Source organism: Empedobacter sp. UBA6305 (assembly GCF_002440405.1).
Taxonomy (GTDB): domain Bacteria; phylum Bacteroidota; class Bacteroidia; order Flavobacteriales; family Weeksellaceae; genus Empedobacter; species Empedobacter falsenii_B.
In genome coordinates this window covers 1-41,378 of the sequence record NZ_DJTP01000018.1, presented here as the reverse complement: position 1 = coordinate 41,378, position 41,378 = coordinate 1, and the positions used below count along the sequence as shown (strand labels likewise).

Sequence of the window (41,378 nt, the reverse complement as noted above, 5' to 3'; positions counted from 1 at the left end):
TGAACAACTTGAGGCTTTTTTGTGTTTATGGATTTCGCTTTAGGCTGAAGGCTGTAAGCTTTACGCTAACTCAAAACTATGTTTTATAAAACAAGAAGCTTCTAGTCAGTTAATAAGAAGCTTGCTTTCATCCAACAAGAAGCTTCTAATTAGTCAACGAGAAGCTTCTTCTTAATAAAAAGGAAGCTTCCTTTTTCAACTAACTTAAAATTTACTACTTATAACTCGAAAATACCCCTATTTCCCTCAAGTGGATATTTTAACTTCTACTTCTATTCCTGTAAGTCTTAAATCTTATGTCTTATAAATTATAACTTATCACTCAAAACTCAGAACTTACAACCCGCGTTAGGGATAGTAGTGGAAATCCTTTTGTAGAAATTGGATTTTCCTGTAATCACTTCCAATTTTCTTCTACAAAAGATTGCAACGGATAGCCCGACCGAAGGGAACGCCCAAATAATTCCATAAAAAAAGCCCAACCGAAGTTGAGCTTTTATTTATCCAAAATAAAATGAATCGCGATCATTTAGGAAATTAAAATGCTTTCGAGTTTTATCTTGTTCTTCTTTATCAATTTCGAATTGTAAAATTTCGGGATGATTGTTTATCGTTTTCAAATCCTGTCCCAAAGTATCAAACAGATGCGAATCGCCTTGATACTCGAGATTATAGCCATCTACACCAATTCTATTTACGCCAGCAAGAAAAGCCATATTTTCGATTGCTCGAGCTTTTAGGAGTGAAATCCAAGCTTCACGACGTGCTTTTGGCCAACTAGCGTTACAAAGTATCAAATCGTAGGGATTTTCCTCAGTATTGCGAATCCAAACTGGAAATCGTAGATCGTAGCAAACAATAGGACGAATTTGCCATCCTTTATAATCTATCGTTACAATTTTATCTCCAGCAGAATATACGCCAACTTCTTTTCCGTAACTGAACAAATGTTTCTTATCGTAAATGTAAATAGAGCCGCTTGGACAGATGAAATAAAATCGGTTATAGTATTTATCGTTTTCATGCGTAGAAATGCTTCCAGCAATCGCAGAATTCAATTCTTTGGCTTTGTGTTGCATCCATTCGAATGTTTCTCCAAAAGGCTTTTGACCAATTTTTTCTACATTCATAGAAAATCCCGAAGCAAACATTTCTGGTAACAATATAATATCGGTTTGATGATTGGTTAATAATTCATCTAAATAAGCGTGATTAGCTTTTGCATCTTCCCAGATTACATCGTATTGTATTAATGATATTTTAAGTTTATTTTGAATCTCCATTGTTAATAAATTTTTGATCTAATTTTGGTTTATTAGATTGATTGATGATGTAATACATAAAGATAAATATAAAAAAACCAATAAACGAACCGCCAACTGTATCAATCGCAAAATGGCGTGACAAGTAGATTCTACTAATTGCGATACTCGGAAAATGGAGCGCAAAAAATAATTGTAACCATCTGTTTTTGGTTAATAAACATAAAGTCATCGAAATTATTGCGGCTGTTAATGAATGTCCCGAAGGAAAAGTTGAAGCCATTTGTATCGCATAATCTTTGACTAGAATAATGTCTATTTTTTTCTGTGTAAAATAATATCCAGGACGTAAAACTTGTTCGAAATAGACATTCTTAAAAAAGACACTAATTGTTGTTGCAACTGCTCCAGAAGCTAATAAATAATAAAAATAACGACGAGTAGTTTTCCAAAATAGATAACCAAGAAGTATAAAAAATAAATAATAGGTTCCAAAATCGGTATAAAAAACAAAGAGTTTATCGAGATAATGATTGCTGTATTGATTGAAATGCAGATGTAATTCGTCGCGTCCATAATATTGCGTCATGGCGATTGCGGCAAAATTGTAGATAAAAAATACAAAAAAAAATGGCCAAATTCTTAGAAATAAATCTTTTTGTTGATTCATTTGAGGGTTTTTAAATAATATTTATGATGAGATTCTAAAACAAGTTTAGAATGACATTCATTCAAATTTAAGCAAAAAAAAACTTGACTAAATAGCCAAGTTTTAAAACGTTTTAATATTGTTTAAAAAAATTATTTTACTTTTTCTACGATTGCTTTGAAAGCTTCTGGATTGTTCATCGCTAAGTCAGCTAAAACTTTACGATTTAATTCAATTCCAGCTTTGTGGATAGCTCCCATAAATTTAGAGTAAGACAATCCGTGTAATCTTGCTCCAGCGTTAATTCTTTGAATCCATAACGCACGGAAATTTCTTTTCTTTTGACGTCTATCGCGGTAAGCGTATACTAAACCTTTTTCTACTGCATTTTTAGCAACAGTCCAAACGTTTTTTCTTCTTCCGTAATATCCTTTTGCAAGTTTTAAAACTCTTTTTCTTCTAGCTCTTGACGCAACTGCGTTTACTGATCTTGGCATAATTTTTAATTTTTTTGTAGTGGGCGAGATTGCTCTGCTTTAAGGCCCATCGACAGGGTTAATAATGAATTAATAAACCAAATAAGAACACGTTCTTATTTTAATCTTAATTGTTGTTTTACTGAATGAACATCAGCTTGATCAACTAAACCAGTTTGAGTTAAATTTCTCTTTTGTTTAGTCTCTTTTTTTGTTAGGATGTGGCTTTTAAAAGCGTGTTTTCTTTTAATTTTACCTGTTCCTGTTAATTTGAAACGTTTTTTCGCTCCAGATTTTGTTTTTAATTTTGGCATGATTACAAATATTTAAAATTAAAACGTTTTTTATTTTTTGTAAGATGATAAGAACCTAATTATTTCTTAGGTCCCATCATCATAATCATTCTTTTACCTTCAAGTTTTGGCATTTGTTCTACTTTTCCAACATCTTCCAATTCTTGAGCTAAACGTAACAATAAGATTTCTCCTTGATCTTTAAAGATAATAGAACGTCCTTTGAAGAAAACATATGCTTTCAATTTTGAACCTTCTTCTAAGAAAGATCTTGCGTGACGTCTTTTGAATTCGTAATCATGATCATCTGTTTGAGGACCGAAACGAATTTCTTTTACGACAACTTTCTGCTGTTTAGCTTTAAGTTCTTTTTCTTTTTTCTTTTGTTCGTATAAGAATTTTTTGTACTCTACGACACGACAAACAGGTGGAATGGCTTTTTCACTGATCATTACCAAATCTAAACCTTGTTCTTCTGCAAGTTCTAAAGCTTTAGCTATTGGATATACACCAGGTTCTATACCTTCTCCAACAACGCGTACTTCTTTCGCGTCAATCTTATCATTGATCTTGTGTTGATCTTCCTTAATTACTCTGGCTGGACCTCTGCCGCCTTTTCTTCTAATTGCGATAGTTATTCTGTTTTAAATTATTTTAATTTGATTTGTTCTTTCATGAAGTCGATAAACGCTTGAATCGTCATCTCTCCTAAATCACCTTCTCCGTGTCTTCTTACAGAAACTGTACCGTTTTCTGCTTCTTTTTCACCGATGATTAACATGAAAGGAATTTTACCGATTTCGGCATCACGGATTTTTTTACCAGTTTTCTCGTTTCTACTGTCAATCAGTCCGTTAATTTCTTCTTCGGCCAGCAAATTTAATACTTTTTCTCCATATTCCACATATTTTTCACTAATTGGTAAAATTGTGAATAAATCTGGTGTTAACCAAAGTGGTAAATTACCTGCTGTATTTTCTAACAAAATTGCAATGAAACGTTCCATAGAGCCAAATGGCGCACGGTGAATCATTACTGGTCTGTGTTTTTCGTTGTCTGCTCCAGTGTAAGTTAAATCAAAACGTTCTGGTAAGTTATAATCCACTTGGATTGTTCCTAATTGCCATTGACGTCCTAATGCATCTTTCACCATAAAGTCTAACTTAGGTCCATAGAATGCAGCTTCGCCATATTCTACAACTGTTGGTAAACCTTTTTCTGCTGATGCTGTGATAATTGCTTGTTCAGCTTTCTCCCAGTTTTCATCAGATCCGATGTATTTTTCTTTATTCTCTGGATCTCTTAATGAGATTTGAGCCGAATAATTATCAAATCCAAGATTTGTAAATACATATAAGACTAAATCAATTACTTTTTTGAATTCTTCTAATAATTGATCTGGTGTACAGAATAAGTGAGCATCATCTTGAGTAAATCCGCGAACACGAGTTAAACCATGCAATTCTCCTGATTGTTCGTAACGATAAACTGTACCAAACTCAGCATAACGTTTTGGTAAATCGCGGTACGACCATTGAGATGTTTTGTAAATCTCACAATGATGTGGACAGTTCATTGGTTTTAACAAGAATTCTTCTCCTTCGTTTGGCGTTTTAATTGGCTGAAAACTATCTGCACCATATTTTGCATAGTGACCAGAAGTTACATACAATTCTTTTTGACCAATGTGCGGAGAAATGACCATTTCGTAACCCATTTTTTGTTGCTCTTTCAATAAGAAGTTTTCTAATTTTCTTCTCAAAGCAGCTCCTTTTGGTAACCAAAGTGGTAAACCTGCACCAACTTTTTCAGAGAAAGCAAATAAACCTAATTCTTTTCCTAGTTTACGGTGATCACGTTTTTTTGCTTCTTCTAATAACTCAAGATATTCTGTTAAATCTTTTTGTTTTGGGAATGTAATACCGTAAACACGAGTCAACATTTTGTTTTTCTCGTCTCCACGCCAGTATGCTCCGGCAACATTCAAGATTTTTGCAGCTTTCACAATCCCAGTGTTCGGAATGTGTCCACCACGACATAAATCTGTAAAATTATCGTGTGTACAGAAAGTAATATCTCCATCATTTAAGTTAGAGATTAATTCTGTTTTGTATTCATTGTCTTTATACGTTTCTAATGCTTCTGCTTTCGAAACTGAATATAATTTGAATTCAGCTTTTTTCTTTGCATTCTCTAACATTGCTTTTTCTACTTTCGCAAAATCAGCTTCTGTAAATTTATCCTCACCAAAATCAACATCGTAATAGAAACCTTTGTCAATCGCAGGTCCAATTGTTAATTTAGCATTTGGATAAAACTCTAAAATAGCTTGCGCTAATAAGTGAGCAGATGAATGCCAAAAAGCTTTTTTACCCATTTCATCATTCCAGGTTAACAATTTGATCGTTGCATCTGTGGTGATTGGGGTTGTTGTTTCAACTTGTTGATCGTTTACTATAGCCGAAATTACATTACGTGCTAAACCTTCACTAATGCTTAGCGCCACGTCCATAGGAGTTACGCCACTCTCATACTGTTTTACACTTCCATCTGGAAGAGAAATGTTTATCATCTTACTTTTAGAATTTGTACTAAGATGCAAAATTACGAATTTTCTGTAAGTTGACGAAATTTTTAAAGAGTTGATTTTAGCTAGAATATTAAGTAAACAGTTGAGCTATTGTTTTGAATGAAATTATCTTGTTTTCGATAAAATTAATATCGAGTTATTTCTTTATAAACTTTAAAACTTCGTTCGATTCTTTTGTTTTAATATAATAGATTCCAGCCGCTAATCCTTGACAATCAATTGTTATATTTGATTGATTATTAATACGAACCGATTGTACAATTTGTCCAATAGAATTGTAAATGAAAAGTATATTATTTTGAACATTTAATTGTGTTTTATCAACTCCAATTATAATTTTATCATTCGTGATATTTGCTGATTGCAACCAGATAAATGGTTTTGATTCAAACGTTTTTGTGTTTAAATTTTCGTGAATTTTAAATTGCATGACAATAGGTAAATGATCGCTCATATTGTACAAATTAGTTCGTAGAGTTTGAGAGTAAATGCCTGTACAATCAGGATCTTTAACATCTTTATTCAAACAATCTCCATTATTTCCATACGCTTTATAACTATCGTTTATAAAAGAAAAACGTGAGCTGTTTTTGAAATTTTCACTCATCATAATAAAATCAAAACGATCGTCCAAACCGCCACTTGCCCCTGCATTAGTTCCGCTTCCAAAACCTATGTTAGAAACGCGTGTACTTTGTGTATGTAAATAACTAAAAGCTGGATTGTCTTGCCAATTTCCAAGTGCATTTAATGGATCAATCATCAAAATAGCATTTGCCGGATTGATAATTTCTTGATAAGCTGGTTCTGATGAATTATAAAAATTAAAATCTCCAGCAAAAAGAACATATGTATTAGGTTGCGTTAATTTTTTCAAGGATTTTGTGACTTCTTGCACCATTTCCAAACGCATTTGACGATTTGCAGGTCCTGTACTCGATTTTAGATGCGCAACAAAAACTTCTAAATGAATAGGATCGTTTGAAGTAATATTTAATTGAAAAGAATATTGATTGATGTCGCGATAAACTGTGGGAATTTTTTGTTGATTAACTAACGTCAATTTGCGTGTGTTATAAAAAACCATTGTTTGTAACGGATCATCTGGTTTCGTTGTGTCAGCTACAAAAAGTGCGCGAGCAAATTTATCAGGTTGATTTTGCAAAGATGTATTTAAGATTAAATCACCGCCATTTTCTGTTACTAATTCACAAATCATAAATAAATCTGGTTTGTATTCGTCTAAAATATCTCTTAAGATCAATTGACGATTTTGAGGAAGTGAATTCGGAAATTTGAACACATTATAAAACATTGTATTTAATGTTTCTTGCGAAAAAATAGAAACCGAAAGTATCAAAAATAAAAGGAGTAAATTTTTTTTCATATCAATTGATTTTAGTTTTACACTTGAACTTTTTTGAAATCTAAAAAATTAATTTAGAATATCTTAAAGTTATTAATTATCAATTGAATAAAAAAAAATATTTCTTGAAATTGATTAATTTAAAAGAATTATTTTAGTAAAATCATGGTGAGTTTTTAGATGGATTTAATAAATTATTTACTTGTATCGTTGATATAAAAAATCCAGTTCCGAAAAGAACTGGATTTTTGAAATATTTTATGAACGAGCTCGTCTGAAATATAAAAACAAAGTTAGTAATCCGAAGACGATGTTTGGTATCCACGAGGCGACTAGTGGAGACACGTATCCTTTTTCGGAAAACGTAGACGTTGTTTGAGAGAAGAAAATGTAGACAAACGCTAACGAAATACCAACTGCAAGGTTGATTCCGATTCCTCCACGACGTTTTTTAGATGAAAGCGATAGAGCCAAAAGTGTCAGAATAATAGTTGAAAATGGACCGCTTAAACGGTTATTTAATTCATTTTCGTATGTATTTACATTGGCAGAACCTTTTGCTTTTTGTTTTTGAATAAATTCATTCAATTCGAAGGTATTCATTGTTTCAGCAACATATTCTTCTGGTAAAATTTCGTCTGGAGAAGCTGGTAACTTCAAATTTGTATTGGCTTCGTAATTTAACTTTTCCGTTTTATCTTTGTTAATATCGCGCGTGTAAACACTCATTAATGCATAAGTAGAATCTTTATCATTCCAATTAAAACTTGAAGCGATGATTTGTTTTTTCAACTCAGTCGAATCAAATTTTTGATACATAAAAGAACTTCCTAATTTTTCTGTTCTGTCATAACTATCCACAAAAACAAATTCGTCAGGAGAAATTTGCGAACCGATACGTTGTCGTTTATAATATTCTTCCTTGTCGTTATTACTCAATAAATGGGTGTATTGGTATTTATTTTTTTTGATATTTGCCCAAGGTAAAACCACATTTCCTACTACCAAAGCAGAAATAGCTAAAAATGTAGCAACCCAAATATATGGAAGTGTAAATCGATAAAAACTAATACCACCCGAAAGTACACCTACAATTTCGGTTTGCATCGTCAGTCGTGATGTAAAATAGATCACAGTGATAAAAACGGCAATTGGTAAAAAGGTGTTAATAATCCAAATAGACCAATAAGGGTAAAATTGGGTTAAAGCCGAAAAAGCTGTAGAACCACTATCATTAATACGTCCTAACTTTTGACTAAGATCGACAATAACAGCGATAGTAGACAAAATTAAAACCATGAAGATAAAGGTTCCGATAAAGTTTCGGATGATGTATTTATCAATTATTTTCAAACTACAGACGTTGTTTTAATTGTGGAACAATTTGTTCTTTCCATTGAGCGAAATCTCCTGCTAAGATATGTTCTCTTGCCACTCTTACCAAATCTAAATAAAAGGCAAGGTTATGAACTGATGCAATTTGTTTTCCTAAAGCTTCGTTAGCATTAAATAAATGGCGAACATAGGCTTTTGTGTAATAAATATCCACATAGCTTGTTCCGTTTTCGTCTAATGGTTCGAAACAATCTTTCCATTTTGCATTTTTCATGTTCATTACACCATTCCATGTAAATAACATGGCATTACGCGCATTACGCGTTGGCATTACACAATCGAACATGTCAACTCCAAGTGCAATACATTCGATGATATTCCAAGGTGTTCCAACTCCCATTAAATAACGGGGTTTATCTTGAGGAAGAATTTCTGTTACGATATCTGTCATTTCGTACATCACAGGTTCAGGTTCTCCAACAGATAATCCACCAATTGCATTTCCTTCTGCACCGAAATCCGCAATATATTTTGCTGATTCTTGACGTAAATCTTTGAAATCATTTCCTTGTACAATTGGGAAAAGCGTTTGTTTGTGATCGTAATATTCAGGATTATTGTTTAACCAAGTTCTACAACGTTCCAACCAACGATGTGTAACATGCATCGCACGTTTTGCATCGTGATATTTTGCTGGAATTCCTGTTAATTCATCAAAAGCCATAAAAATATCAGCTCCGATATAACGCTGAATCTCCATTGATTTTTCTGGCGTAAACATGTGGTAAGAACCATCGATATGCGATTTGAAACGCACACCTTCTTCAGATTTTTTACGACTTGTTGCCAAAGAATACACTTGGAATCCCCCAGAATCTGTAAGAATTGGTTTTTGCCAATTCATAAATTTATGTAATCCACCCGCTCTGTGCAAAATATCAGTTCCTGGACGCAAATACAAATGATAAGTATTTCCAAGAATGATTTGGGCTTTAATATCTTCTTCTAATTCACGTTGGTGAACAGATTTTACTGTACCAACCGTACCAACTGGCATAAAAATAGGTGTTTCGATTTTACCATGATCGGTTTCTACAACACCGGCTCTTGCCTTAGAAAATTCGTCTTTTTTATCGATTGAAAATTTCATAGTGTGCAAAGATATTAATTGTTTAGCTTGTTGCGAGTTGGTTTCGAAAAAAATAACAAAAAAATAAGGATAAAATTGCTTTTACCCTTATTTGTAAATTTTATGAAATGACTATTTTGTAAAACGTAATGACATTTTGCGATCAGAAGCTCTTTCTGCGTCAGAAGCTGTTTCAGCTACTTTTGCAAATTCTTCTCCGTAACCTTCGGCAGCAATAATTTGCGCACCAACACCACGTTTTGTTAATTCAGCTTTTAAGTAATCTGCTCTTTTTTGAGAGATTTCTTTGTTTTTCTCATCATCACCAACTTTATCTGTGTACGCTCCAAGCTTAATTTTTGCAGTTGGATATTTTTTCAAAATTGCAGCAACATTGTCTAATTGAATGTCAGAACCTGGTTCTAATTGATCAGTTTTACCAAAAACGAAATTTACATTATCAAAGTTGAACCATTTTTCTTTTAATTGATCTTCTGACATTGTTGCAAAATCTGGAGCTTTGATAAATTTGATAATTTGATCTTCTAATCCATTTGCGTATCCTTTCAAAGCAACACCATCTAAATCGATATCAGATAATTCTTTTGGCGCAGTGTTTAGAGAATCCTCATTCAATGAATCAACCACAATTTCAGTTTCTTCTGTAACAACTGTTTTTTCTTCATTCTTATTGCATTTTTTTAATAAGAAAAAGGCTGCTAAAGCAACTAAAATTAATGGAATTAACCATTTCCAAAAATCTCCACCGCCATTGTTTTTATTATGGGTTTCTGCGTAAGCATCAACTGGTGCTACATAAGGTTTTTCTTCTGGTTCTACATCAACTACTTTTCTTGTTTCTGTAATAGTTTCAGTGACATGATCTTTTGCAACATCTTTTGTTTCAGTGATTTTAGGCGCATCATTAAACATTGTTCCTAAACCTAAAGCTCCAAGACCTAAACCAGTTGGAATTAATCCTAAAATTTTATCTTTAATTCCACCTAAAGATGAAAAGAAATCAGATTCTGTAACATTGTTATATTCTGCTTCTTTTCCAATAGAGCCAAAAGTTGTTAAAGCTGTTAAGTCTAATAATTTTGAAGATGAACCTGTCGAAATTTCAGCATATTCAGCAATTTTAGAAACGATTGGTTGTGCATTCGAACCAAAAATAACATTGATTAATTCTTTAATCGTGTCTGGCGTTTCTTGTTCTGTCGAGATATTTGCTAATCCACGAGAAGCACCAAAAGATTTGATGGTATGGAATAGACCTGTAGTAGAATTCTTTTTTTCTAAAACACCTCCCAAAATAATTGGAATAAATGCATTGATTGCTTTAGAAATTCCCGATTCATTTTCACCTAATTCTGATGAAGTTTTCGAGATTAAATCTGGGGTAATATACCCTTTTACTAATTCAATAATGTTCATAGATTTTAATTTTTAATTATAGCCTTTTTTAAGTTGTAATTTGTTCTTAACGAATATTGTACCAATATTCATATTTATTAAAATTAGTTAAAAAAAATGATAATTTTTCTATTTTTTTGAAAAGATGTTAGATTGGAACTAATTTTATCAACTGAATTAATAATAAAAAAGAATAATTATGCAAGAGCAAGATAAGGTAGATAGTTTGCAAGATGTTATAACAACGCCATTTAAGGATTTAGAAAACTTTACACAATGGTTATTAACGAAAGGTTCTGAAGTTGGATGGAGCTTAGTTTCTGCTTTATTAACCTTAATAATAGGTTTTTGGGTAACAGGTAAACTTGTCAAGTTAATCGAAAAAAGAATGGTTGCACGAAATGTCGATTTATCAATTCGTACGTTTTTAATTCCAATTCTTAATATATTATTCAAAGCTATTGTATTAACTTTTGTTGTAGGTCGATTAGGTTTTAATGCTTCTGGTTTTGTTGCAGCTTTAGGAGGTGTTGGTTTAGCAGTTGGTTTAGCTTTACAAGGATCTTTGTCAAATTTTGCAGCAGGAATTTTAATTATTCTTTTCAAACCTTTCAAAGTTGGGGATTATATCGTATCGCAAGGAAATGAAGGAAGTGTAGAGTCGATAAATTTACTAAATACAGTAATTGCAACTGCAAAAGGACAGATCATAACTTTGCCAAACGGGAATTTATTTAACAATCCAATTACCAATTATTCTGTAAAAGAATATCGTAGATTAGATGTAAATGTTGGTATTTCTTATGATGATGATTTTGACAAAGCGCGCGAAGTTTTGTTGAATGTTTTAGAGAAAAATGAATTGGTTGATGATACACAATCTAAAACGGTTGAGATTCTAGAATTTGCTGCAAGTTCTGTGAATTTGGCTGTGCGTTGTTATGTGAAAAATAGCGATTATTGGACAGCTTATTGGCAATTGTATCGCGCGGTGAAATATGCGTTGGACGACAATAATATTTCGATGCCTTATCCACATACAGAAATGATTATTAAAAACGAATCGAATTCGTCAACAATTCCTTTCGAGAACAAAGATTAATGAAGTATTTACTTACCATATTATCAATTTTTTCGTCTGTGCATCTTTTTGCGCAAACCGAATTAATTGAGAAACATCTCAATTCTGATTTCTATTCTACTCAATTCACGGGATTTTATTTATATGATCCAATCACGAAAGAAGAAATTTATAATTATAACGGGAACAAATTTTTTATTCCAGCATCTAACACCAAAATTTTTACGTTGTATACAGCGATGAAAATGTTGAATGATTCGATTCCTGCATTCAAATATCAGTTGATTGGTGACGAATTGCATATCGAAGGAACTGGAGATCCAACTTTTTTGCATCCAAAATATAAAAATACACGAGCGTTAGATTTCCTGAAAAATAATGGTTCTAAAATTGTTTTTCATTGGAATAATTTCGACGAAGAATCTTTTTTACCAGGTTGGACTTGGGACGATTTTAGAAAAGATTATGCACCAGAAAGAAGTCAGTTTCCGATTCATGAAAATTTAGTTTCAATTTCGAAAAATGGAAGTTCAATCAAAACATTTCCAACATATTTTGAAGAATTAACAGAAATTAGAGAAATGCCAGAGCCGAGGAATTTCTATGACAATAAATTTTATATCAGCAATAAAAAACGAACAGAAAAAGTTCCTTTCATTGTGAATGAAACGGTGATAGAAAAATCGTTGTCGCAAATTTTGGGGAAACCTGTTGATATGGTCAAAACGCCAATGGTCAATAATCCGAAAGTGTTTTATAGTCAGAAATCAGATGATGTTTACCGCGAAATGATGGAAAATAGCGATAATTTTTTGGCTGAACATTTATTGATTTTAGCTTCGAGTACTTTACCAGGAAAATTGAGCGCTTCTGAAACGATTACCTTTTCGAAAAGATATTTGTTGAATGATTTGAAACAGCAACCAGAATGGTTTGACGGTTCGGGATTATCGCGTTATAATTTGTTTACACCTCAAAGTTTTGCGCAAGTTTTAGGGAAAATGTACAACGAATTTCCTGAGCAACGTTTGTTTTCTATTTTCCCAATCGGCGGTAAAACGGGAACAATCAAAAATAGATACAAAGATTCGGCGCAACCTTATATTTACGCCAAAACAGGGACATTGAACAATAATGTAACGTTGAGTGGTTATTTGAAAACTAAATCTGGAAGAACGTTAATTTTTAGTTTGATGAATAACAATTCGATCAAAGATTTATCTTGGATTCGAAATGAGAACGAAAAGTTATTGCGAGTGATTAGAGATAATTATTAAGCATATTTGAAATAAAAAAACCTTCCGAAATCGGAAGGCTTTTGCTTTATTAGAAAGACATCTTTACGGTGTCGTTATTTCCTGTTAATACTTTTGTGTCTTTTTTGTTTTTGACATCAAAAGTTACAATGTTTTGTTGGTCATTAAAAATATCTGTCAACAAAGCTACTTTTAGTTCTATCGAGCTGATATCAGAAATTTTATCAAACTTAAAGAAAACTCGTGTCGATTTATCATTTACCTGATAACCATAATACGAAGTTCCCAAAGCTTTACCATTTACTTTGACATCAACTTTACTATTTACATACGCTTTCAACTTGTTCTCAAAATTAGATTTGTTCGAAACATCTGCACCAACTGCTTTTTCCAACTGATTGGTAAATGTACGCGCGGTTATGTTTAAAGTTCCGGTTTCTTGTTCGTAATCAACCTTGATATTTGCTGTATGGAAATCTTGGGCACTTAGGTTAAAAGTTACTAAAACCAAAAGCAAAGAGAATAGATATTTTATATATTTCATTTTATTTCTTAGTTTGTACAAGTCTATTTCAAATCGAGTGCCAAAGATTCTTAAAATTTAAAAGAAAGCTTTAGCGACTTGTTAATAACGAAATTAGAATAAAAAAATTATAAATCACATAAAAATATAAAAAGAGTATTAATAACTTAATACTCTTTTCTATGAATTTATTCTAAATTTTTAAGCAAACCAAACATGGTAAGGAATTCTACTTAAAATACAAACTAAACCAATAATTGCAAAGACTGCAACGCTCATTGGTACAGTTGTAGATCGTTTCAATTTTGCATTAGCAATTGTCATAAAAACAACACCTGCAATCATCATCATAGGGTGTTCAACAAAAGTTAATCTTAAGCCAGAATCTTTCATTATTCCTGATGGTTCTAAAGCAGAAAACATCATTATATAATAGACTAATCCAAGTAATAATTGAACGTGAAAAGTAATGGTTGTAAATAACCCGATTTTTTTAATTGTTGCGTTTGTATCTTTTTTAGAAATCGCATAAATTAATGTTGAAATCATAAAGATAACGCCCATCAAAATCACAAGATAAGCCCAGCCACTATGAAATTGTTTGATAAAATCCATTTTTCTAATTTTAGTTTTTCAATACAAAAATAATAAACCTTTTTACATAAATACTATTTGATGATATTTATGTGTTTTCAGAACAGTTTTTTAGATTAATCAAAATCTCGTAATTTCGCGCAAAATATATCCGAAATGGGAAAAGATAAAATCAGAAGATTTAACGAAAATAAAACTTTTCAGAATGTTGTTCAACCAACACGAGAAGAGGCGATTAATGAGTTTGCATTAAAAGGAAATTGGAACAAAGAATTTTTCAAGAACGATAATCCAATTGTGTTAGAACTTGGATGCGGAAAAGGAGAATATACAGTTGCAATGGCGCGTCGTGACAAGGATCGTAATTTTATCGGAGTAGATATTAAAGGATCAAGATTTTGGCGTGGTGCTAAGACTTGTTTGGATGAAGGAATAGAAAATGCTGGATTTCTTCGAACTCAAATCGAAATTATCGATCATCTTTTTGCAGAAAATGAGGTGAGCGAAATTTGGATTACTTTCCCAGATCCACAAATCAAATACAGAAGAACAAAACATCGTTTGACAGATCCTGAATTTTTGAGACGTTACAATACAATCTTGAAACCAGAAGGAACAGTAAACTTAAAAACGGATTCTGAATTTTTACATGGGTATACACATGGTGTTATTCACATTGAAGGTCACGAAGTGATTCGTTCTACACACGATGTTTATCACCCAGATCATTCGGATATTCCTGCAATTGTAACGGAAGTACAAACATATTACGAATCGAAGTTTTTGGAAGAAGGTAAAAAGATTACTTATATAAAGTTTCAATTAAAATATTAATAAAAAAATCCATCGAAAGATGGATTTTTTTATTTCAAATAAATCTGATAAAATATTATTAATCATATATTTGTTTTAACACTAATATGATTTTATGAGAAATAAATTTTTATTCCTTACGCCTTTTTTATTCCATGCTATTTTTTCTTTTGGGCAATCCAAAGAAAACTTCATTTTTGCGACAATGGAGAAAGAGAATGCAATTTTTTTACAAAAAAATCATGCAGATTCAATTGATCTAATATCTTCGAAAGATAATTTATCTGCAATTTATTTTCATCCAGAAATTGCTGAAAGTTTGCACGGAAAATTTGCACATGGACATGGTTATGTTTTTAGAAACTCGAAAGAAAATGCACTTCAATCACTTCAAGAAAAGCCATCTCAGAAAAAAGCATCTTTCAATTATACAATATCAGAACAAGCTTTTATAACTACGGCTTTGAATGATGTTGATGTTAAAGAAATTGAGAAAACAATTTTGATGTTAGAAGGTTTCAAAACGCGTTATCATACACGACAAGAAGCAAATAATGCGGTTCTTAAATTGAAAGAAGTTTGGGAGAAAATGATTGCTGATGCAGGACGAACTGACGTATTTGTAAGAATCGTTGATCATGTGAATACGCCAATGAAGTCGTTGATTTTGACTTTTAATGGAATTGAAAAGAAAGATGAATTTGTGATTATTGGAGGTCATGCCGATTCGACTGTTGGTTGGAATGCAAATCAAACTTTTGCACCAGGAGCAGATGATAATGCATCTGGAATTGCAACAATCACCGAAGTTTTGCGTGTGTTGTTAAAAAATAATTTCAAACCGCAACGAACTACCGAAATTATGGCTTACGCAGCAGAAGAAATAGGTTTAGTAGGATCGAAAGAAATTGCGCAGAAATACGCTTCGGAGAATAAAAATGTAATAGGTTATGTACAATTTGATATGACGAATTACAAAGGTTCTACGAAAGATGTTATTTTGATGACGGATGCTTATTGTGATGCAAATCTCAATTCGTTTTTGATGCAATTGATGGACGAATACAACAAAACTGGTTTACATCAATTCACGTATGATACTTCACAATGTGGATACGGATGTTCAGATCATTTTAGTTGGTCGGATAATGGTTTTGCGGCAACTTTACCTTTCGAGGCTAAAATGCAAGATAGCAATCCATACATTCATTCTGTAAATGATACATATGCAACTCTTGGGAAAACCTCTACGCATGCTACGAAGTTTACAAAATTAGGAATCGAATATGTGGTTGAAGCTGCTAAAACATCAACTTTAGGGACAAATGATGTTGATAGAAATTCATCTAAAATTTATATTTCAAACAAAACATTGAATTATCAATTAAATTTTGAGTCTCAAATTTCGATTAAAATTATTGATGCAACAGGACGAATGATTAAAACGATAAATACTGAAAATTCTAATGGAAGTGTAAATCTTTCTAACTTATCAGCAGGATTTTATGTCGCAACAATTCAAGATGATAATGGAAATAGTGTTTCGCATAAATTTATATTGAAGTAGATTTCTTACCAAATAAAAAACAAAAAGCAAGCTGAAATAGCTTGCTTTTATATTTTTGAAATTTATCTAAATCTTAGTCATTCAAACTTTGTAGGTAAGAAACCCAACCTAACGTTTGGTATTCTTTTGCCGCAGTTTTTACATCAGCAGCTTTGTAAATTCCACGACCAACAATCATAAAGTCTGTGTGGTAATTTTTGAAAACTAATTCTGGCGTATTATACTGTTGTCCTTTGCTATCTCCAGTCGAAGAAATATTAACACCAGGCGTAAACAATAACAAGTTATCAGGAATTTGGCGTTGTGCAACAGCTCCTAAAACATTTCCAGATTGTTCCGAAACATTAATTGCTTTTGTAAAGTAATAATCATCAGTCAATGTTCCTTTCGAAGACATTTCAACAATTGTGATAACTCCGGTATTTTCGAAAACTTTTAATGATTCTAAACCTCCAATTGGATGAACAGTTACTAAATCTGCCCAATCAGAAATTTTGTAAATCGATTTCTTAAATTGTAATTCTTGCGTATTTCCAATATCTCCAAACTTGCGATCTTCGAATAATAAGAATTCTTTTTCACGTGCGATTTTTTTCAACTCAACAATTAAGTTATCCGAAAAATCTTGAATAATATCTGAATGTAATTTTAACGCAACAATATGATCACCAACCTTTTTAGCGAAATCTGTAATTTCTTCAGAAGTAATTAAATCTGCAGAAGCAATTAAGTTAGATTGTTTTTTCAATGCTAATTCAACCAAACGTTTTCCAACTGGATGTACAATTTTTTTGTTTTCCAATGCAATACGTTGTTTTGCAGGAACCGCTTCTGGAGGTAGAGCTAAAAAGTCTTTGATTTTTTTCGCTTCATCATCACTTAAACGGTGATATTTATGTAAAATATCGATTACCTCGTGAATTGTAAATAACGTTTTCACATTGTAACCTTGTTCTTTCAATTTTTCAGATCCACCTTGCGCACGATCTAAAACAACCACCAAATCTTTTACACGTAAACCTTCGCGCTCAACTTGATCAATTGTTTCTAATAAAGATTGTCCAGAAGTAATTACATCTTCGACCAAAAGACAAGATTGTCCTTCCGTAAAAACACCTTCTACCATACGTTTAGTACCGTAACCTTTGTTTTCTTTACGTTTGATAATCAAAGGAATATTCGATGTTAAACTCATTGTAGTCGCCATTGGCAAAGCTGCATAAGGCACACCACAAATCAAGTCGTATTCTACATCTTCAACTAAATCTAATAAGTTATTTGCTAAAGTTTTTAGTAATTGTGGGCTCGAAGCTAAAGGTCTTAAATCGACATAGAAAGGAGATTCTATACCACTTTTTAAAGTAAAATTTCCAAATTTTATAATTCCCAGCTCGTAAGCTTTCAATAAAAAATCTTCTCTTGGTTGCATCTGTGTAATGTTTGAGCAAAGTTAATAGGTTTTTGAGTCATTTATGGCATTTTAAGGGAAATTAATTTTTAGATGTATAAAAATTGAATATTTATACTAATTTGATTTATAATTTGTTCTAAAAGTGAAATATTATGTATTTAAAATAAATGAAAATTTTTAATTAATGTTATTTTTTATTGAATCAATAGTGCATCTTATGTTTTCTAAATCTTCTTCGCTATTAAATGTAAAATTATCACCAAAAGGATCAATAGCTCTTGATATAAAAAAGAACTTTTTGTTATTTATTTTGATATAATTTAAATATGGAAGTACAAATTGATTAATTTCTTGAACTTCATTAAGATTAAATGTTTTTTTTGAAAATACCTTTTTAATTGTAAGTTGGTTAATGTTATTATCTAACACTATTTCATTAATCTGATAATTAATCCGAATAAAAACACATAAAATTAGTATAAATGAAATACAAAAAATCAAGACATCATATTTATTTTTTGCAATTATTTCGTCTAAATAAGTGAAAATAATTACTGAAGTAAATAGAATTAATATGTTTAAAACAATTATAATAAGCACATTATAAAAACTATTATATTTTCTACTAATATATTCTTTCATTTATAAGAATTAAATATTTACGTAAAAATATAATTTTTATGTAATTCAGAAAAGAAGTTTTCGTTCTACATTTTATAATAAAACTTCATAAAATAACTTTACTTTTGAAATCTATACAAAACACAAATGAAAAAATATATAGTTGCCAGCATCGCTTTTGTAAGTATGTTGGTTTCGGCACAAGAAACGCCTTTCAAATTCAAAGAATTAGTTAATAATTCTGCACTTCCTATTATTTCGCAAGGAAAAACGGGAACTTGTTGGTCATTTTCGACAACTTCTTTTTTAGAATCGGAAGTGAAGCGTTTGACAGGAAAAGATGTCGATTTATCGGAAATGTATAATGTGCGTTTTACTTATCCTGTAAAAGCTTATAATTATATATATCGCCAAGGAAAAGCACAATTTAGTGAAGGAGGTTTGTCGCATGATGTATTAAACTCGGTTCGTAAAAATGGATTAGTTCCAAACGAAGTTTATGCAGGTTTTGCGAATGGAACAGATGTGAAACATAACCACGAAATGTTGGTAAAGGATTTGAAAGTTGGATTAGATTCGATTGTAAAAAATCCTAAAAAATATTTAACAGCAGATTGGAAATCAAAATTTGATCAAAAATTGAATGATAAATTAGGTGTTCCTCCGACAAAATTCAAATTCGAAGGAAAAGAATATACGCCACAAGAATTTGCAAAAGCCTTGAAAATAAATCCTGATGATTATGTAACCTTGACATCTTTTCAGCAAGCGCCTTATTATTCACAATTTATTTTGCAAGTGCCAGATAATTTTTCAAATGGTTCATATTATAATTTACCATTAGATGAATACATGAAAGTCTTGGACGAAGCGTTATATAAAGGATATACAGCGGCTTTTGATACAGATGTTTCTGAAAAAACATTTTCTAAAAAGTATGGAATGGCAATTTGGCCTTCAGAAGGTTTAGAATCAGATTATTTTGTTCAGATTTTACCTGAAAAATGGGTTTCTGCTGATGAGCGTCAAGCTGCTTTTGAAGATTATTCGACAGAAGATGACCATTTAATGCATATTACAGGAATTTTGAAAGATCAATTGGGAAATCAATATTATGATGTAAAAAATTCTTGGGGAACAACAGATTTAGGAAATAATGGACACATTTATATGTCGAAACCATTTTTCAGAATGAAATCAATTGCTTTTACAGTGCACAAAGATGCGTTGTCAAAAGAAGTGAAAAAGCAATTAGGTATAAAATAAAATCACTCACAAATGAATACATTAGAACAAGCGATAGAGAAACTAGATTATAAAGGTTATTTGGATGTAGAAATTCCAAAAGGCACTGATTTGATTGCGGAAATCAATAAATTACGTAAAGAGAAAAATGCGGTGATTTTGGCACATTATTATCAGTCAGGAGAAATTCAGGATTTAGCAGATTATTTAGGTGATTCATTGCAATTGGCTCGTGCAGCTGCAAAAACTGAAGCTGATATGATTGTTTTTTGTGGTGTTCATTTTATGGCGGAAGCCGCAAAGATTCTGAATCCGTCTAAAAAAGTGGTTTTACCAGATACAAAAGCAGGTTGTTCTTTGGCAGATTCATGTTCGGCAGAAGGTTTACGTGGTTTACGTGAGCAACATCCAAATGCGATTGTGGTAAGTTACATCAATTGTGATGCGGGTGTTAAAGCAGAATCAGATATTATTGTCACTTCTTCGAATGCGGAAGCGATTATTAATTCGTTGCCAGAAGATCAAGAAATTATTTTTGCGCCAGATCGTAATTTAGGTCGATACTTAAATCAAGTTTGTAATCGTAAAATGATTTTGTGGGACGGAGCTTGTATCGTGCACGAAGCTTTTTCTTTGGAAAGAATTGCACAACAAATGGCTGATCATCCAAATGCAAAATTAATTGCGCATCCAGAAGCGCAAGAAGATTTATTGAAATTCGCACATTTTATTGGTTCAACTTCTCGTTTGTTAGATTATGTGGTAGAAAATGATGCACAAGAATTTATTGTGGCAACGGAAGAAGGAATTTTACACGAAATGCAAAAACTTGCGCCGAATAAAACATTAATTCCAGCTTTGGTTCAAGATGAATCGTGTAATTGTTCTGAATGTTTTTATATGAAATTATCAACATTAGAAAAATTATATCTGTGCATGAAATATGAATTGCCAGAAATTCAAATAGAAGAAGAATTACGAGTTAAAGCGTTAGCTGCAATTAATAGAATGTTAGATTTATCAGAAAAAATCAAATAATGGCTATTCAAGATGTATTAGTCATTGGTTCTGGAATTGCTGGACTTTCGTATGCGTTGAAAATCGCGATTCGAAATCCTGATGCGAAAATTACCATTGTAACCAAAGCAAATAAAGACGAAACCAATACGAAATATGCGCAAGGCGGAGTAGCTGTTGTGAGCGATTTCGAGAAAGATAGTTTCGAGAAACATATCGAAGATACGCTTCGTGCAGGAGATGGTTTGTGTAAGTTGGAAGCGGTTGAGGTTGTCGTAAAAGAAGCACCAGAACGTATCAATGAAATTATAGATTGGGGCGTTCGTTTTGATAAAAATAACGAAGGAATTTATGACCTTGGTCGTGAAGGTGGACATACCGAAAACAGAATTGTTCATCATAAAGATGTGACAGGTTGGGAGATTGAGCGCGCGATGTTAGAAGCAATCAAAGAATATCCAAATATTCAAGTTTTTACGCATCATTTTGTAGTAGATTTGATTACAGAACATCATTTGAATCGTATTATAACTCAGAAAACAACATGTTTTGGTGCATATATTTTAGATTTGAATACAGATAAAGTTGAACAACATTTAGCCAAAGTAACTTTGTTAGCAACAGGCGGAGTTGGTTATGTTTATAAAAATACGACGAATCCAATCATTGCAACTGGCGATGGAATAGGGTTGGCTCGACGTGCGAAAGCAACCGTTTCGGGAATGCAATTTATTCAGTTTCATCCAACAGCTTTTTATAGCGAATTTGATGGACAGTTATTTCTGATTTCGGAAGCAGTTCGTGGTTTTGGTGCGAAGTTGCGTACGAAAGATGGCCAGTTGTTTATGCACAAATATGATGAACGTGAAGAATTGGCTTCTCGTGATATTGTGGCGCGTGCGATTGACAACGAAATGAAATTGCGCGGAGATGATTATGTTTATATTGATTGTCGACATTTAGAGAAAGAAAAATTCTTGGAACATTTCCCTAATATTTACGAAAAATGTAAATCCGAAGGCTACGATATGTTTACCGAATTGGTTCCGGTTGTTCCTGCTTCGCATTATTTGTGCGGTGGAATTGATGTAGATTTAGAAGGAAAAACATCTATCGAGAATTTGTTTGCGGTTGGCGAATGTTCTAATACAGGTTTACATGGTGCAAATCGTTTAGCTTCGAATTCGTTGTTGGAAGCGATGGTTTTTGGTCATCGTGCAGCGTTGAAAACGGTCGACTTATTAAATGATAATCAATTTTCGATTTATAATTTTGAGTTTCCAGAATGGAACGAAGAAGGAATGAAAGTGCAAGAAGAATTAGTATTGATTTCTTATTTACGCAAACAATTACAAGCGATGATGAGCGAATTGGTTGGAATTGTACGAAGTGATAATCGTTTGCAAATTGCACAAAATCGTATCAATGAAATCGAGAAAATGGTCAAAGAAATTTATTATTTTACGATTGTTTCGCCTAAAATTTTAGAACTTCGAAATTTGGTTGATGTCGCACATTTAATCATTGAGCAAAGTATCAATCAAAAAGAAAATCGAGGAACTTTTTATAACAAAGATTTTAATTAATGAAGAAATTATTTCTGTTCGTTGCATGTTTTGCAATAAGTTTTTCTTTTGCTCAAAATTCGAAAGAAAAACAAAACGTAAGTTTGACTTTTGGTAAAGAAGCCAAGAAAGCGGTTGTGTATTTTGGTTGTGAAAATTTAAAAGAAAATAGCGAGCTACAAGCATGTATGAACAAAAATTTGAATCAAGATATTCAAACTCAAATTTCATTCTTTTCTAATATTGCTGATTATCTTCATATCGAAACTGCTCAATCTAAATTAGGTTTTAAAATCAATGAAGATGGTAATTTTGGAGATGTCTCGACTGATGGTTCGAATCCAATTTTTAATAGTGTAGCATTGTCTAGTTTAGTTTTGTTGAATAATAAAATGGAGCGAGCTAATCTAAAAATAACTCCTGCAAAAGGAGTTGATGGAAAAGCAGTTGCAATGAAATATACAATGCCTTTACGTTACGAATCGGCAGAAAAAAATAATGATTTTGAGAAGTTCCCTTCGGAAAATCGTGTATTGTTTACTTTAAAAACTGATGAAGAAACGATTGAAGTAAGAATTGATAAAGAATTTAATTTAACAACTTTTGGTAATAACGGAAGTCGGGAATATTATTTAGGAAAGTTTTCTAATCTTTTCGAAATGGCTTCTATCGATCCTTATGCAACCGCTTTTGATGCGGCTTTCAAATCAGGAGCAATAGATATTACAAAAGGTAAAATTGATGACAAAGAATATAAACTTCAGATCAAAAATTTCTTCGAAAATGATCCTTCTGTACAAGTGTTGATTACTGTTGTGCGCGAAGAAAATGGTACTTGGGCCGAGTATTACGAATACAAAACCAAGAAAGAATTTAATCAATCAAAATTTGCATCCTTAACATATAGATAATGAATTTTCCTCCATATATCACACAAGAAAAATTACAACTTTTTATTCGTCAAGCTTTTTTAGAAGACGTTGGCGATGGCGACCATTCAACGTTAGCATCGGTTCCGTATGATGCAATTCAAGAAGCGGAACTAAAAGTGAAAGATAACGGAATAATTGCTGGAATTGAGTTAGCGAAAATTATTTTTGATACGTTTGATCCATCTTTAAAAATAGAACAATATATAAATGATGGCGATAAAGTACAATTTGGAGATGTTGCTTTCAAAGTAAAAGGATCTTCACAATCAATTTTAACTTGCGAACGATTAGCGTTGAATTGTATGCAGAGAATGTCTGGAATTGCAACTTATGCACACGAAATGATGGAATTGGTAAGCGGTACAAATGCCAAAATTTTGGATACACGAAAAACAACACCTAATTTCCGAATGATCGAAAAATGGGCAGTTAAAATTGGAGGAGCAGAAAATCATCGTTTTGGTTTATACGATATGGTGATGTTAAAAGATAATCATGTTGATTTTTGTGGAAATATTACAAAAGCAGTTGCGCAAACCAAAGATTATTTGTCAAAACATCATTTACATTTAAAAATAGAAGTGGAAACGCGTAATATGGATGAGGTAAAAGAAGCTTTGGATGCAAATGTAGATTTTATTATGTTGGATAATTTTGATCTTGAAACGATGAAAGAAGCGGTTCAATATATAAATGGACGAATAAAAACAGAAGCTTCGGGCGGAATTACAAAAGAATCTGTTCGAGCAATTGCCGAAACGGGTGTTGATTTTATTTCTTCTGGTGCGATTATTCATTCCGCTCCCAACTTTGACTTGAGTTTAAAAGCTGTTAAGGCTTGATTTCTTTAACATTTCAATTCTTTTTTATGATTAAGAATACAATACAACAAGTTTTAACGTTAGTTATATTGTATTTGAATAATTTATTTTGAAAATTTATTAGTATAAGCTTATAAATAAAAAAGTTATTGGATAATATTTTATTAATACTGATTCTAAATAATTGTTTTTTGCTTGAATTTTTACCTTTTTTTTAAAAAAAAATCAGTGTACGTTGATAATTAATGTTAAAAATTAACATTTTCATTATGTTAATTTTTGATTAGATGTTAAAAAATCTTTAAAACTTAATATAATTACTTCATCTAATTTACAATATTGATAATTTATTAACTATCTTGAATAAGATATAATAATTAATATTTAAGATGTTAATTGATTTTATAAAATTTTACCATAATTTAACAATAATCTCATTTAAAGTATAGAAATTTGCCGAAGTAAACTTTTAAACTATTTCAAAAGATGAGGTTAAACTCAACTAAGCTTTTACTAGTAGGAGCTTTTGCCTTAATGGCATCATTATCTTTCGCCCAAGTTGTTGAACCAACAGATTCTACAAAGGTTGAACAGGACGAAAACGTATCTTTAGGAGAAACATTAATCATTGGTAAAGGGGTTATCGATATCGTAGAGGATCGTAAAACACCAGTTGCTGTATCTACAATTAGTAAGGCAGCTATCGAAGATAAAGCGGTAGGAAATGTAGATTTCCCAGAAATCTTCGCTACAACTCCATCTGTATATGTTTCTGGACAAGCGGGAGGTTTTGGAGATTCTCAAATGTTTTTACGTGGATTTAGTAGTCAAAATACAGCTTACTTATTGAACGGACAACCAATTAATGGTATGGAAGATGGTAACTTGTATTGGTCTAACTGGTCTGCAATGACTGAAGTTGCAAATGCAGTTCAGATTCAACGTGGTTTAGGATCTTCTAAATTAGCTATTTCTTCTGTTGGTGGTACTGTAAATATGGTAACAAAAGCTACAGATAAAAAGCAAGGAGGTTTTGTAAGATTAAACACAGGTAACGATAGTTACATGAGTGCTACTATTTCTTACAATACAGGTATGAAAGGTAAATGGGGAGCTTCTTTCTTGTTTAACCAAACAACTATGCACAGATCTTGGGCTCAAGGAACAAATGCAAATTCACAAGCATATTTTGTTTCTGTAGGGTATAAACCAAACGATCGCCATAACATTAACTTTTTGATTTTTGGTGCGCCACAAGAGCACGGACAAAACTATTCTACAAAAAACACGAAGCAATGGGCTGATGCTGAGAAGTATGGATACGGAAATAAGTACAATACAACTTACGGATATTTCAACGGTAAAGGAGAAAATTTAAGAACTAACTTTTACCACAAGCCAGTAGCAAACTTAAACTGGGACTGGACAATTAATGAAAACATGAACTTGTCTACTGTATTATATGCTTCTACAGGTACAGGAGGAGGAACTTCTGGAGTTGGTAAAGCAACAAGTACATTGAAAAATGGATTAGTTGATTTTGATTTAATTCAAAGCAATAACTTATTAGATCCAGACGGTATTGGAAATAATGGAGGTAAAGATGCAAACGGTAAACCAGTATCGAATGGTGCTATCCGTACATCTGTTAATAATCACTTCTGGTATGGAGGTGTAACAAACTTAAACTTTGATACTAAAACAGGATGGAACTTTAACTTAGGTGCTGATATCCGTTTCTATCATGGTAATCACTTCCAACAAATGAATAATTTGTTCGGATTAAAAGGTTGGTCAGAATTGAATAAATCAAACAATCAAACAGTTGTTGTAACAGAAACTTTTGGAACAAATCCTTGGTCTGCATTATTCAAATCGGCTAAAAAAGATCAAAGAACAGCAAGAGATTATTCTGAAGATATTAATTATCAAGGAGCTTTTGGACAAGTTGAATACTCTAATGATATTTTCACAGTATTTGGACAAGGAGCAATCTCTAATCAATTCTACCAAAAATTTGATACTTGGAACTACGGAGGTGTAGAAACAGCTTCTAAAAAAGTAAACAAAACTGGATGGAATGTAAAAGGAGGTTTATCTGTTAATATTAACGAGGAAAATACAGTTTTTGCTAACGCAGGACGTTATTCTCGTCAACCATTCTTAGATAATGTATTCGAATACAACAAAGTTGATTTACGTGAACCAAATGTAGATAACGAAGAAATTACTGGTTTCGAAGTAGGTTACAAATACGAAACAAGAGGTTTAAGAGTTAATATTAATGCTTATTCTACAAAATGGGGTAATCGTTTCTTAGGAATTTCAGGTTCTGTAACGCAACCAGATAACACAACTCGTCCTATTTATACATCTTATACAGATATCACACAATTACACAAAGGTGTTGAAGTTGATTTTGATGCTAAAGTTTCTCAAATGTTTAGCTTATATGGATTCGCATCTTATGGTGATTGGAAGTATGATGGAAAAACTCCATTTGAATCGATGTATACTGATGACGATACAATTTTCGAAAAAGGAAATGTTGATTTGACAGGAACTTATATCGGAGAAGCAGCTCAATTTACTTTCGGTATGGGAACTAAAGTTAACTTTACAAGAAACTTATATTGGGATGTAGATTTTATGTACAATGCTCGTACTTATGGACAAGTTAATCCAGAAGATGTTGTTAAAAGTGCATTAAAAGGAGAAGTTTATCAAGCTGAAAAAATCTCTCCATTTGCAAAAGTTAATACAGGTGTTGCATATGAATTCAAATTTGGTAAACAAAAAATCAAATTTAGAGGAAACGTTCGTAACTTATTCAATGATCAATACGTAAGTAGAATTGATAGAAATGGATACGGATATGCAGTAGGTAGAACATGGAATGCTGGTGTTACTTATAGCTTCTAATAAGAATTAGAATTTCTTAACATATTCAAGTGGACTTAGTAATAAGTCCACTTTTTTATGAAGTGTTGTGACTGAATTATTTGTCTTAAATTAATAAAACCTTAAATTATAATTTATAATAAATCTAAATAAATTTATTTTAAGAATAATTATTCAATTGTTAATGAATTATTATGCATATTGTTTTTTTTAAGCGTTATTGTTTATTTGGTCTGTTTTTGATAAAGAATTAAAATTCTTATTATATGGTAATTTTATTTTAATTAGATTTTCATATTCATAAAATATTAAGAAAAATATTATAATCATTTAAAATTGATTTTTTAAGTAATAATTATTCTTAATTAACATAACGTTTGTAGTCGTTTTAACATATATACACCTCAACTTTGCAGCGGTAAACATTTAAACTATTTCATAAGATGAGGTTAAACTCAGTAAAGCTTTTATTAGTAGGAGCTTTTGCCTTAACGGCATCATTATCTTTCGCTCAAGTTGTTGAACCAACAGATTCTACAAAGGTTGAACAAGACGAAAATGTATCTTTAAGTGAAACATTAATCATTGGTAAAGGTGTAATCGACGTTACAGAGAATCGTAAGACTCCTGTTGCTTCTACAGTTATTACAAGAGAGGAAATCCTTGATAAAGGAGTTGGAAATGTAGAATTTCCAGAATTATTAAAAAATTCGCCATCTATTTATGTTGCAGACCAAGCTTCAGGTTTTGGAGATGCAAAAATGTATATGCGTGGTTTTGATCAATCAAATACTGCTTTCTTATTGAATGGGCAACCAATCAACGGAATGGATAACGGTAGTTTATATTGGTCAAACTGGCAGTCTGTTTCTGATATTGCAAATGTTATTGATTCTCAACGTGGTTTAGGATCTTCAAAATTAGCTATTTCTTCTGTTGGAGGAACTGTAAATATCGTAACAAAAGCTACTGAGAAAAAAGAAGGTGGTTTTGTACGTTACTTAACAGGTAACGATTCATACCAAAAACAAACTATTGGTTATAATACAGGTATGAAAGGTAAATGGGGTGCTTCATTTATGTTTGATAACTGGTCTGCTCACAGAAGTTTTGCACGTGGAACAGAAGGTAAAGGTCAATCTTACTTTGTTTCTGTAGGTTTCAAACCAAATGCACGTCATACATTCAACTTTATGATTTTTGGTGCTCCGCAAGAACATGGTCAGAACTATTCTAAACCAATGGATACTCAATATCGTAATATTAAAGTTAATGGTGTAAATAAAAGTATTATTGCAACTCCAGGTTATGATATTACGGGTCGCTTAGGAAACTCTAATTATGGTTTCTATAATGGAGAATCTTTATCTGCTAAAACAAACTATTATCACAAACCAGTAGCTAACTTAAACTGGGATTTTACAATTAACGAAAACTTGTCTTTGTCTACAGTGATTTATGCATCTACTGGTACAGGAGGAGGGACAAGTACTTTAGGTAATGGTCCTGGATATACTGATGGAGGTTATAAATCTAATGGAGAAATTGATTGGGATGTAATAGCAGCGAAGAATCAAGAATTAAAAGATGGAATTTCTAATGGAAATAACGGAACTGTTTTAGCTTCTTCAGTAAATAATCACTTTTGGTACGGAGGAGTTTCTAACTTAACTTTTGATACAAAAAAAGGTTTTGTATTTAATGTAGGTACAGATTTACGTTTCTACCAAGGGGAACACTATCAACAATTAAATAATTTATTAGGAGCTTCTGGTCGTGCTGCATCTAATGTGCAACGTTCAAAAGACTATGTAGTTAATAAAACTTTCAGCTCAAGCCCTTGGAATTCTTTATTCAATAGAGCTAAACATAGTGAGAGAATTGGATTTGATAATTCAGAGAGAATTAATTACCAAGGTTTCTTTGGACAAGCTGAATACTCAAACGAATTATTCTCAGCATTCTTTCAAGGTGCTTTATCTTGGCAAGAGTATGAAAAATATGATAACTGGAACTATACTGCAGAATCTGCAGAAAAACAAGGTATCAAATTCAAAAACGGTAAAGCTTATTCAGGTGAGCGTACAGAAATTGGTTATAATTTAAAAGCTGGTTTCTCTATTAATTTAAATAAAGAAAATAGCGTTTTTGTTAATGGAGGTAAATATTCTCGTCAACCATATTTAAATAATATGTTTGTACGTAATACAGTTACTTTTGTTGAGCCAACAGTTAAAAATGAAGAGATTCAAAGTGTTGAAGCTGGTTACCGTTACAAAACTCGTACATTAAGAGTTAATGTGAATGCATATTACACTGAATGGGATAATAGAGCAGATACTTACAACGATAGAGATTTTACAGATGCTAATGGTTTAGTACACTCTAATGTTCGTTATTTATTAAATAATTTATCTCAAGTACACAAAGGTTTAGAGGTAGATTTTGATGCTAAAGTAACACGTGATTGGACAGTTAGAGGTTATGCTTCTGCAGGAGATTGGAGATACCAAGGAGATTTTACTTACCAAGTTCAAGATACAGATACACAAGAGATTGTAGCTGGAACAGAGAATGGTAAAGGTAACTTAGACGGTGTAAGAGTAGGTAATGCAGCTCAATTTACATTTGGTATGGGTACTAAAGTTAAAGTAACAAAAGCTTTATCTTTTGATACAGATTTTAACTACTATGCTCGTTTATACGAAAACGTAAACGTTGCTGATGTTGCAAAAGCAAATATTAATGGACAAGTCTACAAAAATGCAAGTATTAGCCCATTTGCTACAGTAGATTTAGGAATGTCTTACAACTTTAAAATTACAAATAGTCAATCTATTAAATTTAGAGGTAACATCAAAAACTTATTCAATGATCAATACATTTCTCGTAAAGATAACTACGGTTACTTCTGGGGGAATGGAAGAACTTGGAATGCAGGTGTAACTTACACTTTCTAAGAAATATTTCATTATCATAACAAAAAGACGAACGCTTGTAGTTCGTCTTTTTTTTGTGTTTACCTTTACTAAAATTTTATAGAAAAATGATTCAACCCGATTTTCTAAAAGAAGGTGATAAAATAGCAATTGTTGCGCCAGCAAAACGAATGTTACAAGGCGAGCTGGACGAAGCAATAGATTTAATAAAATCGTGGAAATTGATTCCTGTTTTAGGGAAAAATATTTATGCTGAATATGATTTTGGCTACAAATATGCTGGAACAGATGAAATCAGAACCGAAGATTTTCAATGGGCGTTAGATGATTCCGAAATCAAAGCAGTTTGGTGCGCGCGCGGAGGATATGGTTCAGTAAAAATTATCGATGAATTAGATTTAACAAATTTCAAAAAATCTCCAAAATGGATAATTGGTTATTCTGATATTACTGTTTTTCACAATCATTTTAACCGATTAGGTTTTCAAACAATACATGGAGTTACAGCGAAGAAATTAGCAAATACCGAATATCATCCAACATCCTATCAAAGTGTTTATGAAGCGATGTTTGGACATGAAATTAATTACGAAATTCAATCACATGCTTACAATAATTTAGGCGAAGCAAAAGGAGAATTAATTGGAGGAAATCTTTCGATTGTGTATTCACTTTTGGGGAGCGAATCTGCGATTACAAATCCTTCGGATAAGATTTTATTTTTAGAAGATTGGTTCGAGAATTGGTATGCAGTTGATCGAATGTTGATGAATCTTAAACGTAACGGAATTCTTACTCATGTAAAAGGAATTATTTTAGGAAACTTTACGCATATGGATACCGAAGAAGAAAATGCTGATAATTACAATCATCCATTCGATCCAAAAACTTTCGAAGTCATTCATAGTTTTACAAAAAAATTAAATATTCCAGTAGCTTTCGGATTTCCTGCAGGGCATACAGGTCACAATGTTGCGCTAAAAATGGGTGCAAAAGTTCAGTTAAATGTTACTTCAAATAATGTAACTTTGCATCATTATACAAACAAATATGAAACAAGATAATTTAACAGTCATTACTCACCCGTTGGTAAAAGCAAAAATTACGCAAATGCGTGATAAAAACACAACAACGAAAGAATTTGGTGAATTAGTAGACGAAATTTCAGGTTTAATGTGTTACGAAATTACACGTAACATCGAGCTTGAAGAAGTAGAAGTTGAAACGCCAATTACCAAAACAATCGGTTACAAATTAAAAGGAAATGATATGGCTATCGTTCCAATTTTGCGTGCTGGATTGGGAATGGTAAAAGGAATTCATCAATTAATTCCAACAGCGAAAGTTGGTCATATTGGACTTTACCGCGATCATGATACATTACAACCTGTTGAGTATTTGTGTAAACTCCCAACTGATTTAGATTCTCGTGATGTGATTTTGGTTGATCCAATGTTAGCTACAGGAGGTTCTGCAATCAAAGCAATCGAAATTCTAAAAGAGAAAGGAGCAAAATCTGTTCGTTTGGCTTGTTTAGTTGGTTGTCCGGAAGGAGTGGAAGCTGTACAAAATGTTTATCCAGAAGTTCCAGTTTTCTTGGCTGCTTTGGATGAAAAATTGAATGAAAATGGATACATCGTTCCAGGTTTAGGTGATGCTGGAGATCGTTTGTACGGGACAAAATAATTTTTTTGAATGAGTATTAGTTACGATTTCGGAAAAGAAGCAGAAGATTTTGCCGTCAATTATTTAATCCAAAATGGATACAAAATATTGGCTCGAAATTATTTTTTCATAAAAGCCGAAATCGATATTATTGCTCAATTTGAAAATGAGATTGTTATTATAGAGGTTAAGAGTCGTACTTCAAATTATGTTGCGGAGCCAGAAAGTTCTGTTAACACAAAGAAGAAGAAATTGTTAATTCTTGCCGCAGATGATTTTATTCAGAAAAATAATTTTATTTCTGAGGTAAGATTTGATATTTTAGCACTTTTAAAAAAACAACAATCTTGGAGCGTAAATCATATCAAAAATGCATTTAATGCTTCGGAAATTTAATCAACTTTTATGGAAGTATTTATGAGTCTTTTTGACTTTATTATGCATATCGACCAGCATTTAGCAGAGTTTGCAAATGAGTATGGTTTGTGGCTTTATGCAATTTTATTTTTAATCATTTTCGTGGAAACAGGTGTGGTTGTGATGCCATTTTTACCTGGAGATTCACTGTTGTTTGCGGCAGGTATGTTGGCTGCGCAAGAAACAAATGATATGAATGTGTGGATTATGATTGCAATTCTTTTAGTGGCCGCCATTCTCGGTGATACATTGAATTATTCTATCGGAAAAAAAGTTGGTTACAAAGCAACTAAAGTTAAGATTTTTGGTAAAAATTTCATCCAAGAAGAACATATCAATAAAACGCACGAATTCTACGAAAAATACGGTTCAAAAACCATTGTAATTGCACGTTTTGTACCAATTGTAAGAACTTTAGCGCCTTTTGTTGCAGGAATCGGACGAATGGGATATTCTATTTTCATTACATATAACGTAATTGGAGCTGTGTTATGGGTTGTTGGTTTAACACTTATTGGATACTTTTTAGGAAATATCGAATGGGTTCAAAATAATTTTTCTAAAGTAATTTTAGGAATAACAATCGCTTCTGTACTTCCAATTTTAGTGGAAATTATCAAAGAAAAGTTCGGCAAAAAAAAGGTAGCTGAACAAGAATAACAATAAAAAATTAACTCGACTTCGGTCGAGTTTTTTTATACCTTTAAATCATGGAAATTTTAGATTACATACTACATATCGATAAATATTTAGAAACCATTTTGAATGATTATCAAAACTGGTTTTACTTGATTTTGTTTCTCTTAATCTTTATCGAAACAGGTTTGGTTGTCATGCCTTTTCTACCTGGCGATTCGCTTTTATTTGCGGCAGGAATGTTGGCTGCGGCTTTTCCAGATCAACTTAGTATTTATATCGTATTAGGTTTGCTTTGGTTTGCGGCGATTGCAGGCGATACGGTCAATTATACGATTGGTAAAACCTTGGGAACGAAATTAGTTACAGCCAAAATTTTCGGTAAGCGAATTATTAAAGATTCTGCCATTCAAAAGACCGAAGATTTCTTCACAAAATATGGTTCAAAAACCATTGTAATTGCTCGTTTTGTTCCGATTGTAAGAACGCTTGCGCCTTTCGTTGCTGGTATTTCTAAAATGCATTATGGTACATTTATCAAATATAATTTTATAGGCGGAACGATTTGGGTTTTCGGGATTACATTGGCTGGATATTTTCTAGGAACAATTCCATTTATCAAAAATAATTTCGAGATAGTTGTCATGGCAATTATTGTCTTTTCTTTGGTTCCAATTATTGTAGAATTCGTCAAAGAGAAAATGAAGAAATAAAAAAATGAACACAGAAAATTCGATTTTCATCATCTTACTTTTGTTGATTATCTTTTTACCTATTATTTTATTTATCATTGATTCACAAAAAGAATATAAACACGAAAATGATGAAGTTATTCGCGTCAAGATTGCTTTTGTAAGCTATATTTCAGTTTTCAATACGATTCTTTTCGCAATTCTTTGTCTCACTTTTTTATTTGTAGCTTATCAGTTATTGTTTGTGAAAGATTTCACTTTAACAAACATAATTATTGGAATGATTTCTTTGATACTATTCTTTGCTTTTATTATTCCAATTTCGAATACTTACAATCATCTCTTCAAGGAATCTAAGCGCGAGATTTATTTTTTCAGGAATAAAAAAGCTTTGTTAGTTATAGAAAAAGAAACAGAAGTTACAATAGATTTAGAAGATGAAATGATTGAAATCAATCATGAAGTTTCTAATAAAAGTTCTAAATATCAAACTGGTCATGGTAAATATAATTTTATTCAGAATGAAAACGTCGTTTCAATTTCAGATTTAATCAACTTTCCACAAGATTTTCTTGATCAAAATAATATTGTACAAGTTAAAGTTTCGAAACTTTTTATTTGGATTTAGATAATCATTCAAATAATTCATATCTTCTATCCTCAAAAATATCAACTAATGAAAAACATATTAATTATTTGCTCTATCCTTTTTTCTTTTGTTGTAAATGCACAACAAGGTTATCCCGTTCCTCCAAAATCAGAAAATAGATTATTTTATATTCAACACAACGACAATAAAAATACGTTTGTTTACGATGCGCTTTTTTCGAGCAAAGGGATTTTAGATGATGATAATCCAGTTGATATTTATCGCATTCTTTATGCTGAAGATGGTTCGAAAAAGCCCTTGACTTCTATACAAAAGAAATTGGCGTATGGTTTGGACATCAAGAAAATTGAAAAGAATGTTTTTCAGTTGACATTGGTTTCTTATCCAACTCAAAAATTAACGCTTAAACTTGATTCTCAAAAAAATCCAATTGTTCAAACAACTGTTAATAACAAGTTGATAACATTGAATCGCGTTTTCTTGAAACAGAAAAAAGGAACGGCAGGAATTTCGGTAAAGCTTGATTATATTTTATTTTACGGAAAAGATAAAAACGGAAAATCTGTAGAAGAGAAAATTGTTCTCTAAAAAAATCTTCCTAAATTAGAATCTGTAAGACGCAATTTAATAGCATATGATCGAAGTAAAAGAGGTGAACAGGCCAAGTGAAATGAAGAAATTTGTCGATTTACCTTTTGAAGTGTATAAAGATAATCCGTATTGGGTGCCTTCTTTAAAGAAAGATGAACTCGCAAGTTTTGATAAAAATAATGCAATTTTTGAGACGGTTGATGCTAACTATTTTTTAGCTTACAAAGGCAAAGAAGTGGTTGGACGAATTGTTTCGATTATTAATTGGACCGAAGTAAAAGAACTTGGAAAGACTAAAATTCGGTTTGGTTGGTTAGTTTTTAAAGATGATATTAACATTCTGAAAGCTTTATTAACAACTGTTGAAAACATTGCTAAAAAAAATAAACTGAGTTATATAGAAGGTCCGATGGGATTTTCGAATATGGATAAAGCGGGGTTATTAACAGAAGGTTTTGATAAAGTGGCAACTTTAATAGGTTTGTATAATTACGAATATTATCCAACGTATTTACAAGAATTAGGTTATCAACCAAAAGCCGAATGGTTAGAATATTCTATTGATATTGCGAATTTGGGCAAGGTAAAGCAAATGGATAAGTTGTGCGAAATGCTCAAAAAACGTTACGAAATTGATACATATAAATTTGATACAATTGACGAAATGTTACCTTACGTAGATGAGATGTTCGATTTGTTGAATGTGACGTATGCAGAATTGCAAAGTTTTGTTCCGATAGAAAAATTTCAGGTTGAACATTACAAAAAGAAATATCTCAAATTTATTCATCCCGATTTTATTTCGTGTGTAAAAGATAAAAACAACAAAATGATTGCTTTTGCGATTACGATGCCTTCATTTTCGAAAGCTTTCCAGAAAACGAAAGGAAAATTGTTCCCATTTGGTTGGTGGCATTTGATGCAAGCCCAAAAAAAGAACGATCATGTCGAATTTTATTTGATAGGAATTGATCCTCATTATCAAAATAAAGGTGTAAATGCCTTGATTTTTAAAGAACTTTATGATCGATTTATAGCAAGAGGGATTAAAACTTTAGAAACGAACCCTTTGCTTGAGGAAAATACAAAAGTGCAACAATTATGGAAAAACTTTGATCCTGTTGTTCACAAGCGACGAAAAACATTTTATAAAAATATAGAACCATAAAAAAAGGTTAGGATTTTGTCCTAACCTTTTTAATTGAAATAATAATTAATCTTGATTGTCTTCTTTCCAATCTTTGATTGTACTTTCAATTTCTTCTCTAGATTTTCCTGTTTTTTCCTGAATTTTACCTACAACTTCATCGTATTTTCCTTCAGCATAAACTTTGTCATCATCAAACCAATCACCATATTTTTGTTTTACAGCACCTTTGATTCGATTCCATTTTCCTTCTAATTCTAATTTGTCCATAATTTTTTGTTTTATAAGTTGTAAATAGATTTATACTATATGTTGAACAAATATTAAACCATAGATTTCGAAAGACTTATAAAAAAATGTTAAATAAAATATAGGAATATTGGTTTAGAATACTGCGAAGTAAATCAAAATAATGATGATAATAACAACCACTATAAATTCAAAAATGGGGATAGTTCTCCCTCCAGATTTCAAATTTCTTTTTCTTTTCGAATACATACCAAACCAACTTATAACCAAATAATGACCTAAATTTATGAAAAATATTATAAATCGTTAGAAAACAATAAATCATAAAAAAAGACTTTGAAAAATATTTTCAAAGTCTTTTTTGTTGTACGGGCGGGGAGACTCGAACTCCCACACCTTGCGGCACTAGATCCTAAGTCTAGCGTGTCTACCAATTCCACCACGCCCGCTAAAATCTCACCGATTTGGATTGCAAATATACACAAGTTTTCTTTCTAACAAAATTTCGAAATAAAATTTTTTTAATCTTTTTTTACATTCTAAATTTGTACAAAGCTTTTACAAAAATGGAAATTACAGGAAGAATTAAAAAAGTATTTGAAACTCAAAATATTACTGCAAGTTTCAAGAAAAGAGAATTCGTTGTTACAACGCAAGAACAATATCCACAAGATATTTTAATTGAGCTTACACAAGATAAGACAGATGTGTTGAATGCTTACAAACCTGGTGATGAAGTGAAAGTTTCTATCAACATTCGTGGTCGCGAGTGGGTGAACCCAGAAGGTGTAGCAAGATATTTCAATACAATCCAAGCATGGAGAATTGAAAATATGGCAAATGCAGCTGCACAAGCACCTCAAGGTTACGATAATTTTGCACCAGCGCCTCCAGTAGATACTTTTTCTAACGGAGATGATGATGATTTACCATTCTAAGGAAAACAAAACATCAATTAATACTAAACGTGTTCTTTATTGGACACGTTTTTTTAATTTTATATAAATTATACACAAAACGATATGTATTGGTTAAGTTCTGATTTAATCTTTCCTGATTACGATGAAGTGAATAGCGAGGGAATTATAGCTGTTGGAGGAAATCTTTCGCCAGAACGCTTAATTTTGGCTTATCAGAAAGGAATTTTTCCTTGGTTTAATGAAGAAGATCCAATTATTTGGTGGTTTCCTCAAGATCGATTTGTCTTATTTCCAGAAAATTTACATGTTTCGAAATCGATGAAGAAAGTTTTTCGAGATCAAACATTTACGTATTCAGAAAATAAAGCGTTTCGAGAAGTGATTACAAATTGTTCGCAAGCGTATAGAAAAGATCAGGACGGAACATGGATTACAAATGATATGATTGAAGCATATTGTAATTTACATGAAATGGGAATTGCTAAAAGTATCGAAGTTTGGCAAAATGACGAATTGGTTGGCGGTTTTTATGGAATTGATATGGGCGATGTTTTTTGTGGAGAAAGTATGTTTGCGAAAGTGAGCAATGCTTCCAAAGCTGGTTTTATACAGTTTGTTGCAAAATATCACAAGAAATATAAATTGATCGATTGTCAAGTTTATACAGAGCATTTAGCGAGTTTGGGTGCAATGGAAATTCCGAGTGATGTTTTTTTAGAATATTTGGAACAAAAACAATCAAAATAATATGAAAAAATTTACAGTTGCCGATATAGAAAAAGCACACGAAAAAGTGAAATCTGGAGCAGATTTTCCGAATTATATCAAAGAGATTAAATCTTTAGGCGTAATAGCTTTCGAGACTTGGGTGGTAGATAGTCATACTAATTATTTTGGGACAGATAATTTTGAAGCAACTTCTGATGCAAAATACGATGATTTAATGATTGTAGATGATGTAAATATTGAAAAGTTTATCACGTATCTAAAAATTCATCAAAAAGGTGAAACAGATTATTTTACGTTTTGTAAGCATTGCGCAGAAACAGGCGTAGAGAAATGGATTGTTTCCTTAGAAGATTATACGTGTACTTATTTTGACAAAAACGGAAACATGATATTAAATGAAAAAATCCCGCATTAATAGCGGGATTTTTTTATGATTTACTATCAGTTTACTTCGTAAAAGTAATTGGATATTTTAGATTACTATACTCGTTAAGATCTGCATTTAACGACCCAACTAATAATCCAGCCTTTATTTTTAGCGGAACTAAGTTATCATCGTCAGAAATCCACATCGTAACCGATTCTGATTCTTTGAAAACACGACCAGATTGTACGTATGGACGAATTTTGATTGCCGCAATTTTTCCGAATTTTGTTTTTAAGGTTTCACGTCCCAAAACTTTCAATCGAAATTTTAGCGTTTCGTCACCAAGAAAAATATTTTCGTTCAAATAATCTCCTGTTTTAAGAGTGGCATGATTGGTATTACGTAAGCTATAAAAAGCAGAAAGTAAATCTTGCGCATCGTACGGAATTGTTTCTGTCGTCACTTTTCCATCTCGTTTATTTTCGACTTTTGCTTTTCTATTGGCATGATCAAAATAATAAATTTGATGACGTTTGTAACTTCCTTCTACAATATTTCGAACAAATTTTGTTGGTTTCAAATCTGTTTTATCAATATACGATTCGTAATTATCATCTACCTTAAAAAAAGCACGCACAGCACCGGTAGAAGTTCCTTTTCCTACGATATGAAAATGACTTTTTCCGTTCAATGTAGCTTCTTTTACATCAATTGATGCGAAGCCTGCATTCAATCCAGAATAATGAACTCTAAATTTTAGATTTTCGCCAACTTTGTAGTTGTTTTGAGCATTTAAAGGCAATGCAAATGAAAGGACAATAAAAGTAAAAAATAAAATATATTTTTTCATTTTGAATTTTTCGTTTTGTGGTTAAGATTCAAATTGTTTGCCAAAAATAATAAAACGCCTTTATAAATTGATATAAAGGCGTTTTAATTTATGAGAATCTAATGATATTCTAATTTTCTTCTTTTAAGGAAGATATTTGATCTGCTTCAGTTGAAGTTTCAAAATCTGAAACATTGATAACCGAAACAATTTCTGGAACATATTTTTTGATGGTCATTTCAACACCTGACTTTAAGGTCATTTGGTTGACAGAACATGCTATACATGCACCTGTAAGGCGAACTTTTACAATATTATCTTCTACAGATACTAATTCGATATCGCCTCCGTCTGAATTTAAGAATGGTCTAATTTCAGTTAAGGCCTTTTCAACTTCTGAATATTTTTCTTCTGGAGTCATGATCTTTTACTTTTTTAATTTTTTGCCGAACAACCTGCCATCGTTGTAATACGAACAGCTTCTGTTGGAGGCAAAGTATTGTTACGTTCTACTAAACTTTGTACTGCGTTACGTGCAATTTCTTTGTAAACATTAGCTACAACAGTATCTTCTTGCATTGCAGCTGGACGACCAACGTCAGCAGCTTCGCGAATAGATTGTACAATTGGAATTTCGCCTAAGAAAGGAACGCCAATTTGTTCTGCTAAGTTCTTTGCACCATTTTGTCCAAAGATATAATATTTGTTGTTAGGTAATTCTTCTGGTGTAAAATACGCCATATTTTCTACAATTCCTAAAACTGGAACATTAATCGCTTCCATTTGGAACATTCCAACTCCTTTTTTAGCATCTGCTAATGCAATATTTTGAGGCGTAGAAACTACAACTGCTCCTGTAATTGGAACTTGTTGAACGATAGATAAATGAATGTCACCTGTTCCTGGAGGTAAATCGATTAATAAGAAATCTAATTCTCCCCAATGCGCATCACGAATCATTTGATTTAATGCTTTTGCAGCCATCGGTCCTCTCCAAACAATTGCTTGATCTGTATCAGCAAAGAATCCAATTGATAATAACTTGATTCCGTATGCTTCTACTGGTTTTATTTTCGTTTTTCCATTAACTTCTACAGAATATGGACGAGCATCTTGACAATCGAACATAATTGGCATAGAAGGTCCGTAGATATCAGCATCTAATAAACCAACTTTGAATCCCATGTTTGCTAAACTTATTGCTAAGTTTGATGAAACAGTAGATTTACCAACACCACCTTTTCCTGATGCTACAGCGATAATATTTTTAACACCTGGTAATTCTGAACCTTTGATTTCGTTCGGATTTTTTTCTTCAACTTCAACAGAAATGTTAAGTTTAAGATTTGACTCAGGTAAATTTTCTTTAAATGCATTTTTCAACGCAATTTCCAAACGCTTGCGTTCGTGCATTGCAGGCGAAGGAGAAACAATATCCAAAATAATATCATTTCCCATCACTTGAGCGTTACGCATCCAATTGCGAATACCCAATTCTTCTAATACTTGATATATTTGATCTCTTGTGTAAGCCATCTTTTAAATTTAATGAGACAAAATTACGAAGAATCAAAGACTTTAAATAATCTAAAAACGTGATTTTAATTGTTTTGCTTTATAATTTGATAAATAGACTTAATTTGATGTATATTTAAACTTTAAATCTGACTATGGAAGAGCATATTATTTATCTGACGAATATAAGAAAACAGATTATTGATGAGCTTGAACAACACTCTCTGAAACAACTACTTTATATACCTGTTGGCTATAAAAACAATTTGTTTTGGAATGCGGCTCATGTTTTGGCAACACAGCAATTGATCCATTATTATTTAACCGATAATAGGATGTTGGTCGATATTCAGTTTATTCAGAAGTATAAAAAAGGAACAATCGGAAATACGGAAGTAACGGAAGATGATGTGACAGAATTGAAGGAAATGTTGGAAAGTACACCAATGCAGATGTTCAAGGATTATCGTTCGGAAAAACTATCGTATTATCGATCATATAAAACAAGTTTTGGTATGACATTAGAATCGATTGAAGATGCAATTTTGTACAACAATATTCACGAAGCAATGCATTTGGGCTATATGATGGCGATGAAAAAGAATATTCCTTTTTAAAATCAAAAAGAGAATAAAATTTAAAAATTTAGATGTTAACATACAGAGATGCTAAACGAAGCGATTTAGAAAAAATAACAGAAATTTATAATTCTACAATAGCTTCGCGATTAGTAACTGCCGATACAGAACCAGTTTCAGTTGAAAGTAAAGCAAAATGGTTCGAAGAACATTCACCTGAAAAAAGACCACTTTGGGTTGTAGAAAATGAATTGAAAGACATTGTAGGTTGGGTAAGTTTTCAATCTTTTTATGGAAGACCAGCTTATGATGCAACTGTAGAAATTAGCATTTATTTAGATGCTATGCAACGTGGAAAAGGTTTAGGAAAACAAGTGTTGGAATATAGCATTACGAAAGCAGCAGAATTTGGAATCAAAACGATTTTAGGTTTTATTTTTTCGCATAATGAACCGAGCTTGAAATTATTCAAACATTTTGGTTTCGAAGAATGGGGAAATTATCCCAATATTGCAATTTTAGACGGAATAGAAAGAAGTTTAACTATTTTAGGAAAACGAATCGCATAAAAAAACCCTCACTTCATTTGAAGTGAGGGTTTTTTTTGTTTATTATGTCCCGTCCTGAAATA

At 31.9% G+C, this 41,378-nt stretch carries 42 protein-coding genes and 1 tRNA gene; 24 read left to right on the top strand and 19 right to left on the bottom strand.

Features of this window, described 5'->3' with window-relative positions; all coding sequences use genetic code 11:
• Window positions 1-500: 500 nt before the first annotated feature.
• The 10 genes from B3M86_RS04815 to B3M86_RS04770 form a co-directional block, all read right to left on the bottom strand.
• A complete protein-coding gene (locus B3M86_RS04815) occupies window positions 501-1,283 on the bottom strand; it encodes a nitrilase-related carbon-nitrogen hydrolase (RefSeq protein ID WP_291068930.1) in 783 nt (260 codons plus the stop codon).
• Window positions 1,267-1,932, bottom strand: a complete 666-nt coding sequence (locus B3M86_RS04810) for a phosphatase PAP2 family protein (RefSeq protein WP_291063538.1) — start codon at window positions 1,930-1,932, stop codon at window positions 1,267-1,269. Before B3M86_RS04810 ends, B3M86_RS04815 begins: the two co-directional genes overlap by 17 nt.
• A gap of 131 nt (window positions 1,933-2,063) precedes the next feature.
• Entirely contained in the window at window positions 2,064-2,408 is a 345-nt protein-coding gene (gene rplT / locus B3M86_RS04805; RefSeq protein WP_038337134.1) for a 50S ribosomal protein L20, read from the bottom strand.
• 95 nt (window positions 2,409-2,503) lie between these two features.
• Window positions 2,504-2,701 (bottom strand): 50S ribosomal protein L35, encoded by a 198-nt coding sequence (rpmI, locus tag B3M86_RS04800; RefSeq protein WP_038337133.1) that lies wholly within the window; start codon window positions 2,699-2,701, stop codon window positions 2,504-2,506.
• Window positions 2,702-2,760: 59 nt separating this feature from the next.
• Window positions 2,761-3,270, bottom strand: a complete 510-nt coding sequence (gene infC / locus B3M86_RS04795; protein WP_236688239.1) for a translation initiation factor IF-3 — start codon at window positions 3,268-3,270, stop codon at window positions 2,761-2,763.
• 59 nt (window positions 3,271-3,329) lie between these two features.
• Window positions 3,330-5,252 carry a threonine--tRNA ligase gene (thrS, locus tag B3M86_RS04790; RefSeq protein ID WP_038337131.1) on the bottom strand — a complete coding sequence of 641 codons (1,923 nt, stop codon included), beginning with the start codon at window positions 5,250-5,252 and terminating at the stop codon, window positions 3,330-3,332.
• A 154-nt stretch (window positions 5,253-5,406) separates the two neighbouring features.
• Window positions 5,407-6,657 carry a hypothetical protein gene (locus B3M86_RS04785; RefSeq protein ID WP_291075884.1) on the bottom strand — a complete coding sequence of 417 codons (1,251 nt, stop codon included), beginning with the start codon at window positions 6,655-6,657 and terminating at the stop codon, window positions 5,407-5,409.
• Window positions 6,658-6,894: 237 nt separating this feature from the next.
• A complete protein-coding gene (locus B3M86_RS04780) occupies window positions 6,895-7,989 on the bottom strand; it encodes an LptF/LptG family permease (protein ID WP_291074944.1) in 1,095 nt (364 codons plus the stop codon).
• Between the two features lies 1 nt (window position 7,990).
• On the bottom strand, window positions 7,991-9,121 hold the full coding sequence (gene tgt, locus B3M86_RS04775) for a tRNA guanosine(34) transglycosylase Tgt (RefSeq protein WP_291074946.1): 1,131 nt from the start codon (window positions 9,119-9,121) through the stop codon (window positions 7,991-7,993).
• Between the two features lie 111 nt (window positions 9,122-9,232).
• Complete coding sequence (locus B3M86_RS04770) at window positions 9,233-10,537, bottom strand: OmpA family protein (protein ID WP_291075886.1); 1,305 nt, start codon at window positions 10,535-10,537, stop codon at window positions 9,233-9,235.
• Window positions 10,538-10,715: 178 nt separating this feature from the next.
• On the opposite strand from B3M86_RS04770, the gene B3M86_RS04765 reads away from it, so the two are divergent.
• Window positions 10,716-11,618 (top strand): mechanosensitive ion channel family protein, encoded by a 903-nt coding sequence (locus B3M86_RS04765; RefSeq protein WP_180905406.1) that lies wholly within the window; start codon window positions 10,716-10,718, stop codon window positions 11,616-11,618.
• Entirely contained in the window at window positions 11,618-12,874 is a 1,257-nt protein-coding gene (locus B3M86_RS04760; protein WP_038337124.1) for a D-alanyl-D-alanine carboxypeptidase/D-alanyl-D-alanine-endopeptidase, read from the top strand. The genes B3M86_RS04765 and B3M86_RS04760 overlap by 1 nt, the downstream gene beginning before the upstream one ends.
• Window positions 12,875-12,923: 49 nt before the next feature.
• Here B3M86_RS04760 and B3M86_RS04755 read toward each other — a convergent pair whose 3' ends face one another.
• Together B3M86_RS04755 and B3M86_RS04750 are read right to left on the bottom strand one after the other, a co-directional pair.
• On the bottom strand, window positions 12,924-13,397 hold the full coding sequence (locus B3M86_RS04755) for a DUF6702 family protein (protein WP_038337123.1): 474 nt from the start codon (window positions 13,395-13,397) through the stop codon (window positions 12,924-12,926).
• 180 nt (window positions 13,398-13,577) lie between these two features.
• Window positions 13,578-13,991: a hypothetical protein gene (locus B3M86_RS04750; protein WP_038337122.1), complete on the bottom strand. Its 414-nt coding sequence runs from the start codon at window positions 13,989-13,991 to the stop codon at window positions 13,578-13,580.
• Window positions 13,992-14,126: 135 nt separating this feature from the next.
• Between B3M86_RS04750 and trmB the strand changes: the two genes are divergently transcribed.
• Complete coding sequence (gene trmB, locus B3M86_RS04745; protein ID WP_038337121.1) at window positions 14,127-14,804, top strand: tRNA (guanosine(46)-N7)-methyltransferase TrmB; 678 nt, start codon at window positions 14,127-14,129, stop codon at window positions 14,802-14,804.
• A 94-nt stretch (window positions 14,805-14,898) separates the two neighbouring features.
• Entirely contained in the window at window positions 14,899-16,350 is a 1,452-nt protein-coding gene (locus B3M86_RS04740; RefSeq protein WP_291075889.1) for a M20/M25/M40 family metallo-hydrolase, read from the top strand.
• 73 nt (window positions 16,351-16,423) lie between these two features.
• Here the strand turns inward: B3M86_RS04740 and B3M86_RS04735 are convergent, their stop codons facing one another.
• Window positions 16,424-17,779 (bottom strand): orotate phosphoribosyltransferase, encoded by a 1,356-nt coding sequence (locus B3M86_RS04735; RefSeq protein ID WP_286495706.1) that lies wholly within the window; start codon window positions 17,777-17,779, stop codon window positions 16,424-16,426.
• 159 nt (window positions 17,780-17,938) lie between these two features.
• A complete protein-coding gene (locus B3M86_RS04730; protein ID WP_286495705.1) occupies window positions 17,939-18,403 on the bottom strand; it encodes a hypothetical protein in 465 nt (154 codons plus the stop codon).
• A 126-nt stretch (window positions 18,404-18,529) separates the two neighbouring features.
• Here B3M86_RS04730 and B3M86_RS04725 point away from each other — a divergent pair, with 126 nt between their 5' ends.
• The 15 genes from B3M86_RS04725 (at window position 18,530) to B3M86_RS04655 (ending at window position 35,581) form a co-directional block, all read left to right on the top strand.
• Complete coding sequence (locus tag B3M86_RS04725; RefSeq protein WP_291075890.1) at window positions 18,530-19,648, top strand: C1 family peptidase; 1,119 nt, start codon at window positions 18,530-18,532, stop codon at window positions 19,646-19,648.
• A 12-nt stretch (window positions 19,649-19,660) separates the two neighbouring features.
• Window positions 19,661-20,665, top strand: a complete 1,005-nt coding sequence (gene nadA / locus B3M86_RS04720) for a quinolinate synthase NadA (protein WP_038337116.1) — start codon at window positions 19,661-19,663, stop codon at window positions 20,663-20,665.
• Complete coding sequence (gene nadB, locus B3M86_RS04715; protein WP_291075892.1) at window positions 20,665-22,230, top strand: L-aspartate oxidase; 1,566 nt, start codon at window positions 20,665-20,667, stop codon at window positions 22,228-22,230. The genes nadA and nadB overlap by 1 nt, the downstream gene beginning before the upstream one ends.
• Window positions 22,230-23,120 carry a hypothetical protein gene (locus B3M86_RS04710; RefSeq protein ID WP_291075894.1) on the top strand — a complete coding sequence of 297 codons (891 nt, stop codon included), beginning with the start codon at window positions 22,230-22,232 and terminating at the stop codon, window positions 23,118-23,120. The genes nadB and B3M86_RS04710 overlap by 1 nt, the downstream gene beginning before the upstream one ends.
• Complete coding sequence (gene nadC, locus B3M86_RS04705) at window positions 23,120-23,983, top strand: carboxylating nicotinate-nucleotide diphosphorylase (protein WP_291047819.1); 864 nt, start codon at window positions 23,120-23,122, stop codon at window positions 23,981-23,983. The genes B3M86_RS04710 and nadC overlap by 1 nt, the downstream gene beginning before the upstream one ends.
• Before the next feature lie 465 nt (window positions 23,984-24,448).
• Window positions 24,449-26,884, top strand: coding sequence for a TonB-dependent receptor (locus tag B3M86_RS04700; protein ID WP_291075895.1), 2,436 nt, complete (start codon window positions 24,449-24,451; stop codon window positions 26,882-26,884).
• A gap of 422 nt (window positions 26,885-27,306) precedes the next feature.
• Window positions 27,307-29,823, top strand: a complete 2,517-nt coding sequence (locus B3M86_RS04695; protein ID WP_291075897.1) for a TonB-dependent receptor — start codon at window positions 27,307-27,309, stop codon at window positions 29,821-29,823.
• Between the two features lie 86 nt (window positions 29,824-29,909).
• Window positions 29,910-30,866: a S66 peptidase family protein gene (locus B3M86_RS04690; protein WP_291075899.1), complete on the top strand. Its 957-nt coding sequence runs from the start codon at window positions 29,910-29,912 to the stop codon at window positions 30,864-30,866.
• A complete protein-coding gene (upp, locus tag B3M86_RS04685) occupies window positions 30,853-31,488 on the top strand; it encodes a uracil phosphoribosyltransferase (protein WP_291075901.1) in 636 nt (211 codons plus the stop codon). Before B3M86_RS04690 ends, upp begins: the two co-directional genes overlap by 14 nt.
• A 9-nt stretch (window positions 31,489-31,497) precedes the next feature.
• On the top strand, window positions 31,498-31,863 hold the full coding sequence (locus B3M86_RS04680; RefSeq protein WP_291075903.1) for a YraN family protein: 366 nt from the start codon (window positions 31,498-31,500) through the stop codon (window positions 31,861-31,863).
• 9 nt (window positions 31,864-31,872) lie between these two features.
• Window positions 31,873-32,544, top strand: a complete 672-nt coding sequence (locus B3M86_RS04675) for a DedA family protein (RefSeq protein WP_291075905.1) — start codon at window positions 31,873-31,875, stop codon at window positions 32,542-32,544.
• Window positions 32,545-32,594: 50 nt separating this feature from the next.
• Complete coding sequence (locus B3M86_RS04670) at window positions 32,595-33,233, top strand: VTT domain-containing protein (RefSeq protein WP_291075907.1); 639 nt, start codon at window positions 32,595-32,597, stop codon at window positions 33,231-33,233.
• Between the two features lie 4 nt (window positions 33,234-33,237).
• A complete protein-coding gene (locus B3M86_RS04665) occupies window positions 33,238-33,840 on the top strand; it encodes a hypothetical protein (RefSeq protein ID WP_280050727.1) in 603 nt (200 codons plus the stop codon).
• Between the two features lie 48 nt (window positions 33,841-33,888).
• Window positions 33,889-34,410, top strand: coding sequence for a DUF4833 domain-containing protein (locus B3M86_RS04660; protein WP_280050728.1), 522 nt, complete (start codon window positions 33,889-33,891; stop codon window positions 34,408-34,410).
• Window positions 34,411-34,456: 46 nt separating this feature from the next.
• Window positions 34,457-35,581: a GNAT family N-acetyltransferase gene (locus B3M86_RS04655; protein ID WP_291075910.1), complete on the top strand. Its 1,125-nt coding sequence runs from the start codon at window positions 34,457-34,459 to the stop codon at window positions 35,579-35,581.
• Between the two features lie 45 nt (window positions 35,582-35,626).
• Here B3M86_RS04655 and B3M86_RS04650 read toward each other — a convergent pair whose 3' ends face one another.
• Complete coding sequence (locus tag B3M86_RS04650) at window positions 35,627-35,830, bottom strand: CsbD family protein (RefSeq protein ID WP_038336421.1); 204 nt, start codon at window positions 35,828-35,830, stop codon at window positions 35,627-35,629.
• Window positions 35,831-36,176: 346 nt separating this feature from the next.
• Window positions 36,177-36,258: transfer RNA gene (locus tag B3M86_RS04645), tRNA-Leu, on the bottom strand.
• A gap of 117 nt (window positions 36,259-36,375) precedes the next feature.
• Between B3M86_RS04645 and B3M86_RS04640 the strand changes: the two genes are divergently transcribed.
• The 3 genes from B3M86_RS04640 to B3M86_RS04630 all read left to right on the top strand — a co-directional run bounded on the left by B3M86_RS04640 (window position 36,376) and on the right by B3M86_RS04630 (window position 37,873).
• A complete protein-coding gene (locus B3M86_RS04640; protein ID WP_038336420.1) occupies window positions 36,376-36,747 on the top strand; it encodes a DUF3127 domain-containing protein in 372 nt (123 codons plus the stop codon).
• A gap of 84 nt (window positions 36,748-36,831) precedes the next feature.
• Window positions 36,832-37,476, top strand: a complete 645-nt coding sequence (gene aat, locus B3M86_RS04635; protein ID WP_291075913.1) for a leucyl/phenylalanyl-tRNA--protein transferase — start codon at window positions 36,832-36,834, stop codon at window positions 37,474-37,476.
• A 1-nt stretch (window position 37,477) separates the two neighbouring features.
• Window positions 37,478-37,873 carry a DUF1398 domain-containing protein gene (locus B3M86_RS04630; RefSeq protein ID WP_291075915.1) on the top strand — a complete coding sequence of 132 codons (396 nt, stop codon included), beginning with the start codon at window positions 37,478-37,480 and terminating at the stop codon, window positions 37,871-37,873.
• A gap of 31 nt (window positions 37,874-37,904) precedes the next feature.
• Here the strand turns inward: B3M86_RS04630 and B3M86_RS04625 are convergent, their stop codons facing one another.
• The 3 genes from B3M86_RS04625 to B3M86_RS04615 all read right to left on the bottom strand — a co-directional run bounded on the left by B3M86_RS04625 (window position 37,905) and on the right by B3M86_RS04615 (window position 40,190).
• A complete protein-coding gene (locus B3M86_RS04625) occupies window positions 37,905-38,675 on the bottom strand; it encodes a DUF3108 domain-containing protein (RefSeq protein WP_291075916.1) in 771 nt (256 codons plus the stop codon).
• 109 nt (window positions 38,676-38,784) lie between these two features.
• A complete protein-coding gene (locus tag B3M86_RS04620; RefSeq protein WP_114998704.1) occupies window positions 38,785-39,075 on the bottom strand; it encodes a NifU family protein in 291 nt (96 codons plus the stop codon).
• Window positions 39,076-39,089: 14 nt separating this feature from the next.
• The gene (locus B3M86_RS04615) at window positions 39,090-40,190 is read right to left on the bottom strand and encodes an Mrp/NBP35 family ATP-binding protein (RefSeq protein ID WP_114998705.1); all 1,101 of its coding nucleotides are present in this window, start codon (window positions 40,188-40,190) and stop codon (window positions 39,090-39,092) included.
• A gap of 134 nt (window positions 40,191-40,324) precedes the next feature.
• On the opposite strand from B3M86_RS04615, the gene B3M86_RS04610 reads away from it, so the two are divergent.
• Together B3M86_RS04610 and B3M86_RS04605 are read left to right on the top strand one after the other, a co-directional pair.
• The gene (locus B3M86_RS04610) at window positions 40,325-40,786 is read left to right on the top strand and encodes a DinB family protein (protein WP_280045831.1); all 462 of its coding nucleotides are present in this window, start codon (window positions 40,325-40,327) and stop codon (window positions 40,784-40,786) included.
• Window positions 40,787-40,818: 32 nt separating this feature from the next.
• On the top strand, window positions 40,819-41,316 hold the full coding sequence (locus tag B3M86_RS04605; RefSeq protein ID WP_260509600.1) for a GNAT family N-acetyltransferase: 498 nt from the start codon (window positions 40,819-40,821) through the stop codon (window positions 41,314-41,316).
• Window positions 41,317-41,378 lie beyond the last annotated feature (62 nt).

Excerpts from the sequence above, each read along its gene's own strand:
- B3M86_RS04655 (WP_291075910.1), top strand. The coding sequence starts at position 34,457 with ATGATCGAAGTAAAAGAGGTGAACAGGCCAAGTGAAATGAAGAAATTT.
- aat (WP_291075913.1), top strand. The coding sequence starts at position 36,832 with ATGTATTGGTTAAGTTCTGATTTAATCTTTCCTGATTACGATGAAGTG.
- B3M86_RS04665 (WP_280050727.1), top strand. The coding sequence starts at position 33,238 with ATGAACACAGAAAATTCGATTTTCATCATCTTACTTTTGTTGATTATC.
- rplT (WP_038337134.1), bottom strand. The coding sequence starts at position 2,408 with ATGCCAAGATCAGTAAACGCAGTTGCGTCAAGAGCTAGAAGAAAAAGA.
- B3M86_RS04760 (WP_038337124.1), top strand. The coding sequence starts at position 11,618 with ATGAAGTATTTACTTACCATATTATCAATTTTTTCGTCTGTGCATCTT.
- B3M86_RS04710 (WP_291075894.1), top strand. The coding sequence starts at position 22,230 with ATGAAGAAATTATTTCTGTTCGTTGCATGTTTTGCAATAAGTTTTTCT.
- B3M86_RS04615 (WP_114998705.1), bottom strand. The coding sequence starts at position 40,190 with ATGGCTTACACAAGAGATCAAATATATCAAGTATTAGAAGAATTGGGT.
- B3M86_RS04730 (WP_286495705.1), bottom strand. The coding sequence starts at position 18,403 with ATGAAAGAATATATTAGTAGAAAATATAATAGTTTTTATAATGTGCTT.
- B3M86_RS04785 (WP_291075884.1), bottom strand. The coding sequence starts at position 6,657 with ATGAAAAAAAATTTACTCCTTTTATTTTTGATACTTTCGGTTTCTATT.
- B3M86_RS04725 (WP_291075890.1), top strand. The coding sequence starts at position 18,530 with ATGAAAAAATATATAGTTGCCAGCATCGCTTTTGTAAGTATGTTGGTT.
- B3M86_RS04740 (WP_291075889.1), top strand. The coding sequence starts at position 14,899 with ATGAGAAATAAATTTTTATTCCTTACGCCTTTTTTATTCCATGCTATT.
- B3M86_RS04605 (WP_260509600.1), top strand. The coding sequence starts at position 40,819 with ATGTTAACATACAGAGATGCTAAACGAAGCGATTTAGAAAAAATAACA.
- B3M86_RS04770 (WP_291075886.1), bottom strand. The coding sequence starts at position 10,537 with ATGAACATTATTGAATTAGTAAAAGGGTATATTACCCCAGATTTAATC.
- B3M86_RS04675 (WP_291075905.1), top strand. The coding sequence starts at position 31,873 with ATGGAAGTATTTATGAGTCTTTTTGACTTTATTATGCATATCGACCAG.
- B3M86_RS04810 (WP_291063538.1), bottom strand. The coding sequence starts at position 1,932 with ATGAATCAACAAAAAGATTTATTTCTAAGAATTTGGCCATTTTTTTTT.
- B3M86_RS04670 (WP_291075907.1), top strand. The coding sequence starts at position 32,595 with ATGGAAATTTTAGATTACATACTACATATCGATAAATATTTAGAAACC.
- B3M86_RS04750 (WP_038337122.1), bottom strand. The coding sequence starts at position 13,991 with ATGGATTTTATCAAACAATTTCATAGTGGCTGGGCTTATCTTGTGATT.
- B3M86_RS04650 (WP_038336421.1), bottom strand. The coding sequence starts at position 35,830 with ATGGACAAATTAGAATTAGAAGGAAAATGGAATCGAATCAAAGGTGCT.
- B3M86_RS04735 (WP_286495706.1), bottom strand. The coding sequence starts at position 17,779 with ATGCAACCAAGAGAAGATTTTTTATTGAAAGCTTACGAGCTGGGAATT.
- trmB (WP_038337121.1), top strand. The coding sequence starts at position 14,127 with ATGGGAAAAGATAAAATCAGAAGATTTAACGAAAATAAAACTTTTCAG.
- B3M86_RS04755 (WP_038337123.1), bottom strand. The coding sequence starts at position 13,397 with ATGAAATATATAAAATATCTATTCTCTTTGCTTTTGGTTTTAGTAACT.
- B3M86_RS04700 (WP_291075895.1), top strand. The coding sequence starts at position 24,449 with ATGAGGTTAAACTCAACTAAGCTTTTACTAGTAGGAGCTTTTGCCTTA.
- B3M86_RS04695 (WP_291075897.1), top strand. The coding sequence starts at position 27,307 with ATGAGGTTAAACTCAGTAAAGCTTTTATTAGTAGGAGCTTTTGCCTTA.
- nadB (WP_291075892.1), top strand. The coding sequence starts at position 20,665 with ATGGCTATTCAAGATGTATTAGTCATTGGTTCTGGAATTGCTGGACTT.
- upp (WP_291075901.1), top strand. The coding sequence starts at position 30,853 with ATGAAACAAGATAATTTAACAGTCATTACTCACCCGTTGGTAAAAGCA.
- B3M86_RS04660 (WP_280050728.1), top strand. The coding sequence starts at position 33,889 with ATGAAAAACATATTAATTATTTGCTCTATCCTTTTTTCTTTTGTTGTA.
- B3M86_RS04630 (WP_291075915.1), top strand. The coding sequence starts at position 37,478 with ATGAAAAAATTTACAGTTGCCGATATAGAAAAAGCACACGAAAAAGTG.
- B3M86_RS04620 (WP_114998704.1), bottom strand. The coding sequence starts at position 39,075 with ATGACTCCAGAAGAAAAATATTCAGAAGTTGAAAAGGCCTTAACTGAA.
- tgt (WP_291074946.1), bottom strand. The coding sequence starts at position 9,121 with ATGAAATTTTCAATCGATAAAAAAGACGAATTTTCTAAGGCAAGAGCC.
- B3M86_RS04610 (WP_280045831.1), top strand. The coding sequence starts at position 40,325 with ATGGAAGAGCATATTATTTATCTGACGAATATAAGAAAACAGATTATT.
- B3M86_RS04640 (WP_038336420.1), top strand. The coding sequence starts at position 36,376 with ATGGAAATTACAGGAAGAATTAAAAAAGTATTTGAAACTCAAAATATT.
- B3M86_RS04815 (WP_291068930.1), bottom strand. The coding sequence starts at position 1,283 with ATGGAGATTCAAAATAAACTTAAAATATCATTAATACAATACGATGTA.
- B3M86_RS04625 (WP_291075916.1), bottom strand. The coding sequence starts at position 38,675 with ATGAAAAAATATATTTTATTTTTTACTTTTATTGTCCTTTCATTTGCA.
- nadC (WP_291047819.1), top strand. The coding sequence starts at position 23,120 with ATGAATTTTCCTCCATATATCACACAAGAAAAATTACAACTTTTTATT.
- thrS (WP_038337131.1), bottom strand. The coding sequence starts at position 5,252 with ATGATAAACATTTCTCTTCCAGATGGAAGTGTAAAACAGTATGAGAGT.
- B3M86_RS04765 (WP_180905406.1), top strand. The coding sequence starts at position 10,716 with ATGCAAGAGCAAGATAAGGTAGATAGTTTGCAAGATGTTATAACAACG.
- B3M86_RS04680 (WP_291075903.1), top strand. The coding sequence starts at position 31,498 with ATGAGTATTAGTTACGATTTCGGAAAAGAAGCAGAAGATTTTGCCGTC.
- rpmI (WP_038337133.1), bottom strand. The coding sequence starts at position 2,701 with ATGCCAAAATTAAAAACAAAATCTGGAGCGAAAAAACGTTTCAAATTA.
- nadA (WP_038337116.1), top strand. The coding sequence starts at position 19,661 with ATGAATACATTAGAACAAGCGATAGAGAAACTAGATTATAAAGGTTAT.
- B3M86_RS04690 (WP_291075899.1), top strand. The coding sequence starts at position 29,910 with ATGATTCAACCCGATTTTCTAAAAGAAGGTGATAAAATAGCAATTGTT.